The 57,671-nt window shown below is 41.5% G+C and carries 44 protein-coding genes (1 of these 44 only partly in view); 35 read left to right on the top strand and 9 right to left on the bottom strand.

Annotated features, from left to right (window positions below):
* Window positions 1–84 precede the first annotated feature (84 nt).
* Together F8N35_RS10785 and F8N35_RS10780 are read right to left on the bottom strand one after the other, a co-directional pair.
* Complete coding sequence (locus F8N35_RS10785; RefSeq protein WP_293052613.1) at window positions 85–960, bottom strand: hypothetical protein; 876 nt, start codon at window positions 958–960, stop codon at window positions 85–87.
* A gap of 78 nt (window positions 961–1,038) precedes the next feature.
* Window positions 1,039–1,539 carry a hypothetical protein gene (locus F8N35_RS10780; RefSeq protein ID WP_293052610.1) on the bottom strand — a complete coding sequence of 167 codons (501 nt, stop codon included), beginning with the start codon at window positions 1,537–1,539 and terminating at the stop codon, window positions 1,039–1,041.
* A 697-nt stretch (window positions 1,540–2,236) separates the two neighbouring features.
* Here F8N35_RS10780 and F8N35_RS10775 point away from each other — a divergent pair.
* From F8N35_RS10775 to araJ, 20 genes are all read left to right on the top strand, one after another.
* On the top strand, window positions 2,237–3,052 hold the full coding sequence (locus F8N35_RS10775; protein ID WP_293052607.1) for an SDR family oxidoreductase: 816 nt from the start codon (window positions 2,237–2,239) through the stop codon (window positions 3,050–3,052).
* A 96-nt stretch (window positions 3,053–3,148) separates the two neighbouring features.
* The gene (gene uxuA, locus F8N35_RS10770) at window positions 3,149–4,330 is read left to right on the top strand and encodes a mannonate dehydratase (protein ID WP_293053652.1); all 1,182 of its coding nucleotides are present in this window, start codon (window positions 3,149–3,151) and stop codon (window positions 4,328–4,330) included.
* Window positions 4,331–4,411: 81 nt separating this feature from the next.
* A complete protein-coding gene (locus F8N35_RS10765; protein ID WP_293052604.1) occupies window positions 4,412–7,336 on the top strand; it encodes a glycosyl hydrolase 115 family protein in 2,925 nt (974 codons plus the stop codon).
* A 29-nt stretch (window positions 7,337–7,365) separates the two neighbouring features.
* Entirely contained in the window at window positions 7,366–8,592 is a 1,227-nt protein-coding gene (locus tag F8N35_RS10760; RefSeq protein WP_293052601.1) for a hypothetical protein, read from the top strand.
* A 46-nt stretch (window positions 8,593–8,638) separates the two neighbouring features.
* The gene (galB, locus tag F8N35_RS10755; protein WP_293052598.1) at window positions 8,639–11,374 is read left to right on the top strand and encodes a beta-galactosidase GalB; all 2,736 of its coding nucleotides are present in this window, start codon (window positions 8,639–8,641) and stop codon (window positions 11,372–11,374) included.
* A 446-nt stretch (window positions 11,375–11,820) separates the two neighbouring features.
* Complete coding sequence (locus F8N35_RS10750; protein WP_293052595.1) at window positions 11,821–14,886, top strand: TonB-dependent receptor; 3,066 nt, start codon at window positions 11,821–11,823, stop codon at window positions 14,884–14,886.
* Window positions 14,887–14,896: 10 nt separating this feature from the next.
* Window positions 14,897–16,894: a RagB/SusD family nutrient uptake outer membrane protein gene (locus tag F8N35_RS10745; RefSeq protein ID WP_293052592.1), complete on the top strand. Its 1,998-nt coding sequence runs from the start codon at window positions 14,897–14,899 to the stop codon at window positions 16,892–16,894.
* A 703-nt stretch (window positions 16,895–17,597) separates the two neighbouring features.
* A complete protein-coding gene (locus F8N35_RS10740; RefSeq protein WP_293052589.1) occupies window positions 17,598–18,554 on the top strand; it encodes a glycoside hydrolase family 43 protein in 957 nt (318 codons plus the stop codon).
* Window positions 18,555–18,637: 83 nt separating this feature from the next.
* Window positions 18,638–20,752 carry an alpha-glucuronidase family glycosyl hydrolase gene (locus F8N35_RS10735; RefSeq protein WP_293052586.1) on the top strand — a complete coding sequence of 705 codons (2,115 nt, stop codon included), beginning with the start codon at window positions 18,638–18,640 and terminating at the stop codon, window positions 20,750–20,752.
* Between the two features lie 112 nt (window positions 20,753–20,864).
* Window positions 20,865–24,983 (top strand): two-component regulator propeller domain-containing protein, encoded by a 4,119-nt coding sequence (locus tag F8N35_RS10730; protein WP_293052583.1) that lies wholly within the window; start codon window positions 20,865–20,867, stop codon window positions 24,981–24,983.
* A 193-nt stretch (window positions 24,984–25,176) separates the two neighbouring features.
* Window positions 25,177–25,662 carry an Imm26 family immunity protein gene (locus F8N35_RS10725; protein WP_293052580.1) on the top strand — a complete coding sequence of 162 codons (486 nt, stop codon included), beginning with the start codon at window positions 25,177–25,179 and terminating at the stop codon, window positions 25,660–25,662.
* Between the two features lie 235 nt (window positions 25,663–25,897).
* Entirely contained in the window at window positions 25,898–26,482 is a 585-nt protein-coding gene (locus tag F8N35_RS10720) for a transposase (protein ID WP_293052578.1), read from the top strand.
* 236 nt (window positions 26,483–26,718) lie between these two features.
* Window positions 26,719–27,315 (top strand): SEL1-like repeat protein, encoded by a 597-nt coding sequence (locus F8N35_RS10715; protein WP_293052575.1) that lies wholly within the window; start codon window positions 26,719–26,721, stop codon window positions 27,313–27,315.
* A 19-nt stretch (window positions 27,316–27,334) separates the two neighbouring features.
* The gene (locus F8N35_RS10710; RefSeq protein ID WP_293052572.1) at window positions 27,335–27,769 is read left to right on the top strand and encodes a hypothetical protein; all 435 of its coding nucleotides are present in this window, start codon (window positions 27,335–27,337) and stop codon (window positions 27,767–27,769) included.
* Window positions 27,770–28,015: 246 nt separating this feature from the next.
* On the top strand, window positions 28,016–28,462 hold the full coding sequence (locus F8N35_RS10705) for a hypothetical protein (protein WP_293052569.1): 447 nt from the start codon (window positions 28,016–28,018) through the stop codon (window positions 28,460–28,462).
* A gap of 20 nt (window positions 28,463–28,482) precedes the next feature.
* The gene (locus tag F8N35_RS10700) at window positions 28,483–28,653 is read left to right on the top strand and encodes a hypothetical protein (RefSeq protein ID WP_293052567.1); all 171 of its coding nucleotides are present in this window, start codon (window positions 28,483–28,485) and stop codon (window positions 28,651–28,653) included.
* Between the two features lie 55 nt (window positions 28,654–28,708).
* The gene (locus F8N35_RS10695; RefSeq protein ID WP_293052563.1) at window positions 28,709–29,113 is read left to right on the top strand and encodes a hypothetical protein; all 405 of its coding nucleotides are present in this window, start codon (window positions 28,709–28,711) and stop codon (window positions 29,111–29,113) included.
* A gap of 179 nt (window positions 29,114–29,292) precedes the next feature.
* Window positions 29,293–30,282 (top strand): adenosine kinase, encoded by a 990-nt coding sequence (locus tag F8N35_RS10690; RefSeq protein ID WP_293052559.1) that lies wholly within the window; start codon window positions 29,293–29,295, stop codon window positions 30,280–30,282.
* Window positions 30,272–31,189 carry a DMT family transporter gene (locus F8N35_RS10685; protein ID WP_293052556.1) on the top strand — a complete coding sequence of 306 codons (918 nt, stop codon included), beginning with the start codon at window positions 30,272–30,274 and terminating at the stop codon, window positions 31,187–31,189. The genes F8N35_RS10690 and F8N35_RS10685 overlap by 11 nt, the downstream gene beginning before the upstream one ends.
* A 17-nt stretch (window positions 31,190–31,206) precedes the next feature.
* Window positions 31,207–32,364: an MFS transporter AraJ gene (gene araJ / locus F8N35_RS10680; RefSeq protein WP_293052553.1), complete on the top strand. Its 1,158-nt coding sequence runs from the start codon at window positions 31,207–31,209 to the stop codon at window positions 32,362–32,364.
* Window positions 32,365–32,476: 112 nt separating this feature from the next.
* Here araJ and F8N35_RS10675 read toward each other — a convergent pair whose 3' ends face one another.
* Window positions 32,477–33,373 (bottom strand): helix-turn-helix domain-containing protein, encoded by an 897-nt coding sequence (locus F8N35_RS10675; protein WP_293052551.1) that lies wholly within the window; start codon window positions 33,371–33,373, stop codon window positions 32,477–32,479.
* A gap of 189 nt (window positions 33,374–33,562) precedes the next feature.
* Here F8N35_RS10675 and F8N35_RS10670 point away from each other — a divergent pair, with 189 nt between their 5' ends.
* The 12 genes from F8N35_RS10670 to F8N35_RS10615 all read left to right on the top strand — a co-directional run bounded on the left by F8N35_RS10670 (window position 33,563) and on the right by F8N35_RS10615 (window position 48,735).
* Window positions 33,563–34,711, top strand: coding sequence for an iron-containing alcohol dehydrogenase (locus F8N35_RS10670; RefSeq protein WP_293052549.1), 1,149 nt, complete (start codon window positions 33,563–33,565; stop codon window positions 34,709–34,711).
* A gap of 9 nt (window positions 34,712–34,720) precedes the next feature.
* Window positions 34,721–35,125, top strand: coding sequence for a cupin domain-containing protein (locus F8N35_RS10665; protein WP_293052547.1), 405 nt, complete (start codon window positions 34,721–34,723; stop codon window positions 35,123–35,125).
* Between the two features lies 1 nt (window position 35,126).
* The gene (locus F8N35_RS10660) at window positions 35,127–35,660 is read left to right on the top strand and encodes a flavodoxin family protein (RefSeq protein ID WP_293052544.1); all 534 of its coding nucleotides are present in this window, start codon (window positions 35,127–35,129) and stop codon (window positions 35,658–35,660) included.
* An 81-nt stretch (window positions 35,661–35,741) separates the two neighbouring features.
* Window positions 35,742–36,725: an aldo/keto reductase gene (locus F8N35_RS10655; RefSeq protein WP_293052541.1), complete on the top strand. Its 984-nt coding sequence runs from the start codon at window positions 35,742–35,744 to the stop codon at window positions 36,723–36,725.
* Between the two features lie 247 nt (window positions 36,726–36,972).
* Window positions 36,973–38,844 (top strand): TonB-dependent receptor, encoded by a 1,872-nt coding sequence (locus F8N35_RS10650; protein WP_293052539.1) that lies wholly within the window; start codon window positions 36,973–36,975, stop codon window positions 38,842–38,844.
* A gap of 284 nt (window positions 38,845–39,128) precedes the next feature.
* Complete coding sequence (locus tag F8N35_RS10645) at window positions 39,129–40,814, top strand: tetratricopeptide repeat protein (protein ID WP_293052536.1); 1,686 nt, start codon at window positions 39,129–39,131, stop codon at window positions 40,812–40,814.
* 360 nt (window positions 40,815–41,174) lie between these two features.
* On the top strand, window positions 41,175–42,521 hold the full coding sequence (gene lpdA / locus F8N35_RS10640; protein ID WP_293052533.1) for a dihydrolipoyl dehydrogenase: 1,347 nt from the start codon (window positions 41,175–41,177) through the stop codon (window positions 42,519–42,521).
* Between the two features lie 14 nt (window positions 42,522–42,535).
* Window positions 42,536–43,219 (top strand): lipoate--protein ligase family protein, encoded by a 684-nt coding sequence (locus F8N35_RS10635; RefSeq protein WP_293052530.1) that lies wholly within the window; start codon window positions 42,536–42,538, stop codon window positions 43,217–43,219.
* Window positions 43,200–44,450, top strand: coding sequence for a dihydrolipoamide acetyltransferase family protein (locus tag F8N35_RS10630; protein WP_293052527.1), 1,251 nt, complete (start codon window positions 43,200–43,202; stop codon window positions 44,448–44,450). The genes F8N35_RS10635 and F8N35_RS10630 overlap by 20 nt, the downstream gene beginning before the upstream one ends.
* Before the next feature lie 207 nt (window positions 44,451–44,657).
* On the top strand, window positions 44,658–46,691 hold the full coding sequence (locus tag F8N35_RS10625) for an alpha-ketoacid dehydrogenase subunit alpha/beta (protein ID WP_293052524.1): 2,034 nt from the start codon (window positions 44,658–44,660) through the stop codon (window positions 46,689–46,691).
* A gap of 116 nt (window positions 46,692–46,807) precedes the next feature.
* A complete protein-coding gene (locus tag F8N35_RS10620) occupies window positions 46,808–47,311 on the top strand; it encodes a flavodoxin (RefSeq protein ID WP_293052521.1) in 504 nt (167 codons plus the stop codon).
* A gap of 233 nt (window positions 47,312–47,544) precedes the next feature.
* Window positions 47,545–48,735, top strand: coding sequence for an ATP-binding protein (locus tag F8N35_RS10615; RefSeq protein WP_293052518.1), 1,191 nt, complete (start codon window positions 47,545–47,547; stop codon window positions 48,733–48,735).
* A 266-nt stretch (window positions 48,736–49,001) separates the two neighbouring features.
* Here F8N35_RS10615 and F8N35_RS10610 read toward each other — a convergent pair whose 3' ends face one another.
* Window positions 49,002–49,289, bottom strand: coding sequence for a GIY-YIG nuclease family protein (locus F8N35_RS10610; RefSeq protein WP_293052515.1), 288 nt, complete (start codon window positions 49,287–49,289; stop codon window positions 49,002–49,004).
* A 414-nt stretch (window positions 49,290–49,703) separates the two neighbouring features.
* Here F8N35_RS10610 and F8N35_RS10605 point away from each other — a divergent pair, with 414 nt between their 5' ends.
* The 3 genes from F8N35_RS10605 to F8N35_RS10595 all read left to right on the top strand — a co-directional run bounded on the left by F8N35_RS10605 (window position 49,704) and on the right by F8N35_RS10595 (window position 51,575).
* A complete protein-coding gene (locus F8N35_RS10605; protein ID WP_293052513.1) occupies window positions 49,704–50,927 on the top strand; it encodes a site-specific integrase in 1,224 nt (407 codons plus the stop codon).
* An 88-nt stretch (window positions 50,928–51,015) separates the two neighbouring features.
* Window positions 51,016–51,144, top strand: coding sequence for a hypothetical protein (locus F8N35_RS10600; protein WP_293052511.1), 129 nt, complete (start codon window positions 51,016–51,018; stop codon window positions 51,142–51,144).
* 281 nt (window positions 51,145–51,425) lie between these two features.
* Window positions 51,426–51,575, top strand: a complete 150-nt coding sequence (locus tag F8N35_RS10595) for a hypothetical protein (RefSeq protein ID WP_293052509.1) — start codon at window positions 51,426–51,428, stop codon at window positions 51,573–51,575.
* A 218-nt stretch (window positions 51,576–51,793) separates the two neighbouring features.
* Here the strand turns inward: F8N35_RS10595 and F8N35_RS10590 are convergent, their stop codons facing one another.
* The 5 genes from F8N35_RS10590 to F8N35_RS10570 form a co-directional block, all read right to left on the bottom strand.
* On the bottom strand, window positions 51,794–52,225 hold the full coding sequence (locus F8N35_RS10590) for a hypothetical protein (protein WP_293052506.1): 432 nt from the start codon (window positions 52,223–52,225) through the stop codon (window positions 51,794–51,796).
* A gap of 5 nt (window positions 52,226–52,230) precedes the next feature.
* Complete coding sequence (locus tag F8N35_RS10585) at window positions 52,231–52,797, bottom strand: hypothetical protein (RefSeq protein ID WP_293052503.1); 567 nt, start codon at window positions 52,795–52,797, stop codon at window positions 52,231–52,233.
* A gap of 16 nt (window positions 52,798–52,813) precedes the next feature.
* Window positions 52,814–56,272 carry a DUF6443 domain-containing protein gene (locus tag F8N35_RS10580; RefSeq protein ID WP_293052500.1) on the bottom strand — a complete coding sequence of 1,153 codons (3,459 nt, stop codon included), beginning with the start codon at window positions 56,270–56,272 and terminating at the stop codon, window positions 52,814–52,816.
* Between the two features lie 96 nt (window positions 56,273–56,368).
* A complete protein-coding gene (locus F8N35_RS10575) occupies window positions 56,369–56,797 on the bottom strand; it encodes a hypothetical protein (protein WP_293052497.1) in 429 nt (142 codons plus the stop codon).
* A 23-nt stretch (window positions 56,798–56,820) separates the two neighbouring features.
* Window positions 56,821–57,671, bottom strand: the final stretch of a protein-coding gene (locus F8N35_RS10570; RefSeq protein WP_293052494.1) for a hypothetical protein. The gene runs 2,950 nt beyond the window's last position; only the last 851 of its 3,801 coding nucleotides appear in the window; its start codon lies beyond the right edge, outside the window — the gene reads right to left on this strand; it ends in the stop codon at window positions 56,821–56,823.

The following is a 57,671-nucleotide window of genomic DNA, read 5'->3' as shown; positions in this document are numbered from 1 at the left end:
AACACAAGTTCCGGTCTTATCTTTTATTATACACAAAAAAAATACCGGAACAATGTCCCGGTATTTTTGTAAATAATAAAACTATTATATTTGAACAACCAGATATTTAGATGCACTCCAGAATTTAGAAGGATTGGTAATCTCAATAGTGATTTTCTTATCGGCTCCTGTTACTAATTTATAGCTGTCGGCAGGATGCAGTGATAAAATTTTCACACTTTTGCTATTTGTCGGGATTGAAGAAAGACTTCTTAAATCAGCTTGTGTAAAGTTCTTTTGATCGAAATCACTTGCTGAAAGTTTTTTCGATTTGAAAAGACCACCGCCGGTTACAATCTTGTTATCTTTCAATTGTTTTGAAGTAGCTACAACATACCAAACTGTATGAAGATCAACATCCTGAGTCTTGATAGTTGTTTTTTGCTGTTCGATTGTGCTGCTTTGTTCTGCAATATTTTTCCCTTGTTCTGTTACTGTAGTTGTCAACTCAGTAATTTTGATATTTTTCTGTTCCAGTTCAGCTTGTAATGATTGAAGCTGAGCAGTTTTGGTATCCACTTCTGTTTGAAGACGTTTGATCGTTTCCTGCAATTGTGCGGTAGCTTTGCTGTTTTTGCCTACCAAACGTTGAAGTTCTGCAATTTTTGCTTTGTTCTTCTCCATCGTTTCCTTAATTGCTTTCATCTGAGCTGCGATCTGAGCTCTTTTGTTTGTTGAACCCTCAACACCTTTGAGGTTAAGCTTCATATTACTTTCGGTCTGATTGATTTCAGAAAAACCGGTTTCAATATCATTCAAAAGCGTAAGTGTCTGATTGTAACTGGAATCCATAATTTGTTTCTGGAGAGCCAGTGAATCACGTTGTGCAATTGCAGCTTTGTATTTCGAAGAATTTTCGACACAAGATACTGCTACAAAAGCAAGCACTGTAATAATTACATAAAATCTGATTGTTCTCATTGTTGTAAATTTAATGGTTTATAATATATTAAAAACGTTACAAATATACTGACAAACATTTCAAAATGTTCTTGTTATTCAATATTCCCAACCTCTCTTCTGTCCGTGCCCACGGCCATTATCGTGTCTGAAATTCTGTCTGTCATCGTTATCTCTCCAGTTATGTTCCTCCCGCATTTGTCTGGCATTGAATTCCTCATGCCGATTTTCATGTCTCTCGGGTCGTTGTGCCATCCAGTTATCTCTGTATTCTCCTCTACCTCTGTAATAAGAATAAGGAGAATCTCCGTAATAATTTCTCATCACAATTTTCCGCCCATCATAAAGATTATAGTTTCGGTATATTTCCGGAAGATGACGTTGGCGAACCCAGCATCCATTATACGAGAATACAAACATAGCGGTTCTAAGATCGTAGTAAGCATCGACGTCAGGGAGATAGTAATACCGCACATCCTCCTGTATGCGTGGTCCCCATGAAGGAACGCTTCCCAGATTTATATTGATTGAAACCTGTGCCTGCATTGCGCCTGCAAACAATAACATCACTCCAATGATTATTAATTTTAGTGATTTCATGATTTCTACTTTTTATATGGTTATGTACCTGGTTGTTTATATCACATAACATCCAACAATCATGCCAAAATCATTACAGACTAATAAACAAACACTTACAAATATACCGCATTGTAGAAAAGTGTGGAATTGCGGGGAATAGGGTGAGGAAAATCAAGTATTTCACCAACTTATGCATGCAATATGCAACTAAATCCTGAAACAGGAATCTCTTCTGTAATCGCCTGTATCAAAAATGTGTAAAGAAGTCGTCTTATACACATTGAAAGACGGTAACATCTTGCTATCTTTGAAGTCGCTAATATTTTCCCATCTGCCGAAGATTTCTTCTGGTAACAGACGTGTTTTTATTTTCCTTTTAATCGTTCACCATATCCACACAACAGCTTATTGAAATCCGTGATCGGACACGAATGAATCAAAGATTGCATTGTTTCATACCGATAAAATAAATATGAGACTACCCTGAGCCTGTTGCTTCCTGTCTAATACTTGTATGCTTCAACAATGTGACAGCATTCGGTTTAGATGTGAAAATGTTTCGATAGTTATACTCCCTGTATCAAAAGTAGCAGCAGAGAAACTATTTTGAAACCATATGTATCAAAATTCCGGAACTACAAATAACTAAATATATAATTTTGCAATTGTCGGTTGCATGCAGATAATGCAAAGCCGACCCTTTTTAATCTTCAATATGAAAAATGAATTCAACATTGCCGGTAAAGTGATCGTAATCACCGGCGGGACTGGCGTACTTGGCAGTTCTATCAGTAAACATCTGGCAGCCCAGGGGGCAAAAGTTGCTATTTTGGGACGTGATGCTGTAAAAGGCAAAGCCCTTGAGAACGAAATCAAAGCAGAAGGCCACGAGGCCTTATTTTTAGTGTCTGATGTTCTCAACATTGATATTCTGCAACAAAATCATGACGAAATCAAGTCAAAATTCGGACCTGTAGACGTTCTTATCAATGCTGCCGGTGGAAACCGTGCCGGAGCCAACATTCTTCCTGAACAATCATTTTTCGACCTTGACTTAGAGCACTTACGTCAGGTAATCGATCTGAATCTTTATGGAACCATCTACCCTACCCGCGTTTTCACAAAAGAAATGGTAGACCGCAAAGAAGGCAATATTATCAACTTCACATCGGCAACCGTTGCTCGCCCTATGACACGTGTTATAGGTTATTCTGCTGCTAAAAGTGCTATTCAGAACTTTACAAAATGGCTGGCCGTGGAATATTCTCAGAAATATGGTGATAAAATCAGAGTCAACTCTATTTGCCCGGGTTTCTTCCTGACAGAACAAAACCGAACCTTACTGACCAACGAAGACGGTTCTTTGACTCCCCGCGGACATAAAATCATCAATTCCACTCCTTTCGGTCGCATGGGCGTTGCCGATGAACTGAATGGAACCATTCAATGGTTGTGTAGCGATGCTTCACGTTTCGTTAACGGACAAAACATCATCGTTGACGGGGGCTTCGATGCCTATTCGGGAGTGTAATAGATAGCGAGACAATGAGTTTGTGAGTTAGTGTGTAAAAAACGACAAAGTCATTGTCTGTTTGTTATTTTCAAATTTTTCAAATTGAACAAAATGATTTACGGTTTTGAACAGTCCATGCGTTGGTATGGGCCCAAAGATACAGTAACCCTGCAGGATATCCGCCAAAGCGGCTGCACAGCGGTTGTTTCTTCTCTACACCACATTCCCACAGGTGAAGTGTGGAGCGTAGAAGAAATTCAGAAATACAAAAAAGTAATTGAAGATGCCGGATTGGCTTGGCACGTAGTGGAAAGTGTGAATGTACACGAAGACATTAAACGTCGCACAGGTAACTATCTTCAATACATTGAGAACTATAAAACTACGTTACGCAACCTCGCACAATGCGGTGTTGACGTAGTAACATACAACTTTATGCCGGTGCTCGACTGGGTACGTACTGACCTGTCGTACACTCTTCCTGACGGTTCAAAAGCTATGTATTTTGATCGTTACGCATTCCTGGCTTTCGATGTGTTTGTATTGCAACGGCAGGGAGCACGCGAAGAACTGTCGGATGAAGAATTCGAACAGGTCAAGAAACGCTACGAATCGATGACCGAAGAGGATATGAACCGCATTCTCAGCGTGATTCTCTCTGGCATTCCCGGCGAAGGCAAAGCTTTCACGGTAGAATACGTATTGGAACAATTAGCAAAATATAAAGATTTTGATGCCGATAAAATGCGTGAACACCTGATTCTGTTCCTCAAAGAAGTGATTCCGGTAGCAGAAGAAGTTGGTGTCAAAATGGCCATTCACCCTGACGATCCTCCCTTCCCCATTCTCGGTCTGCCGCGTATTGCCAGCCGCGAAGAGGATTATGCAGCACTTGCCGAAGCAGTTCCTTCTACTGCAAACGGTATCTGTTTCTGCACCGGATCGCTGAGTGTACGCCGTGAGAATGATCTTGTAAAAATGAGCCAGCGTTTTGCCGACAGAATCCACTTCGTGCACCTGCGTAGTACCGAATGGATTGACGACAACCGCTTTTTCGAAGCCAACCATCTTGAAGGAAGCGTGAATATGTTTGGTGTGATGAGTTCGTTTATCGAAACCATGCAAAAACGCCAGATTTCCCTTCCCCTTCGTCCCGACCACGGGCACCAGATGCTTGACGACCTGGCTAAACCACAAGTTTTCTACGGATACTCTCTCCTTGGCCGTATGAAAGGTTTAGCAGAATTAAGAGGATTAGAGATGGGCATTGCCAAGTCTCTCTATCCCTCAAAATAAAACAATTACATCGTTCACAAACTCAAGGTTACCTTCTCCGTTTTGGAGAAGGTATGCCTTTGGCATGCCAAATTTTATACCATGAAGAAATTAGTACTTATACCCTTAATTGCAGTATTTCAAGTTTTTACTTTTTCGGCAACAGCTTCCGAAAGCTATGTAAAACACTCTGTCGAAAATAATTTCTGTATCGCCAAACCTGGCACTACAGCTACATTGATCGTCGACCTGCAAGACTTCAAGGGTGTAACACGTGCGATTTCCGATCTTCAATCAGACATTCAGAAAGTAACCGGAACTCAACCGGAGCTTGTCAACTCCCTGCCCAAAAATCGTTCTTATGCAATCATAGTAGGAACAATCGGAAAAAGTAAGTTTATCTCACAGCTTATCCGGTCAAAAAAAATTAATGTAAACGCCATTAAGAATCAATGGGAAGCATTTTCCATGCAAATCGTCAGCAAACCGTTTCCGGGTGTCGATCAGGCTCTGGTCATTGCCGGAAGCGATAAGCGGGGCTCAATTTATGGCGTTTACGATCTCTCACAACAAATAGGCGTATCTCCCTGGTACTGGTTTGCCGATGTAACTCCCCAAAAACAGAGTACCCTTGCTATTTCCCGTAATTTCCACAAAGAAGACCACCCTGCGGTAAAATATCGCGGCATCTTTATCAACGATGAAGCCCCGGCGCTAAGCACCTGGATAAAAAAGACCTACGGCACTGTCAAACCAAGCAAATATCCTTTTATTCCGAATGGTATTCCGAACTGCAATCATCAATTTTACACGAAGGTATTTGAGCTGCTTTTGCGTCTGAAAGCCAACTATCTGTGGCCGGCAATGTGGTCAAACGACTTTAATGAAGACGATCCTGAAAATCCTCGTCTTGCCGACGAATACGGCATCGTGATGGGAACATCGCATCAGGAACCCATGCTTCGTTCACAACAGGAATGGGACAGACGCTATTTTAAAACACTGGGACATTGGGATTATACTAAATATCCGGATACACTTGTAAACTTCTGGAGGGAAGGCATCCGTCGCAACAAAAACTACGAAAGCGTTATCACAATGGGACTCCGGGGTGCAAACGATACCGACATGGGTGGCGATTTGAAGAGCAATATTGCTATGGTAGAAGGCATTGTTGCAAAGCAACAGAAAATTCTGCGCGAAGAAATGAACCCTGATATCACGAAAACACCTCAAATGTGGTGTCTTTACAAAGAGATACAGGAGTATTATGAAAACGGATTAAAAGTACCCGACAATATCACGTTGCTCTGGAGCGACGACAACTGGGGCAACATCCGCCGTTTGCCATCGGCCGATGAAAGAAAACGTAGCGGAGGTGCCGGAATTTATTATCATGCTGATTATGTGGGAGGCCCCCGCAGCTACAAATGGATCAATACCATCCCGGTAACTAAAATATGGGATCAGATGAGTAAAGCTTACGCGTATGGTGCCGACCGCATCTGGATAATGAATGTTGGAGACATTAAACCGCTTGAAGTTCCGATAGATTTCTTCATGTCACTGGCATGGAATCCGCAAGCCTGGAACAAAGACAATATTGCAGCTTATACTCAAGAATGGTCAGGTCTCCAATTTGGAGATCAAAATGCACCAGCGATTGCCGATCTGATAGACAAATACACGAAATACAATGGTTGGATAAAACCCGAACTGCTTTCGGCAAACACTTTTAGTTTGAGCAATTACAGGGAAGCCGAAACGGTTGTTTCCAAATGGAAAGCAATTTCCGACAAGGCCGATTCGATCTATTCTGTGCTCGAGCCGTCTAAAAAAGATGCATTTTTCGAACTCGTGCTATACCCTGTAAAAGCCTCATACACCCTGAACGATATGTATTTCAATCTTTCTAAAAACCATACGTATGCAGCGCAGGGGCGACTATCGGCCAATGATTATGCTCTTAAAACAAAAGAGTTGTTCGTTCAGGATTCGTTGCTGACCGTTGCCTATCACACTCAGGTAGCTGGAGGCAAATGGGATGGAATGATGAATCAACCCCATATTGGCTATCGGGGTTGGTCGGATCCGAAGCAAAATATAATGCCTCGGCTGAATTACACCAAACCATCGGAAACTGAAGCTATCGGTATTGCTGTAGAAGGCTCTCTTTCGGCTTCCGAAGTACAAAAGCCGGACACCTTGCCTCAGTTCAGCAACTATTCGAGAGAAAAACACTATCTCGAGATTTTCTCAAAACAAGCAGGTCTCCATTCGTTTACGATACAACCTGAGCAATCGTGGATTATTCCGTCGGTAACAAGCGGTAAAGTCGATGGAGAACAACGCATTGAAATAGACATTGACTGGAACAATGCCCCGAAAGGAGAATCTCAGTTTGGAAAAATTTCTATCAATGCAGAAAATCAGACCTATAATGTTGTTGTTCCTCTTTTTAATCCTGCCTCTCCAAATAGAAAGTCGTTGAAAGGATTTGTGGAATCGAACGGTTATGTGGCAATAGAGGCCGAACATTATACCAACAATCGTGCGGTAAACGGCATACAATGGCAGTTGATTCCCGGTTACGGACGTACCCTCTCATCCATGATGCCAATGCCTGTTACATCTCCAAGTTTTACTAATCTGAAAAATGCACCTACTCTCGAATATGACTGCTATATCTTTACGACCAGTAAGATTGAAATCAATACATTAATTGCGCCAACACTTAACTGTCTTCCCGATGCGGATATGCGATTTGCTATAGCTGTTGACGATGAACAACCGCAGGTAGTTCAGATTCCGAAAATCAATATTGTCGGATCAAAAGACGATCCGGAGTGGTCGAATTCTGTGATTAACAGTATTCGCGTTTGTAAAACATCGCATTCTATTTCACAAGCAGGTTATCATAAAATCAAGATCATCATGATGGATCCCATTGTAACGCTGCAACGAATCATCATAAATACCGGAGGCTTGAAACCAAGTTTCTTTTTTCCTTCGGAAAGTTACAGATAAACAATCAATTAACATAGAACAATACCGCCATGCAAAACAATCCACTGAAAAACACATTTTTAATTATCGCTTTCTTTATTATCCCGGTTATCTTTTCCGGTTGTTCAAAAGAAATCAGCACTAGTCCAACGGAGCCGATACTGGAAGGTGAAATGCCGGTAACAATTAATACGAGTACACAATTTCAAACTATAAGAGGTTTTGGAGGTGCTGCCATTCATAACTGGATTGCAGATCTCACCAGCACACAAATGACCAAAGCCTTTTCTACAACTGACGGCATTGGTTTAAGTGTTATGCGTGTGCGCATTCCCAGCAGTAGCGATCAATTTAGCGGAGAAGTCCCCCAAATCAATGCCGCCAAACAGTTCGGTGTTTCTGTGATAGCCACGGCATGGTCAGCACCCGCATCTATGAAAACCAGTAATAATGTAGTTGGTGGTAAATTAAAACCCGATTCATATTCCGCTTATGCTGCCTATTTACGAAGTTACAATACTGCTGTAGGAGGTGTCACCTCTATAAGTCCATGGAATGAACCCAATTATGTTGTATCTTACGAAGGAATGAACAACAATGCGGCCGAAATCGGCAACTTTCTTTCAATGTACGCCGATTCTTGTGGTACAAAAGTGGTTGCTCCCGAGACGTTCAATATGAGTAAGTCGATAAACGACTCTGTACTAGCAATTGCAGGAGCAAAACTGACTACTATTTGCGGCCATATTTATGGAACAACTCCATACAAATATTCTGTTGGGAAAGAAATCTGGATGACAGAGCATTATACCAACTCTACCGATTCAGGAAATGTCTGGAGTGGAGCAATTAATGTAGCTAAAGAGATTCACAACTGTATGACATCCGGTTACAGCATGTATGTATGGTGGTATATCCGAAGGTTTTACGGACTCATAGATGAAAACAGCAACATTACCAAACGAGGTTATGCTATGGCACACTTTGCAAAGTGGATACGTCCCGGTTATTATCGGGTCTCCTGTACCGAAACTCCCCAGGATGGCATATACTGCACTGCATTTTCAAACGGATCCAAACTAATAATTGTTGCTATTAATCAGAATGATTACGCAATAAATTACACCTTCAATTATTCCGGATTAAGCGCAACAGGATTCACCGGTTATAGCACAACGAAAGCAGCCAACCTGGTTTCTAAAAATACGACAACATCAGGCAATGCGGTGGTATTTCCTCTCCCGGCATCAAGCATAACGACATTGGTTTCCAATTAAGTTTGCACAAACAAGCTTCAGGTTAAACTTCAAAACGGATTTCTGTATGAAACAATTTAAGATTATCCCATTGTTATATATTCTTGTCATATCAAACAGTTCCCTAATTTTATCTGCAAGCGAAACAACGAAGACAGCCTTCCGCCAACGAATTTCAATCAACAACGGATGGCATTTCTTTAAATACGGGTCTGGGGCGAAAGTTGATAACCTGATATACGACATCCGGCCGGAAGTAACCGACAATAATGACAGTAAAGCTGCCGATTCAAAGCCGACAGAGGCCATTAAGCTGGAGTCAGCCAACAATGTTCTGAAATTGTGGATTTTACCCACAGGAAATTCATTCATAAAAGATCCCCGAAAGCGTTACTCCCGCCCTGCCGGCAATCCCGGAGGAGATTTTCCTTTTGTGCAAAGCAACTTTGATGACAATGCCTGGGAAACCGTGAACCTCCCTCACGACTGGGCAATTAAAGGCCCGTTTCAAACAGTATCAAATCCTGAAGTTGGTGGTGGAATGGGACGGCTGCCGGTAAACGGAGTAGCTTGGTACCGGAAAAAGATAGATATTCCTGCTGATGATGCTGGTAAATCTATCTTTTTGGATATAGACGGAGCTATGTCGTATGTCATCGTTTGGTGTAATGGTAAACTAGTAGGCGGATGGCCTTATGGTTACAATTCCTGGCGAGTTGACCTGACTCCTTATACTTTGCCGGGGAAAACAAACCAGTTAGCCATCCGGGTTGATAATCCGAATTACTCGGCACGCTGGTATCCCGGAGCTGGTCTATATCGTAACGTTTGGCTTGTAAAAACCAACCCTGTACATGTAAATCAATACGGCACTTATATCACCACAAAGAACGTAACTCCGACCTCCGCTACTATCAATCTTGAAACATCAGTAGAAAACAAATTGAAAAAATCAGCTAATATTGAAGCTGTTACAAAAATATATTCAATAGATAGCAATGGGTACAAATCAGCTGATGTTGTTGCAAATTTTGCTCCTAAACAAGTAACCATAGCGGCAGGAGAATCAAGTAAATTTGAAAGTTCTGTTACCATCAATAACCCGAAATTATGGGGACCTCCTCCTACACAAAAGCCCAATTTATATGTTGCAGTCACCACTTTATTATCGAATAAAAAAGTCATTGATACCTATGAAACACGCTTTGGAATACGAAACATTGAGTATAACCCCGACAAAGGACTTCTGGTAAATGGCGAACATATATCCATCAAAGGTGTTAATCAGCATCACGATTTAGGAGCATTGGGTTCGGCATTCAACACACGTGCTGCCGAAAGGCAACTCGAGATACTGAGAGAGATGGGTTGCAATGCTATTCGCTTTTCACACAATCCTCCGGCACCTGAACTACTTGAATTAACTGACAAAATGGGATTTCTTGTTATAGACGAAATCTTCGATTCGTGGGAACGAAAGAAAACGCCACACGATTTTCACCTGATCTTTCCTGATTGGGCAGAACAGGATGCCCGGGCATTCGTTCGCCGAGACAGAAATTGTCCTTCAATTATTATGTGGAGCTTTGGCAATGAAGTCGGAGAACAATACACCGGAGAAGATGGAGCAAAAATTGCTGCACGTTTGGGCGGTTATATAAAAGAAGAAGACCCTACGCGTCCCACTACCGGAGCTATGAATTATGCAAAACCCGACATGCCGCTACCTGCTGTGTTGGATGTCATAGGATTGAATTATCAGGGAGAAGGAATCCGGCAGGATCCTGTATTTGAAGGCACCGACCGCATCCGGACAGCTCCGCAATATGATTCTTATCACCAAAAGTTCCCAAATAAAATGATTTTTAGTACAGAAACCGCTTCGGCCGCTAGTAGCCGCGGGGTGTACCTCTTTCCTGTAAGTCCTAAAACAAGTGCTCCGATACGGGATTGTGAAGGCGGCGATTCAAAGCTTTGTCAGGTAAGCTCCTACGAACTGCATGCGGTGGATTTTGGTTCTTCTGCTGATAAAGTCTTCAGTGCTCTCGATCATCACCCTTTCGTTGCCGGTGAATTTGTCTGGAACGGGTTCGACTATATCGGTGAACCAACCCCTTATTACGAAGCGCGCAGCTCTTATACCGGCATAATTGACTTAGCCGGATTCAAAAAAGATCGTTTTTATCTTTATCAGGCACATTGGCGCCCCGAATTACCTATGGTTCATATTCTTCCACACTGGAACTGGCCTGACAGGATAAGACAAATTACTCCTGTACACATATTTACTTCCGGAGATGAAGCTGAACTATTTCTCAACGGCAAATCTCTCGGCAGAAAAACAAAAGGGCAATATGGATATCGCCTGCGTTGGGATAGTGTGAGATACGAACCCGGCGAACTGAAAGTGATTGCCTACAAGAATGGAAACAAATGGGCAGAAGAAATCGTACGCACTACTGATACACCATCACAGCTTGCCATTGAAACTGACAGAAATGAAATTCAGGCAGATGGGAAAGGCCTTGCCTTTATAACCGTAAAAATCAAAGACCAGCATGGGCTTACGGTGCCGGTTGCGAACAACCAGATTGAATTTAGCATTGATGGTCCGGGAGAAATTATTGCAACTGACAATGGCGATCCTACCAATATGACTCCGTTTCCATCCCGAACAAGAGATGCATTCAATGGTCTTTGTCTGGTAATAGTCCGATCTAAATCCGGAGTAAAAGGAAAGATTACCATCACAGCAAAATCTACAGGGCTAACCGAGGCTCATCTTACTATCACTTGTAAGTAAAAAAGCGGATTTTGTTGGTTATACAATCACTCAGCACAATCAATTCTATCACACAAAACGTCCGGAGGCGTCACATCTAAGATATATTTCGTACGCAATCCGGACGCTTTTCATTTGTAAACATTTGCAAACAAATGTATTCTAGCCCACCATTTCCAAATGTTAAAATACAAAATTGAGCTAAGTCAATGATAAATTGATTGTTACGAATATGTGATGTTTCTTAATTGATATGATATATTCTATTAAAACGTATCAAAAACAACAGTAAATGAATCATATTTAAAACTGATGTAACAAAATTGCCAGAAGATGTTGCTATAATTTCAACGTTTTTTTAATTCAAGACTAGTTTTGCATAGTCAAAATTGTGTGTTCTTAGCTTTAGTTTAGATAAACGAGGTTTACATACAAACAATCCAATCAATTCTTTAATTCTTTTAATCATGAAACAAACTTCTAGTTGTCTCAGAGCACCCGGGATTTTATTCCTGCTGCTTTTGTTTTCAATCTCAGTGTTTGGGCAGACGATAACGGTCAAAGGGACTGTTAAGGATGCATCAAGTGCTACTCTTCCGGGGGTCAATGTCAGAATTCACGGTTCATCCACAGGAACCATTACTGATGTTGACGGCAAGTTCTCTATCCAGGTTCCTTCTAATGCTAAATTGGAATTTTCTTTCGTTGGATACACATCTCAGTTAATTAGTGTAAGCGGAAAAACGGTCATAAACGTTACATTGGCCGAAGATACGAAAGCTTTGAGTGAAGTCGTTGTAGTCGGTTACGGTACTCAACGCAAAGAAGCCGTTACAGGATCTGTAGCTTCCGTAAATGGGAATGCACTCAAAGAAATTCCGGCAGCTAACGTGACGAATGCATTGCAAGGTCGTGTTGCCGGTGTAGATTTGGAGCAAACAGATACGCATCCGGGAGCTACATTACAGATTCGTATTCGTGGTACACGTTCATTGACTGCTACCAATGACCCACTTATCGTACTCGACGGAATTCCTTTCTCTGGTACTCTTAGCGACATCAGTCCTAATGATATCAAAAGCATTGATATTTTGAAAGATGCATCGGCTACAGCTATCTATGGATCACGTGGTGCTAACGGTGTTATTTTGATAACAACTAATAAAGGTGTTAAAGGTAGCAATGCACAAATTAGCTATAATGGTTACGTTGGTGTAGGAAAAGCTATTTATTATCCTATGATGAATGGATCGGAATTTGTTGCCCTACGTAAAGCTTCCGGCAGATATACAACAAACGGAACAGACGAATCTAATGATGTAAATACCAATTGGCAATCATTATTTTACACTACCGCTATGACACAAAGCCACGATGTGAATGTCACTGGTGGTAACGAAAAAGGAAGCTACAAATTTGGTGCTAATTACTTTACAAGCCAAGCTGCTATACCGGGTCAAAACTACACCCGTTATGCAATTCGCGGTTCATTAGATCAGGGTATTGGAAAATACATACATGTAGGCTTTACCACAAACACTAATTTCAACATCACTAATGGCGCAAGCTTAGGAATGTATGGGGTATTAAGCATGTCGCCAATTGCCAATCCATATAATACTGATGGCTCTCTGAAAAGAATTGTCAATATGGTAATGGACAATCAGTATGTATATACAAAAAGTGGTATAAACAATTTGGGAGATACATGGAAAGATCAAAAAAAGGGATTTGGCTCTTACAACTCTTTCTATGGCGAAATAAATATTCCTGGTGTAGAAGGTCTGAAATATCGCACCAATATTGGAGCTAACTTCAATTTTACTAATGCAGGTACATATACAGGTGTTGGTGTTATGAGCTCAACGTCGAACACAGTATCATCTGCAAGTCTCAGTAACTCTTATGACACAGATTGGGCGATTGAAAACATGTTTACTTATGATCGTGCATGGAAGAAACATAGAGTAAATGCAGTAGCAATGTTCTCTGCCGAACAGAATTTTTACAATAGCACCTATGTTTCCGCTCAAAATATACCTGCAGACAACTTGCAGTTTTATAACTTGGGACAAAGCGCCGCTTCGGACATAACAATGAACCCTAGTTATCAAGGATATACTGTATGGGGGTTAGAATCATGGATGGGTCGTGTAATGTATTCTTACGACGATCGTTATATGATAAGTGTTACAGGTCGTTCCGACGGTTCTTCAAGATTAGCTTCCGGACATCAGTGGCATACATATCCTGCTGTGTCTATGGGATGGAATATCCATAAAGAATCGTTTATGAAAAATATTACCTGGCTTGATGAACTGAAAGTTCGTGCTGGTTATGGTGAAACGTCAAATCAAGCTGTAAATGCATATTCTACACTGGGATCGTTAGCTACCTCACCTTACAATTTTGGAACTTCTTATCTAACAGGTTACTATGTAAATACACTACCAAATCCAAAATTAGGATGGGAATTTTCTAAAACAGAGAATTTTGGTGCAGACTTTGCTGTCTTAAAGAATCGCTTAACCGGTACTTTTGAATATTATATCACAGATACCAAAAATCTGTTATTGGGAGTTAACTTACCCTCCACTACGGGAGTTGGTAGTTATACTGCAAATGTAGGTTCCACTCAAAACAAGGGTTTTGAACTTTCACTCAATGGTGTCATTTTAGAAAATTACCATGGTTGGACATGGGAATTAGGCGTGAATATGTATCACAATGTTAATAAGATTACATCTCTTGCTTCTGGTCAAACAGAAGATAAAGGCAATGGATGGTTTGTAGGACATTCTATTAATAGTATTTACGATTACAAAAAGGTAGGCCTCTGGAACACCTCAGATAAAGATTATAAATATTTACAAACATTGGAACCTGGTGGAGTTGCTGGTATGATCAAGGTTCAATACACCGGCACTTACAATGCGGATGGCTCACCAACAAGAGCAATTGGAGCTGCAGACATGCAAGTTCAAAATCTTGATCCAAATCTTCAAGGTGGTTTCCACACTCGCGTAGCTTACAAAGGTTTTGACTTGAGCCTAGTTGGTAGTTTCCAATGCGGAGGAACCCTTATCAGTACACTTTATGGATCGGCCGGTTATCTTAATATGCTGACAGGACGTAGAGGAAATATTAAGGTAGATTACTGGACTCCAACAAATACAAATGCATCATTCCCAAATCCTGCCGGACCGTTAAGTGGCGATAATCCCAAATACGGACAATTGCTGGGCTACTTTAGTGCATCTTATGCTAAAGTACGTACAATCACACTTGGATATGATTTTACACAAAAATGGCTGAAGTATGCCGGAATTGAAAAACTACGTGTTTATGGAACTGTACAAAACCCATTCGTTCTCTTCTCTCCTTACCACAAAGAATCAGGTATGGATCCGGAAACCAACTCGTATGGCGATTCAAATTCAGCGGTATCATCTTACAACCATCGTATATTGACTGTAGGTTTCAACACCCCTACAACTCACACATACTTATTGGGTATCAATGTAACCTTTTAAATAATAAACAATGAAAAGTAAATATATAAAAACTTTAATAGGAACCGCCCTATTTTCGATGTTTCTGGTGGGATGTTCCTCCGATCTTTTAACAGAAGATCCACGCAGCATTTTTACACCTTCATATTTCCAAACACAAGCAGGTGTTACGGGAGGTATAACATCACTATACGCTAACCTTCGCAATTTGTACGGACAAGCTTATTATTATAATGCTTGTGAGACCGGAACTGATGAAGCAACCTGGGGCGCTAGTGCAGATGGAAACTTCACTGCTATGGACTATTCTGGTGCAGCAACATTTAATGCTCAAACTTATCCAATCGCTATATTGTGGGGAACTGTATTTTCTAATATCAATACTGCTAATGGCATTATTGAAAATGCAGCATTAGTTAATGCCAGCAAACATGGATCGTCAGACACGATCCCAAGTTCACTGGTATCTGAGGCCAATTTTTTCCGTGCATTCGACTATTTTCTGCTAGTACAAAGATATGGCGGAGTACCTTTGGATTTGGGTGCTGGAGCTCTTAAGTTCAATATCAATCCTGTTAGATATTCAGTACGCAACACAGTGCCAGAGGTTTATACTAAATGTATATTTCCTGATTTGATAAAAGCTGTAAACCAATTACCGGCAAAACAACGTCTGACGGGAACTGTAACCAAACAAGTTGCTCAATTGTTATTGGCCAAAGCTTATCTGACTTACGGCTGGTGGCTTCAAAATCCTAAAAACATTCCCACATACCCAGTATGTGACAGAACTGACCCCAATGGGCAAACAGCTGCATGGTATTTCCAGCAAGCTTACAATATTGCTTCTGCTGCCATTGCTAATCCAGGATCTTATGGCTTACAGGCAACATACTACGATGTAAATGCAGGGGCAAATGATAGAAACAACGAAATGATGCTCTATGCAGACCACACACAAGCAAGTGCACAATATAACGTAAGTAGCCTTACTTATGGTAGTGGTGGCGCTCCTGACAACTTTGCAAGCTGGATGTTGACTTGGAATTATCCAAATATCAGAAGTTCGGCTGATGGCAAATCATATAGTATAAGTTCAGTTCAACGTGCATCTACTCAAGACTTAGGACGTCCATGGGTACGTATGGCTCCTCCTATTGGTGTGTTTACGAATACCTTTGCTGACAAGACGAACGACTCTCGTTACGATGGAACATTTACAACTGTTTACCATGGCAATTGGCCTTTAGGTGGTGTTACTAATTCATCTTTAATTAATGCAAATGGCATGACTGTTTTACCGGGAGCCCCAATACTTTCATTCCTGAACACGGATGATCCAAGTATTGTTTATCCTGCTTCAAAAACTGCCGGTATAAGTAATGTCGGTGCTGGTGTAATGCCTGGTAGAGCAGATTATGTAATAGGACCGAGCGCAATAAGTAGAATTGTTTATCCTGGCATTTGGAAGTTAGGCCCATATCGTACTGACAATGGTACTACACTAGGAAATCCAAATGCAGGAAGCACTCGTCCTTTCCCGATCATGAAATTCTCCGAACTGTTTTTCATAGCTGCAGAAGCTGCGGTGAAAGGTGCAACAACATCAGCCATTACAGGGCCTTATGCAAATGATGGAACCGCAAGAGGACTGATCAATGTAATTCGTGCTCGTGCCGGAAAATGGAAATTTAGCAATGCTCAAAATGCTACATTAGTTGCAGATAACAGTGCTGCTATGGTAGCCGCAACGCCAGCAACAATAGATATCAATTACATTTTGGCAGAACGTTCTCGTGAGTATTATGGAGAAGGTTATCGTATCTTCGATTTAAGACGTACGCAAACTTGGGTTGACATTGCTGGTAGTTATCAAATATGTGGAACCGCAATCGGTGATCATACGATTCAATCAGTAACACGTACAATTTTGCCCGCAAATTATTTGGATCCAATTCCTCAAGGACAAATAGATGGTATGGATATGACAGCTACTGAAAAAGCAGCTTATCAGAATCCAAGTTATTAATTGAACGATTGTTTTTTATAGACACGAAGACTCTTTCCTTTATGGAGAGAGTCTTCTTTTCTAACCATCACAAACCTAACCTCTCTACGTGAAATTCAAACGCTCTTTTTACCTGATCTTAATCTCATGTTAGTAAGCATAACCATCAAACGCCCTGATAAAATTCCAAACTAATAAAAGACGGCTTGGTGCTTAAAAAATTCCCGTGTGAACGTACGGGCTGGATACACCTCCAAACAATGACTCTTGTGCCATTGGTAAACACGCAAACAAAACCATTACCAATTCAAACTGCAAATGGTCAGCCTTTTCTGACCCGTTAAAAGCCGGAGATCCCTACTCTATATCTGTAACGGGGAAACTCCATCACAATTAAAAATATTATGTTCGGCGACGCCCGATTTTATTACGGACAATCGAACAAGGAACTCCCCGTTCATTGGGTGAGGCCTATCTACAAATCTGAAATTGAAAGTTCAATCAACAACTATATATGCTGTTTTACAGCCCTTCTAAAATATAATTTAAAACAAAAGCGCTGTGATTCTTGAAGACGGAAGATGGCAAACAGCAAACCCTAAATCCATATAAAATGTCTCTGCGGTTACTTACATTTTTACCAGAGACTTAAAGCTAAGATATCATGTATCGATAGACATTTGGGCAAATCAAAATATTTTTCTCACTCAAAAACATCAAACCTATGCGTTACTTAGTCGATCATCTATATACTGCCGATCCTTCGGCTCACGTGTTTAACGGCAAAATTTATATCTATCCCTCCCACGACATTGAATCGGGTATCCCGGAAAATGACAATGGCGATCATTTCGACATGCGTGATTATCACGTATTCTCAATGGACTCTATCGATGGAGAAGTGACCGACCATGGAGTTGTTTTGGATGTAAAAGACATCCCCTGGTCGGGGCGTCAGCTTTGGGCTCCGGATGCCGCCTGCAAAAACGGAAAGTACTATCTCTATTTTCCTTTGAAAGACAAAAACGACATTTTTCGTATTGGCGTAGCAGTAAGCGATAAACCCGAAGGCCCTTTCGTTCCGCAAAGCGATCCTATCAAAGGAAGTTTCTCTATAGATCCGGCTGTATTGCAAGATAATGACAATGATTATTACATCTATTTTGGCGGATTATGGGGAGGGCAACTACAACGCTACCACAACAACAAAGCCATTGAAAATCCTGCTTTACCGGCTGATGATGAACCTGCTTTATTTGCCCGTGTTGCCAAACTGAGCGACAACATGCTTGAATTCGCTGAAGAGCCCCGTGATGTCGTAATTCTTGATGAAAACGGAGAGCCCCTGAAAGCCGGAGATAACAGTCGCCGCTATTTTGAAGGGCCCTGGATGCACAAGTACAACGGCAAATATTATTTCTCCTACTCTACCGGCGATACTCATTTGTTGTGTTACGCCATAGGAGATAATCCTTACGGACCGTTTACTTACAAAGGGGTTATACTCACTCCTGTTGTGGGATGGACAACTCACCACTCTATCGTTGAATTTCAGGGGAAATGGTACCTGTTCCACCACGATAGCGTACCGTCCGGAGGCAAGACATGGTTACGAAGCATCAAGGTGACAGAACTGGAATACAATGCCGACGGAACTATAAAAACAATCGACGGGAAATAATTATAATCCTCAAAAACGCCAATAGTATTTGCATTTACAGATTCTAACTGGAAACATGAAATTTTGAAACAGAAACTCTCTACATGACCCGATATATATCAATAATATTTCTTTTTACCGTTTCCATCTTACTTTCACAAGCTGAAGACGGTAGCAAACTTTGGCTTCGTTTTGGACAGACCAAAGCGTCACCAATACACTTTACCGGCATTAATGCAGACAAAAATCTCTTTGCTGTCAAAGAACTTCAGAAAGCATGGAAAGAAATGTACAGAAAACAGCTTTCCTTTAACAACTCAGGAAACCAAACACTGGTGATCGGAGCCACCGGAAGCAAAGAACTGCAATCTTTCGGATTGAACAAAAATCTGGAACAGCTGGGCGAAGAAGGATATTTAATAAAATCTTTCGATACCCACGGTAAGCATCAGACCGTTATCGCCGCTAAAGGAAAGGCCGGTTTACTATACGGAGTGTATCATTTGCTGCGACTTATCCAAACCAATGATTTACCTGAAAACCTGAATATAGTTGAAAAACCATCTTATGCAGTGCGTATTCTAAACCACTGGGATAATCTGGATGGGAGTATAGAACGGGGATATGCCGGTCATTCTATCTGGAAATGGGAAGAAATGCCAACAAAAATCTCGCCGAGATATACTGAATATGCCCGTGCAAATGCTTCAATTGGTATAAATGGCAGCGTACTGAACAATGTGAATGCCTCTCCGAATATCCTTCGCAAAAATTATCTTGAAAAAGTAAAGATTCTTGCCGGTATCTTCCGACCTTTCCATATCAAAGTATATCTATCCATTAATTTTTCAGCCCCTTCTGTTATTGGTGGTTTGCCCACAGCCGATCCACTTAATCCTGCTGTTATCAAATGGTGGGGTGACAAGGTAAATGAGATTTACCAGCTGATTCCTGATTTCGGGGGATTTCTGGTAAAAGCCAATTCTGAAGGACTTCCCGGCCCTCAGGATTTTGGGCGCACACATGCAGACGGTGCCAATATGCTGGCAGACGCATTGAAACCTCACGGAGGAATTATAATGTGGAGAGCTTTTGTCTACAGTCCTGATAATGATGACCGTGCCAAACAAGCTTATAATGAATTTGTGCCTCTCGATGGAAAGTTCCGAGATAACGTGATTGTGCAGGTTAAAAACGGGCCTATCGACTTTCAGCCCCGCGAGCCATTCAGCCCACTTTTCGGAGGTTTGAAACTGACAAAAATAATGCCTGAATTCCAGATTACACAAGAGTATCTGGGACAGTCGAACCACATGGTATATCTGGCTCCTCTCTGGAAAGAATGTCTTGATAGCGACACCTATTGTCAGGGAAAAGGATCAACTGTTGCACGCATTACGGATGGCACGCTCTATAAAAGAGAGCTATCGGCAATTGCCGGCGTTGCCAATATTGGAGAAGATACCAACTGGTGTGGTCACCACTTTGCTCAGGCAAACTGGTATGCTTTCGGACGGCTGGCATGGAATCACAACCTCACATCGGAACAGATTGCCGGAGAGTGGTTAAAAATGACCTTCAACAAAGATACTGGTTTCGTCAGATCTGCAAGCAATATGATGATTGCATCGCGCGAAGCTGTGGTAAATTACATGATGCCATTGGGGCTGCACCACCTTTTTGCATGGGAACATCACTACGGGCCCGAACCCTGGTGCGACTTTCCGAATGCCCGTCCCGATTGGTTGCCGAAATATTATCATCAGGCAAACGAAGACGGAATAGGGTTCGACCGTTCGTCTCACGGAACCAATAACGTAGAACAGTACTGCTCTCCCCTTCGTGAAATGTTCGACAAAACAGAAACCTGCCCCGAAAAATATCTTCTTTGGTTCCATCATGTACCCTGGAACTACAAAATGAAAGACGGGAAAACACTCTGGGATGAGCTGTGTTATCTGTATGACGCAGGAGTGAAGGATGTAAGAAGATCAGAAGCCACCTGGAACAATTTGCAAGCTTACGTTGACAAAGAACGTTTTGAGGCTGTCAAAGCCAAACTGGCCATTCAGGAGCAAGATGCCATTTGGTGGAAAGATGCCTGCTTGTTATACTTTCAGGGATTCTCACAACAACCAATACCTCCATACATCGAAGCTCCGGTTCACAAGCTCGATGACCTGAAAAAGATCAAGCTAAATATGGCCAGCCATAATTAAAAAACAAAATATTCACCTCACAAAATTGTGTCAGGTGAATATTTTGTTTTTAATCAGCATATATACACCAAAATCTGTGTAATTTTACACAGATTTTGTCAACCATCTACTTATGAAAAGCAGCACCCTCATTTTTCCACTGATCATGATCAGTGCATTGTTCTTTTTGCCATTTTCTCAAACACAAGCGCAAATATCCCGTTTATATACTTCTTCAAATTCGGGTCTGCCTAACAGCCAGATAAACCAAATCTATCAGGACAAAAAGGGATTTGTGTGGATTGCAACAGAAGACGGCTTGAGTTACTTCGATGGGATGAAGTTCTCCACTTTTCTTCACAATTCCGATGACCCCAAGTCCATCAAAAGTAATTACGTTCAAACTCTTTTTGAAGACGATTGCAACAATTTTTGGATAGGGACTGTAAGCGGATTGCAATTATACGACAGAAATTTCAATAGCTTCCAAAACTTCCCGCTCTACGAGGCAAAAACAAATGTTTTGCTAAAGCCCCATATTACGGCTATTCTAAACAGCGATAAAGACAACGTTGTTGTTTGTACGGCAGGACACAGCTTTTATCGTATCAATAAGCATACCCTCAAAGTAACTCAAATAGAGAACACTATAAAAAACCAACCAAGTTCATTTATTCGATCTGCCTTTCAGGATTCTCATAACAACATGTGGATCGGAACAGAAACCGAAGGCTGCATTTTGTACCGTACTCAAAAAGGCAGATGCGTTCCCGTCAAACAATGGTTGAAAGGGAAATATATTACCTCCATTACAGAAGATAAATCTACTGGTAAAATACTCCTTGGCTGCTACAACAGAGGCATGTTTGTATACGATGAGGTCACCGGAAATGTCAGAGAAGCCACTACTCCGGATGCCCGTAATTGTGCGGTAAGATCAATGCTATACGATTCTAAAGGACGCATTTGGGTGGGAACCAACGATCGGGGGTTAATGCTTTTTGATGCTAAAAACGAGCGTTTTGAAGCTGTTCCCCGCGAAAACAACGACCGCTCCAACAGCACCTGGCATGTGAGTGCCATAATGGAAGACAACCAAGGAAATATATGGGCCGGTTTATACCAGAAAGGAATCTATTTTATTCCCAACTTTGTCAATAAATTTGAATATTACGGGTTCAGTTCGCAAACACAATCGGAAAACAGCAACTGTGTTCATTCCATATTGATAGATAAAGATGGAGGCATGTGGGTCGGAACCGATGGAAGCGGTTTGTTTTATAAAGCAAAAGGACAAAGCAATACTATTAATTTCACAAAATCCAACTCGTCACTTCCTGACAATTCAATTACATCATTATATCAGGATAAAAAAGGAACCATTTGGATTGGCACCAGTCTCAACGGATTATGCATATGCACCGGAGGCCGGAGTATCCAACGTTATCCGAAGCAAAATCAGATTGGAAGTAATAAAATCATGTGTCTTTATGGAGATGCTTCAGGGAATATGTGGGTAGGCACATACGACGGAGGATTAAACCGAATAGATGGCACAACCGGAGCTATTTCTCTCTATAAAAACACAATAGGAAACAGTACTCAAACGGAACTGAGCAACAACTGGATCAACACCATGACATCGGACCGGAATGGCAATCTCATTGTTGGAACGCTAAAAGGTTTGAACGTGATTGATAAATCCGGAAAGCTACACTATTATAACAATATAAAGGGCCTTCCTGAAAACATTAAAATATACTCGCTTTGCGAAGATTCCAACGGTTTATTATGGATTGGATCCAATAGCAACCTGCTTTCTTTTGACCGAAAATCGGGCCGTGTACAGACCTATACCATGGCCAACGGACTTCCTAATAACTTCATCAATGCCATTGTTGAAGATAGCAATAAAAATCTCTGGATAACCACCAATCACGGTCTTGCAAAGTTTTCGCTGCAAAATAAAACATTCATTAATTTCTTCTCTTACGACGGTTTACAGAGTGACGAATTCAGACGGAGAGCTTTCTTCAAAGCTGCCGACGGAAAACTTTATTTCGGTGGTATCAACGGAGTCACCGCCTTTTACCCCAAAAACATTTGCCACTCCCGCAAAGTTCCGAATGTATACATCACCAATTTTTATGTATTCAACAAATCGGTAAACGTAGGCCAGGAGTCGAGCAAAATGGTGAAGTTAGATAAAGCGGTGTCGTACGCAAAAGAGATTAAATTACGACAAAGCGACAACGTTTTTTCAATCGAATTTGTAGCCTTGGAATTTACCCATCCTCAAAGTATTACTTATAGATACAAAATGGAAGGGTTCGACAAGGAATGGAAAGAAACAGGTGCCGACAATCGTCTGGTTACATATACTAACCTACCCCACGGAACGTATACATTTAAAGTTCAGGCTTGTAGTTCCGATTTACAGGGCTCTTACAATGAAACCGAGCTAACGATTGTCATCCTACCTCCCTGGTGGCAGTCCGTGTGGGCATACATGCTGTATTTTATCATCTTGGGTGCCGTAATTTATCGAATGTACGAAAGGTTACAACGAAAAATGCGTGACAAGCAAATGCAGGTGGAACGCGAACATTCTGAACATATCAAAGAAGCCAAACTTCAGTTTTTCACCAATATTTCGCACGAAATCAGGACTCCCATCACCCTCATTATGAGTCCACTTGATAAATTGAGAATGGAAGAAAAAGATAATCAGAAGAAAGATCTCTATAATCTGATGTATCGTAACAGCGCTCGTATTTTACGGCTAATCAACCAGTTGATGGATATGCGTAAAATTGACAACAACCAGATGCAGATGCATTTCCAGGAGACAGACATTGTCTTCTTCCTGAAAGATCTTATGATGTCGTTTGACTATCTGGCAAAAAACAAACAGATAGATTTCAGTCTAGAAAGCGAATACGAACACCTGACAGCTTGGGTAGACCAGAGTAATTTTGACAAGATTATTTTCAATGTTTTATCGAATGCCTTCAAGTTCACACCCGAAGGAGGAAAGATCACCGTTCAGCTTATTACTGGTGAAGACAGGAACGCCACCAACGAATTACAGTATTATTTCGAAATCAAGATTCACGATTCCGGCCCCGGCATTAAACAGGAAGCTATTAACAAGATATACGACCGCTTTTATCAGGCAAACAGTCAGGCTGAGTACCTTGGTTCCGGCATCGGCCTTCATCTTACCAAACAGCTGGTAGATTTGCATCACGGTACAATTTCGGCTCAAAACGAAGAAGTTGGATGCTCGTTTATCATCCGGATACCTCTCACTTACGATCATCTCTCGGAGAAAGAACTCCAGACCAGCAGGCAGGGTGATTTATATTCGCAACCGGCTAAGATGTCGCGAAACGAAGAGAACTTTACCATCTTGGAAAAATCCGAAGACGCTGAAACACAGAAGAAGATTAAAAGCAAGCCAACAGTTGTCATTGTTGATGACGACAAGGACATTCTCTCCTATCTTCGCATTGAACTGTCGGATCAATACAACGTAGAAAGTTTTGACAGCAGTAAAGCGGCATGGAACGCTATTACCAGCATTTTGCCGGACGTGGTAATCAGCGACATTGTGATGCCTGAAATGGATGGTAACGAGCTGTGTCGCAAGATAAAAAGCAATACTAACACCAACCATATTCCCATTATCATGCTGTCGTCCAGAACCAAAGACGAGAACATTATAGAAGGATTGGACAGTGGTGCCGATACTTATCTTACCAAACCGTTTAATATCGATATTCTGAAACGGAACATAGTCCAATTGATAGGAGCTCGGCAAACTATTAAGAAGAAGTACAGCCAGCCCATTGACTATGACTATGAACACCTGAAAATAAATTCTGCAGACAAACGCCTGCTCGAAAAAACCATCGAGGTGATACGGAAGAATATCGAAGATTCTGATTTCAGTGTGGAAAAACTGAGCGAAGAGGTTGGTCTGAGCCGCGTACACCTGAACCGGAAATTAAAGGAACTGATAAACACTTCGCCCAGCGAAATGATACGTTCCATACGTTTGAAACAGGCCGCCTTCCTGTTGCTAAACAACGAGGTGAATATTTCGGAAGTGGCCTACAAAGTAGGATTCTCAAGTCACTCCTACTTCACCAACAGTTTCCATGACTTCTTCGGCATGAAACCTTCGGAGTTCATCGAACGTTATAAAAACGATCCCGATAATCCAATTCTGAAGGACATCATCGGATAACTATCCTGTTTACCGTAACAGAAAAACAGATTAGAGGCTCGGCCTACGTCGAACAGAAAAGTAAGCATACGAACTTGTAATAAGACAGAAAAGCGATGGCATAATAAGCTGTCGCTTTTTTGTTTGAAAGAAATATTGCTACATTTGACAGGATATGGGAAACAGGGGGTACACAGCATTATATTATTAGGATATGAAAAGAAAAATAAAGTGGCAAAATGGAGATGTTTTTGTGGTAAAATTGATTGATGGGACATTTTCTGTTGGTCAAATATTAGATCTCCAAATGTTTAATATCGTAAGATGTTCCTTTTTTAGAAACAGGTTCAATACTGTTGACGATGTTCATAACAGTAATTTTTATGAAGTTGAAAATTTAATCTCCATGGTTGCTTGTACTAGAGAACAGATTGATTATGGCATTTGGAAAATTATAGACAAAAAGCCCATTATAATAGATTCTAAATTATTTCCTAATGAAGAATTTAGAGAAAATAATTGGATCGGATCTAAATCCTACGATGCTTCAATTATTGAGGAGTTCTTAAATGCATATCATTCCTTAACTCCTTGGGATGATTGGTATGATCCGAATTATTTAGATCAATTGTTATTAGACTCTACGAAAAAACCAAAAAACCTAGTATTAAAAAATGCCCCCGTTCAGCGTAGCGTGTAAAGCAGATTAAAGTTCAGCGTATAGTTCCTGCCTGCGGCGTACATAAAAGCAAGGCTCTTACCCCGGTTCATCGTAGCGTGTAAAGCAGATTGGGGTTCGGCGTATGGCTCTGCCTACGTCGAACCTGAAAGCAAGGCTCCGGCCTTGCAAAAGAATAGAAAAGCGATAGCAATAAGCTGTCGCTTTTTTGATTATTGAAAATGACTATATTTGCCAAAGATAAAATGTAAAATTGATGAGTACCGGCTATAAAATAAAGGAACAGGATGCGCTGCATTATTTGACTTTTCAAATAGTAAATTGGGTTGATCTTTTTACCCGGCTGGTTTATCGGGACATTGTTATTGATAGCTTGCGTTACTGTCAAGAGAAAAAAGGATTCGAAATCTACGTCTTCGTAATCATGAGCAACCATGTACATTTACTGGCTCGTAGTAATATCGGAAAATTGAGCGATACCATACGAGAGTTTAAGAGTTTCACGGCAAAACAAATGCTTGCCGCTATTGAATCCGAGCCGGAGAGTCGGCGTGAATGGATGCTCAATATCTTTGAGTTTGCCGCCAAGCAACACAAACGAAATGAAAAATATCAGATATGGACACATGAGAATCATGCCGAATTGATTTATAGCAACGCCTTCATCGATCAAAAAGTCAACTATATCCATAACAATCCGGTGAGAGCAGCTATTGTTGAGCGTCCTGAAGATTATTTGTATTCAAGTGCACGTGCATTTGCCGGTTGCTCTTGTGTGATTGATGTTGCCCCGCTATACATGACCATAGAAAGATTGCCATTGATGAGAGGACTGAAATAGGTTTGAACTTGGAAAGCAGGAGCTTTCCTTTTAGCAACGACGTAGGCGGAGCCTACGCCGAACGGGGGAATTTTGGAAAGTATTGGATTCCAAATCCTCACACTCGATTCCGTCATCGGATTGCAATTAAATATCAGCGATAGCTAAATCCGGCGGAACGGGAGAATTATGATTTACTTAAAAAAACCTTGGAAATAACCTTCCTAATAGTAATTAATCTGATAAATCACAATAACATGAAACGAATAACAGTCTTACTCCTGTTATGTATCAGCCTATCTGGATGCAAACTCCACAAAGGAAAAGAGTTGAATCAAGTTTTCATAGAAGGCGATACCTTGTGCGTGAATACAGAGTACTTCAATAAGTTGTCCGATCATCAATTAAAGCGGCTGTTTATTCAAACCGGCAATCCTTACGTGTACGCACTCATATTTTCTCATTGTTCTAAAGAACAAAGATTTATCTATTCATTGATTATGGGGAACAAATTTGGAAGAAAATCGTATTTAATTGATGCTTTTCAAACATATGAACCAAACTATCCTACATTAAAAGGACATGAATCAGAAGCTTTGATGGACTTCAATGCTTTAGATGAAATCAGCAGGCAACAAGCATTAGGTTTTTTGAAAGAATCGGCAGAAAGCAAAATGTTCATAGCGGAAGAGCGATTGGGAAGCTACTATTTGTATGGGAATGGAGTAAAAAAGGATACCCAATTAGGCAATGAATTATTAATTAAAGCCGTAAGTGGATCAGATAGCACAACAGATCGTGGTGTGGAATCTATATCCAGTAAAGGTGATTTCTTGAAATTTAAGCTCTATTGAGCTGTAAATCTATCTTATTATGACGACAAGAATTCTTTACTTACTACTTTTTCTTTGCTTTATCGGCTGTCAGCCAAAGAAAAAACAAATTGTAGAAACAACAACCTGTTGTGTTCACTCAATAGAATCGGATGCGCTACATAAGCAAATAACTCAGGGAAATATTAAAGCCTATGAATTGGTAAAAGAACTTTACAAACAGAAAGGAGAATTATACGAAGTTATATTCTACTCCATGATGATGGCCAATAAATATCATTATACTCAGGCCTATATGGATGTTTACCTTTGCTTTTGGCATGCATTTAATGACGACGATAAAAATGCAGCAATCTATGATTTAAGCCGTTTTGATCCTAAATCAGGCCAAATGGCGATGTTTTATTTGAAAGAAGCTGCTAAACGAGGCAACCAACAGGCAAAAGATATTTTAAAGAAACAATATATTCGATAAAAGTCATCGTCCTATCGGCTTTGCCCCTGCTGCCGCACAATTAGCGCAGCGTATTGTGTGACCAAACCATACGGTAAAACAAAAACGAAACAGTAACAGCCGAGCGGCAAAACAAAGCATGCACGGCACGGCCTCACGAGAGGACCCGTGCGGCAGCAGGGGAAGAAAAAGTTTACTCAAAACAGAGACAATTGAAACAAAAACATTTTAGTTATCTGTCAATCCTAATATACAAATAATAGTAAAATGAAGCTAATATATTCAATAGTTACAGTTGTAGCATTAGGCTTTACTTGCTATGGGTGCCATAAAAAAAATTCCTCTCCAATAATTGAGGTCAATTATCAGAATTACTCCATTGAATCTATTACTGGCCCTTCATGGGAATCTGTAATCAGTGGAGAGCATCCTGAATACTTGATAAAGGTAACTATTTCAGAAAAAGATGTTTGCGACTCTATTATTAGCCAGTTAAAAACACTTTCTCCAATGAAAAAAGAGGCTATACCTGAGAATTGCAAGACAAATATGCAATGTATTGTTCATTATCCAACCTCGCATAAGGCTGATACATTACTTATTGGGTATTGGTGCATTTCATTAAATGGTGTTGTAATGAAAGATAATGGGGTCTTAGTCCAAATGATAAAAAAACACTCTGGATTTTATAATCCCCATTTTAAGAGTCTGTAATGTAAACTGTCTGCCCTTATATGAAACTGACAGTCGTAGCAGGTTGCTACATTTTTGTAAAAGAAGATGTAGCCAGTCTACATTTTTGTGAGAATCAGCCTCTCCTTCCTACACTTTCTTTCTACCATAATCCTGAATATATGACTATTACAACCATGGCACAGTTTATGTATCTGTACAAATATTGCTAATAGGTAGATAATTTCAGCCTAAAAATCAGATTTGTAAATTGTAATAAGCCTCACTATGTTTAAACTCAAAGACAATACGCTTGACCTCTTTCAGGAAGGAGAAAAATACCTCGCGACGCTATCGAAAACATTGGAACGCAAAAGCCGGTTCGACAACGATTTGCTCTACAGTATCGCCGTGATGTGTTGCGAAAAGCTCTTTGTTGCACTACTGTCGCATTACGACGAAATAGCAGAACACCACATGCCAGTAGCCCTCTACAAGCAGGCAAAAGAGGTAGAGCCTGAACTGACGCCTGAAATGCAGGAAACCTGCCGGTTGATTAATCGTTTCGAATCTATCTGTTCTATTGACGGATTCGGATACAAAACGCCTAAAGGTGACGAACTGAGACGCATCATACTCGGCTTGCAGAACATCCATGCATTGGTAAAATCACGAGTAATGGTTAATGGGTAATGATTAGTTGTTAATGGTTAATGATAAATGATATAAACTGATTTTTGCCGATGTCATCGTGCATTCGTCACGTCACACCCTGAACTTGATTTTATTCTTTGCTGGCAATCAACAAAATGCCACTAATTTTTGTTACCTTTGTGCCGTTTTTGTCAGATAGATCAACTAAAGATAACACAATGAGTAACAAAATATTGGGTATGGGGAATGCCCTCGTAGACATACTAACCATCCTCGAATCGGACGAGTTGCTTCATCAGTTGGAGTTGCCAAAAGGCAGTATGCAACTGATCGACCGCGACACAATGAACCGAATCAGCGGACACACAGAAGAATACAACAAAAACATGGTAGCCGGAGGTTCTGCCTCAAATACCCTTAACGCAGTGGCTCGCTTAGGATTGCCTGCCGGATTTGTAGGCAAAATAGGCCCCGACTCAGTAGGAGAATTTTATCAGGCCGATGCCCGTGCCAACGGTATCAACCCCATGCTTTTCGCTTCTGAAAACGAATCGGGACGCTGTCTTGTAATGATCTCTAATGATGGAGAACGTACTCTCTGCACTTATCTCGGAGCAAGCGCCGAACTGGAAGCCAAAGATATCGTTCCTTCGCTGTTTGAAGGGTATCGCATTTTCCACATAGAAGGTTATCTGGTTCAAAACTATGATTTAATCCGAACAGCCATCCATACCGCAAAAGCAGCAGGTCTTACGGTTTCTCTCGACCTTGCCAGTTTCAACGTGGTGGAAGCCAATCTCGACTTTCTGAAAGAGATTATTCCCGGCAACGTTGACATCGTGTTTGCCAACGAAGAAGAAGCCAAAGCGCTTACCGGCAAAGAACCGGAAGAGGCTCTGCAGGAACTGGGATCTATTTGCCCGGTAGCTGTAGTGAAAATCGGAAAAGCGGGTTCGCTCATCAAGCACGGCGACGATGTAATTCGCGTACAGGGATTCGAAGCTAACTGTGTGGATACCACCGGTGCAGGCGACATTTACGCGGCCGGATTTTTATATGGCTTTGCCAAAGATCTTCCTCTCGAAATGAGCGGTCGCATCGGTTCATATCTGGCTGCCCGTGTGGTGGAAGAGATCGGCCCGAAAATACAGCACGAACGCTGGAGTGACATTCATAAATGGATTGAACAGCTTTTAAATGTCGAATAAACCGGCTACTCCCCGTGAGTGGAGCAAACCAACGATTTACACGGCCATTATACTATCCATGGTATTCTGGTCGTTTTCGTACGTATGGACCAACATTGCCCTGCGATCGTTCACCGTCATCACGCTGCTTGAATCCCGTTTACTGGTAGCCACCGCCGTGATGCTCCTGTTCGGCGTATTCACCCGACAGCTTCAGCTACCCCGGCGCGAAGATATTAAATGGTTTCTGCTGCTGGCCGTTTTCGAGCCGTTCCTTTATTTTATCGGCGAAACCTACGGATTGAAACGAATTAGTCCGACCATTGCTTCAGTGATGATTGCCACCATTCCGCTCTTTGCTCCATTTTCGGCATATTTCATCCTGAAAGAAAAGATCAGCAAAGCAAATATTGCAGGCATTATCGTATCATTTGCCGGTATCATTTCCATCGTCACGGTGGGTAGCGATCAAGCCACGGCTACCGATACTGCTGGCGTTTTACTGATAGCTCTGGCTGTAACATCGGCCATATTCTACGCCACGGTGCTGAAAAAACTCTCGGCTCACTACAACGGTGTCACTTTGGTCACCTACCAAAACATTATAGGATTCTTCTATTTCCTGCCACTGTTTCTTGGAATAGAAGCGCCTCATTTACATGAAATAGTGTGGCGTACCGACTCCATTGTTTGCATGTTGCTTTTGGCTCTCTTTGCCTCATTTATCGCTTTCGTGTTATTTGCCGAAGCTGTACGTCGCATAGGTGTTGCGCGTAGCAATGTGTTTTGCAACCTACTTCCGGTACTCACAGCTATTTTCTCGGCAATTATCCTGCATGAAGTATTGCCTGCTCAACAAATTATCGGAATGGTTGTGGTTATTGCCGGACTATTCGTCAGCCAGCTAAACAAGAAGGTGAGAAGGTGAATAAGTGAGACGATGATATGAAGAAAAGTATTGTAGCGCTGGCATTTGGCACTTTATGCCTGGGCATGTCGGAATTTGCCATGATGGGGATATTACCCGATGTGGCTCACGACCTTCTCATCAGTATCGACACGGCCGGCCACCTGATTTCCGCCTATGCACTTGGGGTTTGCGCGGGAGCTCCCATGCTGATTCTTGCCCGCAAATTTCAACTAAAACACATACTATTAGCGCTTGTTGTTCTTATCCTGATCGGGAATCTGGGCGCTGCTGTTGCACCAAACTACTCCTTACTTTTGTTAGCCCGCTTTGTTTCCGGCATTCCACACGGGGCATATTTCGGAGTGGGCACCATCGTTTCCGACAAGCTGGCCGACAAAGGAAAAGGTTCACAAGCCATTGCACTGATGGTATCAGGTATGACTATCGCTAATCTCTTCGGAGTTCCGCTGTGTACCTGGTTAAGCGTAACACTGTCATGGCGCATCACCTTTTTACTCATCGGAGGCTGGAGTATTATCACACTGCTATTTATCTCGAAATGGGTTCCCCGTGTCCCCAGCCTGCCCGATACAGGATTCAAGGGGCAGTTTCGCTTTCTGAAATCACCTGCTCCCTGGCTGCTGATAGGAGCCGTTCTGTTAGGCAACGGAGGCGTTTTTGCATGGTACAGCTACATTAATCCCCTGTTGAGAGACGTATCTGGTTTCGATCCACACATCATTACATTTCTGATGGTGCTTGCAGGATTAGGAATGGTAGTAGGCAATCTTACGGGAGGCGTTTTGTCCGACCGCTACAACCCTGCCAAAGTTGGTTCACTTACTCAGGCTTCTATAGGTGCGACCTTGCTGCTTATCTTTTTCCTGTCGCCCATATCGTGGTTATCAGTATTACTGATGATGATATGCACCACCGGACTATTCGCTCTTTCAAGTCCGCAACAAATACTCATTATCCGCTATTCGAAAGGAGGCGAAATGCTGGGAGCTGCCTGTGTACAAATTGCTTTTAACCTGGGAAATGCCATCGGAGCCTATTGCGGAGGTCTCACATTACATGCAGGCCTCGATTGCCGTTATCCTTCCCTGGTGGGCGTACCCTTTGCCTTCACCGGATGCCTTTTGCTTTATATCTTCTACAAACGATATAGTTTCGTCCACTACGGACGATAACCTCACCTACTTTTCATATAGTACAGACGCATTGCATGCATCTCGTTTTTCATCTGATCTCAAACATCTTCTAAATTACTAAAGAAAATAATTCATTAAATCACAGACCTCTCTAATTGCGGTTTCTGAATTCGTTGGGCGATACGCCGGTACTCTTCTTAAACATGCGGGTGAAATGCTGCGGGTACTTAAAACCAAGCTCGTAGGCAATTTCACTAACCGATAGGCTTGTATCGAAAACTTTCTCTTTGGCGAGATCAATCACCTTTAGCTGAATATGCTCCTGAGGCGATTTGCCGGTCTCTTTTTTAATCAGATCGCCCAGATAATTAGCTGAAAGATTGAGCTTTTCTGCGCAATAGCTTACGGTTGGCAATCCAAGTAATTGAGGCGTTTCCGATTGAAAATAGGTATCCAGCAATTTCTCGAAGCGAATCAACACATCCTTGTTGACATTGCTACGGGTGATAAACTGCCGGTCATAAAAGCGAATACAATAATTGAGCAACAATTCAATATTGTTCACAATTAAGGTTTTGCTGTGCTTGTCGATAGCATGGCGAAGTTCGAAGTCAATCTTATGCAGACAGTCCAGTACCATTTGCCGCTCCTGTTCCGAAAGATGAAGCGCCTCGTACACCTCATAGGAAAAGAAGGTATAATCCTTGATATGCTGTCCAAGCGAAGTACCATGAATCAAATCGGGATGAAACACCAGCGCCCACCCTTTCGGTTGAATGATCTCACCACTATTTTCCACCTCCATCACCTGCCCCGGCGCGACAAACACCAGTGTGCCTTCCTGATAGTCGTAATAGTTACGGCCATACTTGATATCCCCACATTTTACATCTTTCAAAAACATGGTATACAGTCCCATATAGCGGCGCATCTGACATATCTGCTTCGATTTAGAAAAATCAATCACGGCTACTAAAGGATGGAATGTTTCCAATCCCAGCATGGCATTATATTTCGAAATATCTTCTATTCTTGTTAACTCGTCCATAGCAATTTGCATTAAATTTGATGCAAAGATAACTCCCTGAATCCAATAAAGAATCTCCCCGGATCACTATAAGTAAAAATGGTATAAACATCAGTAATTCGTATAAATGACGGGCCGTTTTCTACCCGTAATTTTGCAGCGTCGAAAAGATTAAATGAATTGCAAAATCAAACAAATAACAAAAAACTTATGAACGACTTTAATTATTACAACCCGACCCGCATTGAATTCGGAAAAGGGAAAGAGGCAAATATCGGTAAATACATTGCAGAATATGGTGTGTCGAAAGTATTGATCGTGTATGGTTCGGACCGCATTAAAAAGAGCGGACTTTTTTCTACCGTAACCAAATCGTTAGCCGAAAATGGTATCAACTTTGAAGAACTTGGGGGCGTACAGAGCAATCCTCTGCTGAGTAAAGTATGTGAGGGAATTGAAATTGCCAAAAACAAAGGTCTGGAAGCTGTACTGGCTGTTGGCGGAGGCTCGGTGCTCGATTCGTCCAAAACGATTGCAGCCGGTGCTAAATACGACGGCGACGTATGGGATTTCTTCCTTCATAAGGCAGAACCGCAAAAAGCTTTGAAGATTTTCGACATTATGACTCTGGCCGCTACCGGTAGCGAAATGAACAACTATGCGGTAGTTACCAACGACCAAACCAAACAAAAGCTCAGTCTGGCCGGGCCGGAAACCTTTCCGACGGTTTCGGTTATCAATCCGGAATTACAGGCTACCGTTTCCAACGACTATTTGGCTTATTCTGCATCCGACATTTTCGCTCACAGTCTGGATATGTACCTTTCGGCAACGTATCTACCTGAATACATGGCTGGATACGTTGAAAACCTTTTGAAAACAGTGATGCGTACCACCGAAATTTTATTGACAGATGCAGGCAATTACGAAGCACGTGCCGAATTTGCATGGGCGGCTACACAAGCATTAAACTTCACGACATTCTGTGGGGTAGCCGGCAATCGTTTTGACACCCATTTTCTGGAACATACGCTCTCTGCCGAATACAACATTGCACATGGCGCAGGTTTGTCAATTGTTATGCCTGCCTGGATGCAATGGCAAAAGAATAACCTGCCCGACCGTTTTGAACAATTTGCCCGCAATATGTTCAATGTAGAAGGTGCCGATGCCGGTATCGAAGCCCTGAAAAACTGGTATTCGAAAATCGGTGCTCCGGTTACTTTGAAAGAGGGTAATATTTCCGAAAGCGACATCCCGATGCTGGTGGAAAAACTATCGGCAGTAGCAGCTATGTGGGGAGCTACCGCGCTTTATACACCGGATATGATTCGTACGGTATTGGAAAATGCAAAGTAATTTACAGTAATGAACAAAAACGAAATCTTTCCAAAAGGACAAAAAGCTCCTGCTTATTTCACCGGAGATGCCTGGGTGGAGATGCTGATTACAGACGTTGCTACTTATGATCTGCTGAGTTATAATGTTACCTTCGCACCCGGATGCCGCAACTATTGGCACGAACATTCCGAAGGACAATTGCTATTATGCACTTCGGGAGAAGGTTATTATCAGGAGAAAGGAAAGCCGGCACAATTACTGAAAGCCGGTGATGTGGTGGAAATTAAACCCAATATATTGCACTGGCATGGAGCAACTGCCGCAAGCGAGTTTGTGCATGTAGGGATTACTCCAAAAGCAAGCAGAAATCAGGTTACCTGGCACGAACCGGTTAGCGATGATGAGTATCGTAATGCATTAAAACAGGGATAAAATGAAGAAAGTATTGATACTGTCGGGAAGTCCGCGTAAGGGTGGCAATTCTGACTTGTTGTGCGACCGTTTGATGGAGGGCGCACAATCGGCAGGACATCAGACCGAGAAAATCTACGTAAAGGATAAAAATATCCATTATTGTACCGGTTGCGGTGTGTGTTACGATAAGCGGGTTTGTTCGCAGAAGGACGACATGACCGAAGTCCTGGCGAAGATGATTGCTACCGATGTGATTGTAATGGCGACTCCGGTCTATTTTTATTCATTGAACGGACAGATAAAGACCCTGATTGACCGTTGTTGCGCACGTTATACAGAAATTAGCAACAAAGAGTTTTGCTTTATCATGACTGCTGCCGATGGCAACAAAAACTCGTTGGAGAGAACGCTGGAATCGTTTCGGGGCTTTACCGATTGCCTGAATGGGGCTACCGAAAAGGGAGTGATTTATGGTACTGGCGTATGGCAAAAAGGAGAGGTTAAGGGTAAGTCTGTAATGGATGAAGCTTATCGCATGGGAGCATCTTTATAAACCGAACTGCTTATCAGAAAAATAATTCCGATTAAAATCAGAATAGTCAATTATATTTGAACCTACAAAACAACACAAATTATGCAAACCAGAATATTAGGAAAAAACGGCCCCGAAATCTCTGCATTGGGATTAGGGTGCATGGGTATGAGTTTCGGTTACGGTGTAGTACCCGATAAAAAAGAGATGATCAACCTGATACACAAGGCCGTGGAAAGTGGCATTACTTTCTTCGATACTGCCGAAGTGTATGGTCCTTTTACCAACGAAGAATTGGTTGGTGAAGCCTTGGAACCATTCAAAAACGAAGTAGTCATTGCCACTAAATTCGGCTTCAACCTGGGGGCTATTACCGGAGGACTCAATAGCCGACCGGAACATATCCGCGAAGTATGTGAGGCATCATTAAAACGCCTGCGGGTGGACGCTATCGATCTGTTTTATCAACACAGGGTAGATCCTGAAGTGCCTATAGAAGATGTGGCCGGTACGGTCGGCGATTTGATTACAGAGGGCAAGGTCAAATATTTTGGATTGTCGGAAGCCGGAGTAAAAACGATTCGCCGGGCTCATGCCGTTCAACCTGTAACTGCTTTGCAAAGCGAATACTCTCTGTTTTGGCGTGAACCGGAAGATGAAATAATGCCTGTACTGGAAGAGTTGGGCATTGGCTTCGTTCCTTTCAGTCCATTAGGCAGGGGTTTTCTGACTGGCAAAATTAAGACAGACACCACTTTTGAAGCAAACGATTTCCGCAACACTGCCCCTCGCTTTTCTACCGAAAATCGTGCAGCTAATATGGCATTGGTTGATTTGGTGATCAGTATCGCAGCTGAAAAAGAAGCTACTCCGGCGCAAATAGCTTTGGCCTGGATTTTGGCTCAGAAGCCGTGGATTGTTCCCATTCCCGGAACGACTAAATTGCATCGTTTCAACGAAAATATCGGAGCTGTTGATGTGGAGTTAACAGTGGGCGATTTACAACGGATTGAAGAAGCTGTCTCTAAAATTGATATAAAGGGTGACAGATACACTCCTGCCAATGCAAAAATGATTGACAGATAGCTTCTTGACAGAACAATAGTCCAAAAGAACAAAGGGATGCCGGTAATGTATTTTATTTCAAATGCGCTACCGGCATCTGCACATCTCCATTTATTGTTTGAATACGACAGCTTTGTTGTTGGCAATATAGATCGTTCGTTAATTTTGATGCGTAATTTATATCAGATTAATGGATGGAAATGCGGAGTAAATCTTATCTTTGGCCGAAATTTGCGCAAAAAACAGAATGGAGTAAAGCCACTTAAGAATGAGAAATTTATTAACCGGTATTTTAATATGCAGTTCGTTTGTGTCCGTTTCAGCACTTGAAAAAGATACAACCAGTGTTTCAAAGCATTACACAATTGATGAAGTAGTCGTAACTGGTACCAAAAATGAAACCGACAAGCGTTATTTACCCATGAGCGTTTCGGTGGTGAACCGGGAGCAAATTAGTCAGAGGTACGAGCAATCATTGCTACCTATACTGACCGAACAGGTTCCGGGATTGTTTACCACCAGCCGTGGCATCATGGGTTACGGTGTTTCGACCGGAGCTGCCGGAGGAATGAGTCTGCGCGGTATTGGGGGAAGCCCCACCACCGAACTGTTGGTGCTTATCGACGGTCACCCGCAATACATGGGCTTAATGGGGCATCCGCTGGCAGATGCTTACCAGTCATTACTTGCCGACAAGGTGGAAGTGTTACGCGGGCCGGCGTCGGTGTTGTACGGATCCAATGCCATGGGAGGTGTCATCAATATAGTTACCCGAAAGTCGCAGGAAGATGGTGTAAAAAACAACATTCAGATGGGTTACGGGTCGTTCAACACGCTGATGACAGAAGCATCCAACATTGTCAAAAAAGGACGTTTCAACAGTGTTGCTTCCGTTTCGTACAATCGCAGTGACGGGCACCGTGCTAACATGGAATTTGAGCAATTGAGCGGTTTCGCTAAAATGGGATATGATTTCAGTAACCAATGGAAACTGTATGCCGATGTGAACGTCACTCATTTCAACGCCTCTAATCCGGGCACGGTTACCAAACCTATTCTGAACAATGATTCTCACATAACCCGCGGCATGTCGTCGCTTTCCCTTGAAAATAATTACAGCAACACTTCCGGGGCATTCATGTTTTATTACAACTGGGGTAATCACAAAATCAATGACGGTTATTATGCCGGTAACACTCCCCCAGCCTACCTGTTTCATTCCAACGATCGCTTGTACGGAATCAACTGGTATCAGAGTGCAAGCTTCTTTACGGGCAACCGGATAACGGTAGGTATTGACTATCAGAATGTCGGAGGGAAGGCCTGGAATCAGTTTACAAGCAGCAGCACTAATATTGCCGATAAAGTTGAAGAAGAAGTGGCCGGATATGCCGACGTTCGCCAAACGCTTGGTTCGCAGATTACACTGGATGCAGGTTTGCGGGTCGATCATTTTTCGGTCACCGGCACAGAGTTGGTACCTCAGGCAGGGGTGTCATTGCATCTGCCACAGACTGCCGAACTGAAAGCATTGGTAAGTAAAGGGTTCCGCAACCCGACCATTCGCGAATTGTATATGTTCCCTCCTCAAAACCCGAATTTATTGCCCGAAAAAATGATGAACTATGAGGTTTCGTGGTCACAGCGACTGCTCAGTAATGCATTGTCCTATGGCATTAACCTGTTTTATATCAACGGTGACAATATGATTCAGACGGTGTTTCAGAACGGCCGTCCGATTAATATCAACACCGGTAAAATTGAAAATTGGGGTGCAGAAACAAGTTGCAGTTATCGGATTAATGAGACATGGATGCTTTCGGCTAACTACAGCTGGCTACACATGAAATATCCGGTAGTGGCTGCTCCCGAACACAAGCTTTTTGCCGGGGTGGATTTTACCCGTGGTAAGTGGATGGTATCGACCGGCGTGCAGTATATTAACGGACTTTATACCTCTGTCAGTCCTGTGAACCGGGAGAATTTCGTCCTGTGGAATCTTCGTGGAAGTTATCAACTGAGCCGTCAGTTCAGCCTGTTTGTTCGCGGAGAAAACCTGTTGGCACAACATTACGAAATCAACGCCGGTTTCACCATGCCCAAAGCAACTGCCATGGGAGGCTTTAATCTGAAATTTTAGATGTTGATTCTCCGTTTACCAAATTTCTTAATCTGGTAGTCGTCAAAATTATTTACTGAAGTCATCTTGATTTTTTGTCAGGAACCCCGGTTCGGCGTAGGCAGAGCCATACGCCGAACTCCAATCTGCTTTACACGCTACGATGAACAGCGCGTTTGATTGCTTAGAAAACCAAAGATAGCATTACAAAACCCGACGTTTTTATTTTTTTGTTAAAAATAAAAACTAAGTTTGCAATGCAAATTGAATCTAATGCAAATGCCCGATACTATAAATCCAATGCTATGGCAACACCCGAAGAACTATTAAAACAGGCAAATGAACTGTATTATAAGAATCAATACCAAGCGGTAATCGATTTATTGACCAATGAGGTATTAGAACAGCATAAGGATGCGAGATTGTATAATAGTCGAGGTATGGCTTTTGATGATTGGAACGACTATGATCAAGCAATAGCCGATTACAACAAGGCCATAGAAATAGACCCTGAGTTTAGTTCTGCATATTATAATCGGGGAAATTTATGGTACAATAAAGGCGACTATGATAAAGCTATTGCCGATTACAGCAAAGCCATCGAAATAAAGCCTAATCATGTAAATGCTTATAATAATCGAGGAAACTCGTGGAACAATAAAGGTATATATGATAAAGCTATTATTGATCACAGTCAGGTGATAAAACTGAACCCATCTTATGTAAGTGCTTATTATAATAGAGCAAATGAATGGCGAGAAAAAGGGGAATACGATAAAGCCATAGCAGATTATACTAGAGCCATAGAATTGAGACCTGAATTTTGTGATGCTTATAATAATCGAGGCATAGCGTGGAAAAATAAAGGACACCCCGATGAAGCCATAGCAGATTATGGGAAGGCTATAGAATTAAATCCTAACATACCCGATCCTTATTATAATAGAGGTCTAGAAAGAAGAGCTAGTGGAAAAAATTTAGATGCATGCATCAAAGACTTTGAAAAATATTTAGATCTTACAAATGAAAAAGATGATCTCTGGGCAAAGAGAGCTAAAGATTTTATTGAAGAAATTCGTGAAAAAATAAAAGATAAAGAGATTGCGGCTATTGGAGATTTAACTTCAAAAATTAAAAAACTCTTATTGATTACTGAAGGTTGTATTACCCATTATACAGGATTGTCGGTTCTCCGGAAGTTGATTTTGGAGGGAAATAGCCTATTCCGGATTTCGGAAGGTAGCTTTCTGAACGATACTTCGGAAGGAACCGAGCTTTTTAATTATTTGCAATACCAATCTTTTAATTGTAAACCGGATGGTTTGATTGCCGCACCATTTGCACCAAAGCCGTTTATTGGTAGTTTCGTTGCAGAGACTAAACACGATGATTTGAATCTGTGGCGCTTTTATGGCAAGGAAAACGGAGTTGAGGCTCGAGGTTGTGCCATTACTTTAAAGATGAAAGATTTTATCGAGGAGATTAATTTGTTGTTAACAAAGGGGCAAAAAGAAAACAATAGAAAGATTGAAGACGATATTAATTTCTACCGGGTAGCCTATTGGGATCACGATATCACTAAACCGAATTTCCATATTCCTGGCGCAGAGAAGGCGATAGAAGACGGGTTGAATACATTGATGCAAGAGCTAAAAGAGAAAGTCACCGAATATAAGGGAGAAGATCGTTCGGTTCTGGAGAAATACCTGAATAGTATTGCCTTTTTGTTCAAAAGCGATGCTTACAAAAACGAGAATGAGATACGGCTGGTCATAAAAGGAGTCGAGTTCGAGAAAAAATGCGACCGTGAGACCAATCCGCCTAAGGTGTACATAGAACTGGTGAATATCCGCAAATTAGTAAAACAAATCACCTTAGGCCCCAAGGTATCCAAGCCTGATGAATGGGCCTCTGCCATTTACTACAGTTACGACACAGAACCCGAAAACCGTCCCGAAAAGATATTGATTTCCCGTTTGCCTTATAAGTAAATTAAGCTTGACTTAATCTAATTTTTAGCCATCAAAATGACGCTCAACTTTTGGAAAGATCCATTCTCCGTAGCTTTATATCAATAAAAAACAAAGGACTTGCGACACACATTGCAAGTCCTTTGTTTTTAACGAGCTGCCTCAACAAATCCCGAACCTCTGCTCCTCTTTTTTACACATTTCAGTCTTCCGTACGACTCCCATCTATTTCTCCCCGTTCATTCGTTTACTACAGTAAGATAAATATTTTTTTGAAGGGCAACCTTAAGTTCTAATAGTCCGTAAAAGAACATCCCGTTTTTATCAATCGCTGTAATCCTGTTTATATTTGTGATTCTACTCAAGAAAATCAATGTAATTATGGAATACGATATAGCAATCATCGGCGGAGGACCTGCCGGTTACAATGCAGCCGAAAGAGCGGCCACAAACGGTCTGAAAACAGTTCTATTCGAGAAAAAAGACATTGGAGGAGTATGTCTTAACGAGGGATGTATTCCTTCCAAAACTTTACTCTATTCCGCCAAATTATCAGACAATGCCAAAGGATCATCCAAATATGGAATCAATATTGAATGTACTCCTTCGTTTGCTCTGGATAAAATCATTGGCCGTAAAAACAAAGTTGTGAAGAAACTAACGGCCGGAGTCAAAATGAAACTGATTGCCGCCGGCGTTTCAATCATCGAAGGCGAAGCCTCTATAGAAAACGCAAAAGAGATGATCTGCATCGTGTGTAATAATGAACAATACAATGTGCGTTATCTTTTGCTTTGTAATGGTTCCGATGTTGTGATACCTCCTATCAAAGGGCTTTCAACGGTCGATTATTGGACTTCGAAAGAAGCTCTGGACAATACGACAACTCCTCAATCACTTGCCATTATAGGCGGCGGCGTAATCGGAATGGAATTCGCCTCTTTTTTTAATTGCATGGGAGTAAAAGTGCATGTTATTGAGATGATGCCTGAAATATTGGGCGCAATGGACAAAGAAACATCAGCCATGCTCCGGACTGAATACACAAAAAAAGGTATCTCGTTTTATCTCAATGCTAAAGTGACGGAAGTAAGTAAAACCGGCATCACAATAGAACAACAGGGAAAGACAAACACACTCGAAGCGGACAAAATATTGGTTTGTGTTGGACGGAAAGCCGTACTGAACATGCCTGGTCTGGAAAAATTGAATATCGAATTGAGGTCCAATGGCGCGAACGTGAATGAATATATGCAGACATCGAATCCCAATGTATATGCCTGTGGAGACATTACCGGATTTTCCATGTTGGCCCACACGGCCATGCGGGAATCCGATGTCGCTATTAACCATATTTTAGGCCTCTCAGACCGAATGTCGTACGATGCCATCCCGGCAGTGGTTTATACCAATCCGGAAATAGCCGGAATAGGCAAGACGGAGGAAGAACTGATAGCGGGAAATATAAGATACAGCATATTAAAACTGCCAATGGCCTATTCCGGCCGGTTTGTTGCCGAAAACGAAGCCGGAAACGGACTTTGTAAGTTGATAATCAATGAACAGGAACAAATCATTGGCTGCCATCTTATGGGTAATCCGGTATCAGAACTCATCGTAGTGGCGGGCATTGCCATAGAACGAAAATTTACCGTAGACGAGTTTAAACAAATTGTTTTCCCCCACCCTACGGTTGGCGAAATCATACACGAAAGTCTGTTTTTATAGTCAAACAACCCGTTATGATATGTATAAACAACCCTTATACAGACCCTTATTTTAATATAGCTGCTGAAAAGTATTTGCTGCAGCACAGTTCAGAAGGTGTTTTTATGATGTGGCAAAACGAACCATCTGTCATCATAGGAAAACATCAGAATGTGCGGACAGAAGTGAATGTGGATTTTGCAGATCAGCACCGGATAAAAATAGGACGAAGAATTTCGGGAGGAGGAGCCGTATATCATGATTTGGGGAATGTGAATCTGACATTTATTGAAAGCAACAAGAAACCCGATTTCAATAAATATCCCCAACTGATTATCGACTTTCTGGCAACAATAGGGATACAGGCACAACCCGACAAACGTTTGGGTTTGACTATAAATGGATTGAAAATTTCGGGGAGTGCCCAGTATATTTACAAAGACAGGACAATGTTTCATGCCTCGTTATTATTCTCGACTGATTTATTCGTGCTTGAAAAAGTATTGGATAGTCCGGATACTGATCCGAGAACATATCTGAGATCGGTAAAATGCCCGGTAACCAATATTAGTGAGCATCTATCGGGGTCTATGCAGATAGAGCAATTCAAGCACCTGATTATGAAACATTTTTCGGGAGAAAACTATTTATTGAACAATCAAGATATTGCAGAAATTGAACGATTAAAAATGAACAACAATGACAACATTCGATATTAAAATGCCCAAACTGGGCGAAAGTATTACAGAAGGAACGATCGTGGCATGGTCTGTCAAAGTGGGTGATACCGTTAAGGAAGACGATATTCTATTTGAGGTTACTACCGCTAAAGTGAATGCCGAAATTCCCTCACCGGTGGAAGGAATGGTATTGAAAATCCTTTTCAGCGAAGGCGATACGGTTTCTGTCGGTACGGTTGTTATGGTAATGCAGATAGAAGGAGAAAATACCGGGGAGCAAGATACATCACCCGATACTTCATCGGCTACTATTGAAATCGCTCCCGTCGAGACAAAAGAAGAAAAATGGTATTCGCCCGTTGTCCTTCGATTGGCAAACGAGGCAAACATACCTATGGACGAGTTGGACAAGATTCAGGGTAGCGGGTATTTAGGCCGTTTGAGTAAAAAAGATATTCAGAGATATATAACACAAACGAAAGATGGAGTCAAGGCTCCCTCTGTTACAGTAGCGAAAAAACCTGAACCTGTTGTGGAACAAAGGGTACAAACACCGGTTGTAAGTAGCGACGAAGACCAAATAGTGGAAATGGATCCTGTACGGCGCATCATTGCCGACCATATGGTGCTGTCTAAAAAGACCTCGCCACATGTTACGACCTTCGTTGAGGTGGATGTTACCAAACTGGTGGAATGGCGTAAACGCAACAAGGACTCATTCCTGAAACACGAAGGCATTAGCCTGACCTATATGCCGGCAATAGTAGAAGCTACGACGAAAGCGTTGATAGCTTATCCGCAAGTCAACGCCTCGGTTGAAGGGTATCGTATGATTCTGAAAAAACATATCAATATCGGCATTGCAGTGGCACTCGATGATGGCAATCTGGTGGTTCCCGTTGTGCACGATGCAGATAAATTGAGTATCAGCGGCCTGGCTCATACAATGGACTCTCTGGCCGGAAATGCCCGTGCAAACAAACTGAAAGTCGATGACATCCAGGGAGGAACGTTTACCATTACCAATTTCGGTACTTTCAAGAATATTGCAGGAACGCCGATTATTAACCAGCCGCAGGTAGCTATTCTTGGTGTCGGTTATATTGTCAAACAACCGGCGGTACTCGAAACTGTCGATGGCGACGTGATAGCCATACGGCACAAAATGATTTTATCGCTCTCATATGATCACCGGATTGTGAACGGCGCTTTGGGAGGCAAATTTTTACTCCATATTGCCGAATATCTTGAAAATTGGGATTCAAAGTAAAGTATCACGAAACTATCATGTTGACTTACAACCAGAAAGAGATTCCGATAGCTATCGGAAAATAATTCAGCAACACGAAGTTTCATGATTCGTTAAATGAAAAAATCATTATAGTATGAAACGAACATGTTTTGGATCGCACCAAAGCGAATGATAATACAGTAACATGGAGTTCCATACGACCTTTGAAAAATAAATTATTATCGTATGAAAACATTGGATATATATAACACAGATAAAGACATACTTCAAAAATGGTATCACCTGCTGACACTGGGACGGGCTATCGACGAAAAAGCTCCGATGCATCAGCGTCAATCGCTCGGGTGGTCATTTCATGCTCCTTATGCAGGGCATGATGGAATTCAGTTAGCCATCGGACAAACATTCGTCCGTGGTCAGGATTTTTTATTCCCGTATTATCGCGATATGCTGACCGCCTTGTCAGCCGGAATGACTGCGGAAGAGATCATTTTGAACGGCATTTCCAAAGCGACGGATCTCACAAGTGGCGGCAGGCATATGTCCAACCATTTTTCTAAAATAGAATGGCATATCGAGAATATTTCTTCTGCCGTAGGCACGCAAGCCATGCATGCCGTAGGTGTAGCCCGCGCTATGGCCTATTATAATCATACGGGAGTGGCAATCACGTCTATTGGCGAAGCTACCGTTTCGGAAGGATATGTTTATGAAGCAATTAATGGGGCGAGCACCGAGAAACTCCCGGTAATTTTTGTGATACAGGATAATGGCTACGGAATATCGGTACCAAAGAAAGATCAAACGGCGAACCGAAAAGTGGCCGAAAATTTTTCAGGATTCAAAAATCTGAAAATCATTTATTGCAACGGCAAGGACGTGTTCGACTCGATGAATGCCATGGCCGAGGCCCGTGCACATGCCATCGAGACGGGTTCTCCTGTGATTGTGCATGCCAATTGCGTACGTATCGGCTCTCATTCCAATTCAGATAACCAGTCACTATACCGGGATGAATATGAGTTGTCGTATGTAAAAGCTGCCGATCCGCTACTTAAATTTCGCCGCATGTTGCTGCGTTACAATCGTTTCACAGAAGAAGAATTGTTGGCGATAGAAGCCGAAGTTAAGAAAGAACTCAGTATTGCCAATCGCAACGCCATTATGGCTCCCGATCCCGATCCGTCTACCGTACTGGATTTCGTATTGCCCGAACCCTATCTCCCGGCAAAATATCGTGACGGCACGCATAACGAAGCCGGAGAAAAGACGAATCTGGTGACGGCTATCAACGAAACATTAAAAAGCGAATTCCGTCATAATCCCGACACCTTTCTTTGGGGACAGGACGTGGCTAACAGGGATAAGGGAGGCGTCTTTAACGTGACAAAGGGTTTGCAGAAGGAGTTTGGTAGCAAACGCGTATTCAATGCGCCTATTGCGGAAGACTTTATTGTTGGATCCGCGAATGGGATGTGCCGCTTCGACCCCAAAATTCATATTGTAATAGAGGGAGCCGAATTTGCAGACTATTTCTGGCCGGCAGTGGAACAGTATGTTGAATGTACCCATGAATATTGGCGAAGCAACGGGCAATTTACGCCTAATATCACTTTGCGCCTTGCCTCCGGAGGATATATAGGCGGAGGATTGTATCATTCCCAGAATGTTGAAGGGGCGTTGTCGACATTGCCCGGAGCCCGCATTGTCTATCCTTCTTTTGCCGACGATGCAGCGGGTTTGTTGCGCACTGCAATGCGATCCAAAGGATTTACCCTATTCCTGGAACCCAAGGCATTGTACAATGCGGTGGAAGCAGCTACGGTCGTTCCCGATGACTTTGAAGTTCCCTTTGGTAAAGCACGTATTCGCAGGACAGGCGATGATGCGACCCTGATTACATACGGGAATACAACTCATCTTTGCCTGAAAGTAGCAGAACGTCTTGCTAAAGAAAACATAGGAAATATTGAAGTGATTGATATCCGCTCTCTCATTCCCCTCGACAAACAGACTTTGTTTGAATCGGTAAAAAAAACAGGCAAGGTGATTGTTGTGCATGAAGACAAGGTGTTTTCCGGCTTCGGGGCTGAACTTGCTGCCACGATCGGAACCGAGATGTTCCGATATCTTGACGCGCCCATCCAACGGGTCGGTTCTACATTTACGCCGGTTGGCTTTCATCCGGTTTTTGAACAGGCCATTCTACCAAACGAGGAACGCATTTATAAGGCGGCAAAAGAATTGCTGGAATATTAAACCGTAAAAAATAAACACACGAAACGAACATGTTGCTTCACAACGTCCAAGAGGACTGTAATAATCTTCAGCAACATGAAGTTACATACTTCCTTAGATTAAAAAATTATTATAGTATGAAAAAAATAGGCTTGTTTTATGGAGCAGGTATAGCGACTGCTGCTATTGTTGCAAAAATACAGGAGGCATTTGGCGATACGCAAGTTGACCGGATTCCCGTCGAAACCGCACGGGGAGTCGATTTTGAAGCGTATGACAACCTGATTATGGGCGTTTCTACCTGGTTTGACGGTGAATTGCCCGCTCATTGGGATGAAATTGTCCCGGAATTGAAGACATTGAATCTGCACAAGAAAAAAGTGGCAATTTTTGGCCTGGGCGATCAACAAAATTATCCCGACAATTTTGTTGATGCCATCGGCATATTGGCAAGAGTGGTTGAAGTCCAAGGAGCCGAATTGGCAGGACAGACCTCGTCTGAGAGTTACCACTTTCAGCAATCACAGGCAATCAGAGATAACAACTTCTTAGGATTGGCTCTTGATGTGGATAATCAGTCAGACAAAACCGATGAACGAATACGAAATTGGGTAGAACAGTTGAAAAGAGAGTTCCTGTAGAGCAAATATTGCATCAAAACACGCAGATACATTTCATTGAACCTCAAGCAATGTAAAAACGTCATCCTACGTGGCTCCGACATAGAATCTGCTCAGATTTTTGCTGAAAATAATGTAGCATCTACACAGAGATTTGTAAAAGATACTTTTCTCTGGTTTCTATTATGTACTATGCATTTCAGAAACAAAATATCGTTCTGTTTTTGGTAGTTCTAAATGCAATTATTATATTTGTGCAAAATAGAAATCACATTTATGATATGCATGAATTAATAAACAGAAATATAGAAGTGTTTGTAAATGAGAATCTAAGAGTATTTCCAGCTGTTGCTATTTTAGGCTCAAGGCAATGCGGAAAGTCTACTTTGGTGAAAATGCTCTATCAGAATTCGGATGCCTATTTGTATTTAGACCTCCAGAACTTGGATGACCTAAATAAGCTGAGAGAACCTATGTTATTCTTCCAAGCTAATCAGAATGTGACAATTTGTTTGGACGAAATTCAGTTTGTACCGGAACTTTTTTCTGTGTTGCGAAGTGAGATAGACCGTAATCGTCGTCCGGGACGATTCATTTTGCTTGGTTCTGCTTCACAAGACCTTATACAGAAAACATCAGAATCGTTAGCTGGAAGGGTTGGGTTTATTGAACTCACACCATTTACAATTGAAGAAGTTGAGCAAAGAGCAAATTTTGAATTAAATAAATTCTGGCTTAGAGGAGGGTATCCTGACAGTTATCTTGCATTATCAGATCAAGGGAGCATACTCTGGAGAGAAAATTTCCTTAGAACATATGTAGAACGGGATATTCCACAGCTCGGATTTCAGATTCCTGCATTGCAACTTCGTCGACTGCTGACTATGTGTGCGCACAATCAAGGACAACTTTTTAATTCATCCAAATTGGGGGAATCGCTAGGTGTAACCTATCAAACTATCCGCCGCTATATCGACTTGATGGAACAAACCTTTATTATCCATTCGTTACCTCCATTTGAAAAGAATATCAAAAAACGTTTAGTTAAATCTCCCAAAATATATATAAGAGATAGCGGGCTATTACATCGGTTGCTACAAATTGATGATTTTAATTCTCTAATGGGCAACCCTGTTTTCGGATCATCTTGGGAAGGTTTTGTAATTGAAAACATCATTTCTTCATTGAAAGATTGTCAATTTTCTTTTTACCGCAGTGCGACAGGAGATGAATTAGATTTGCTCATTGAAAGAGGTACCCGAACGATTGCCGTAGAATGCAAAGCCTCATCAGCACCACAAGTAACTAAAGGCTTTTGGAGCGCTATAGAAACGACAAAACCGGATAAAACATATATTGTTTCTCCAGTATCGACATCTTATCCAATTAAGAATGATGTGGAAGTTTGCGGATTAAGCGATTTTTTGAAAAAGGTCGAACTATAAACTGTTTCAATGAGGAATCTTGGGCAACAGAATTCATCTAAAAATAAATAAACAATTTGGTTCACAATCAGATACAATTTGATTAAGAACTTACACTGATAGTGTAACTTTATATTCCCCTTTGGTATATTTTTCCTTTTTGCTGGCACTTTGTTGGCACCACATAAAAAAACATCTACACAGAGAAGTGCAAGTGTTTCATTTCGAGGGGTGGGCCCAACAGGGCTTGAACCTGTGACCCCCTGTCCCGATAGCTATCGGGAGAGTCAGGTGCGACTAACCAACCTTTGAAGCATTTCAGGATACTTGCATAGATTACGGATGTATACGGAAGATTTCATGGCTTTGATTTTTCTTTCAATGCGAATAGCATGTGGGTAATCATTGGCGGGGATAAACAGAAAGAGTTCCCAGTCTTTAGCCGTTGCAGTAAACTTATTCTTACCATATTCAGCATTGTTATGATGTTCTATTCTTGTAGAAACATCATCCTGCGTGGCTCCGACATAGAATCTGTTCAGATTTTTGCTAAAAATAACATAGCATCCACACATAAAATATGAAATAAAAAAGGACTTACGATTTATCTCGTAAGTCCTTCGTTTTAAGGGGTGGGCCCAACAGGGCTTGAACCTGTGACCCCCTGATTATGAGTCGTTTTTAAGCCATTTTCATGGCTTTTCAAGCCGCTTCATTTCGTTGCATATCTTGCTAAAAACCAGCACATAATATTCATTTTGTGCACTTTCATTTTTCATCCGATTTCATCTATTTTCCCCTACTTTCACCCAGCTAAGTGCAATTTTGGTGTTCCAAATTTTGCCCCCTGACTATCCGAAAAACCTTCAAATCAAGTTTGAAAAACGCTGTAAATCACGTCTGTTTACCCATTCAATTTATAATTCCTTTTATATTGGGATAAAGTATAAGTGTGTGCAACAAAGCCTCACACTTAACTTGAAATTTGGATGAATACATTCGTAAAAGACGGAATTAGTGTGGCATCAATGATCGATACCCGTAAACCTAATTCGAGAGGTGAATACCCGGTAAAGATAAGAGTAAACTTTCAAAGCAAACGGGCTTATTATTCCACGGGCATCAGCATGACCAAGTCAGATTGGGAGAATCTTTCTGGCAATAGGACAGTAACCGGGAAAAATATTCGTGGCAACATAGAAAACAGTTTTTCCCTGGTGCGCAATAATGTAGAAGCACTTGCAGAAAAGGGAGAATTCAATTTTGACCTTTTAAATTCTCGTTTAGGAAGAGCAACGGGTGATACGGTTAACAATGCGCTACGGGCGAAAATAGACATACTTAAAAGTGAGGAGAGAATCGGATCCATGTTTATTCACATTAATACGCTCAAAGTGCTTGAAGAGTTTGGAGGTAAAGACATCCCATTCTCGGCTATTAATATCGCTTGGTTGAAGAGATGCGAACAGTACTGGTCTCAAACAAAAAATCAGACCACAATTGGAATGTATTTTCGTAATATCAGAGCCATAATGAATGAAGCAAAAAAAGCGGGTGTTATCAAAGAGTCTCAATACCCATTCGGTAAAGACCGGTTTGAAATTAAAACTGGCGAAGGCCATAAAAAAGCTTTGTCTATGGAACAGATAAAACAGATATTTCATTACTCCGACGGGAGGGAGACTACTGATAAATATCGGGATTTATGGTTGTTTGTTTACATGTGTAATGGTATTAATGTAGCCGATATTGTGAAATTGAAATACTCAAATATTCTTGACGGAGAAATTTGTTTTGTACGGCAAAAGACGGAACGGACAGCAAAGAGCCGAAAGGAGATACGATGTGTAATAACACCACAATTGAAAGCAATTATTGATCGATGGGGAAGCGAAACCAATCCTGATAATTATATATTCCCCTATTTAAACGGCAACGAAACCCCTTTGGAACGAAAGACCATTACAAAAGAACTAACAAAACGGATCAATAAAAGGATGAAAGAGATTGGTAATACTCTTGGATTTGGTCATATAACTACCTATACAGCCCGACACTCTTTTGCTACCATATTGAAGCGAGGAGGAGCCAATATAGCCTACATAAGCGAGTCTCTGGGGCATTCTGATTTGAAGACTACAGAAGCTTACTTAGCCAGCTTTGAGCGTGAAGAGCGCGAAAAGAATGCTCTATTACTTACCTGCTTTGATTAAGCGGGTAAGTGTTTTCTTTCCTGATTGCCTTATAATTTTTATTTCTCAAGGATATAGTCTGTATCAAAACACGTTAAATTATATCGTTATGAAAGGAATGGTTGAACACCTGCTTGCCTCTATTGATGAGGTGGAGAAAGAGATTGAAAATGATATTTTCAGGGCTTTTTCTCCTGTAGATAATTCAGAAATGATTATTGAAAGTCCTCTTTTTTAAGAAAATTTATTTCCAGAATAGGGAATAATAGTAATGAAGAAAGTGAATGAAATGAGCTATAAATCAATCTTTTATTTTATATTTCTATGTAAGCTTCTATATGAAAAATATTTTATAAAAAACTATTCATTTCATTCATTCTGTTCATTATTTTAGAAAGAAGATTTGCAAAAACATTCTTTTTATCAATTGAAAAATGTATTTATCTGGATATATTTTAAGCATCCGATTTTTCTATATACCTATAGCTTAATCTGGAAGATACAATCCCAGTGAAAGTGGTGATTGAAGATAAATCCGTTTCGGAGAAAGTAAGGATGATCGACCAGTTGGATGATGACGATAAGCATGTATTTTACCGCATGATCGATGCCATGCTTACCAAAAAGAAGTTCCTGGACTTCTACCAGAAAAATATCGCAGCTATATAAAACGCCAAAAGCCCCACCCGGGGCTTTTATTTTGTCCGGCTAATAGTTCACTAAATCCATCTAATAAATGAACTTTGCAAAAAAACGTGTTTTTGCTACCTCAAACCCTCTAAAATGGCACATCAAAAAAAGTTCATTTAATCGATTGTTTTTTTGCACTTCTTATTCAATGCAAAAAGGACAGACCCGTAAGTCTGCCCTAAGCCATTCCCCCTTGTTTAACGAATGTATTGTTTGATCAGGATGTCTTTTGCCTGTTGATTGCCTCTTTTAGCTGCTTCACCCAGATAATAAATTGCCATTTGGCGTGAATCTGGATCAAAACGAGTTAAATCATAAATAGCTACATTTTTATCATCGTCATTAAAAGCATGCCAAAGACAGAGATAAGCATCCCAATAAGCATGTCGGTAATGGTATTTATCGGCCATTTTCAAACATATCGGAAGTAATATCGGAAAATAGCTTTCTTTCGAATATTCTTCTTTAAACTTTTCATAAGCTAGTGTATCTCCACAATCTGTTTTGCGATATAAATCTTCATGATATTGAATAAAATTAGGCAACGCAACTATTTCTACATTCTTGGGAGTATTCTTGTGACATCCCCAACAAATTATTAATACTGTGACGAATAGTATTTTTTTCATGATAATCAATATTTCTGCGTGTATATTAAGTGCCATTTCTCCCGCCAAAACCAACATCGTTGCTGCGCTAAACCTTGTTTTTTTTCTTCGGATTGTTTTATCCAATATTCCCCTTTTTTTATGTCTTTAGGAAATGCATTACCATTTAGATACAGCTGTCCAAGTATTTCCTGTGCGTTGTTACTACCTGTTTCTGCAGCTCGTTGTAAATAGTATAATGCCCTGTGTTGGGATACCGTATCCAATGCATTCCATTCGGATTTGTTAAAATCTGGAGACATATAATGGTAATAAATGTGTACATATGCATCTGTATAATGGTATTTATTGGCCATTATTAAATCACTAAGGAAATACAAGCCATAGTAGTTGTCGTTAATATAAGCATATCGAATCGGGTTGCCAGTATTAATTACTTCCCGAAAGTTTTCATATTTCGATTTGTTATTTAAAGCTTGAAAGCTTAGGGTATCGCCCGATTGGAAATAATGAACAGTTTCAACTTTGTTGATTTGTCCTTTACATCCTACAAACAACAAGGCTAAAGTGAAAAAAAAATATAAATGTTTCATAATGAAAATATTATTGTTACTGGATTTTTTTCTTATCAGGCTTGCCAAATTGTCTTAAATAATCATCTGTTGCCCAATATGACCCCTCGTATCCATTCTCCCCAACATGCAATCTATCTTGCTGACGAGGTGAAGTTTGCTCAAGAAGATCTTGATTATATTTTTCATAATCAACCTCTTGGGTACTTGCATTACATTCAACTGCGCATCCTTCAAATTTAATATATTTTCCACCTTTGCTTTGGGTACCTGTATAAGGTAATCGCTTGCCATTTCTATAGTATATCCATTTCCCTGGATTTGAAGCTTTTCCTGTCTTTTCATCGTAAGAATAAAAAGGACCAAGATCTACTCCATTACTTTGAATTACATCGTATCCATCAGGAGCAATGACTAATATATTCCTATTCGCTTTTGATATCATCTGAGCAATACCACCATCTACCCCTGAAAAGCAAACATGAAGGACTAAAGTGCCACCATTCTCTATAATATTATTCCAGGCTTCTGGTGCTGAATATTTCATCATTTCTCCAAAATATTTCCCATTCTTTATATCAGATGGATAAATAGGTGTAGGACTAGCTATATTACCATGGAAGTATGGTGCTACTATAACATTTCCTTTTGTACTTGTTGAATGTTGATAAAGATCAATCCTACTCATGTCGTCATTGTTTGGCATCTTCTCTACGTATCCATAACTTGCATCACTACATGCATGCCAGTTTACTATTATATTGCCATCTATATCAATAGAATTTATTAAATTTCCCGCACAATATGCATACGGGCTAATGGAGTAGTATTTTTCGGCCAATGGGTCTACAGTTGTCCATACAGGAAGATCAACCTGTCGCATACGGGCACCGTTATCGTACCAGTTTAGCCCGTGCATACTTTGCATCTCTTTTCCAATATGGCGGTAAGGCTGCACGTTGTCTCCACTTGCTACGCTTTCGCCGAAACGCATGCCACTTGGATAGAAATTGCTGCTTTCCACAACCGAACCGTCACTTTTCATCACTACCCGGTTACTGCCCAAATGGTCTTTCAGGTAATAATAGTACACACCTGCCTGCCAGTAGCCTTCGGGCAAGAGTATCATTTGTAAAGAGCCATTCTGGTAAATCATATTACCCACGTAATCGGTGGTGGTAGTCGATGCCACCGATGGATTGGCAAGAACCATGTCCAAACTTGATACCGGCAAGTTTACCCCTGCGGGTGCCGTCTTGTCCACCACCTTCAGTTTCGTACCTGCCGCCGAATAGGTATAAAGCGTCTGATGCCCCAACTGGAACTGTATGGCATTGGGCAAATTTAATACATTGTAACCGATTGCCCAAATACCGCAATTGGAAGCGTCATGCATCATATTGCCATTGGCATCATACGCCCGTTGATTGCTGTTATTATTGACAAACTCTTCATCGCCATAGAAATAACCGCTACTGCCGTTGTCATAAACAGACATCAGTTGATTGCCATTGTAATTAAAATTAATGAGGTTGTCAATCGTGCTGAACGTTTTCCCAGGACTGGTCGATTGTAATCCTCCACGATACAGGTTGGTGATATTTCCCATTTTGTCGAATTGATAACTCTCAGAATATTTTCCATCCTGTGATGTGGCTGTCGTTAACCTGTTCAAACCATCGTATGCGAAGGTGTATGCCCTATTGCCAAGGCTTTCGCTTGGAATATTTGACTGAATACCGGCTATGTTACCGTTGTAACATGCCGTAAAGGTAGTAAGACTTGCCGTATTTTGGTTGTAGCAAAGATTTTCTGTAAAACGATTACCCGAGATGGCCGATACCCACGATCGTACATTGTAGCTATAGGAGGTGGCATCCACGCCTCCGAGGGTTTTGGTCTGCAGGCGGCCTAAGTTATCATACGCATTACTTACAAGGGTCACCAATGATCCTCCATCTCCAATCTTGTGGGTGGTAGTGAGTAAACGTTGGGCTTTATCATAGGTATAAGTGTAGTATTCCTTATAGGTGTCAGAGGCCCCGCTGATGCCGTGGGTTTTCAAAGTAGCCGTGGGTTTTCCCGTAAAATCGAGCGCATTGTAGGTAATATCATACCCTCCCAGGTGGTTGCTGGCACGGGTCTGTACCACCCGCCCGTATTTGTCATAATAGAGGGCGCTTACTTCAAACAGAGCCGGGTTGTCTAAATGATATACTTTTGTGCCGGTAAGCATGGCTGTGGCATAACCCGGAGTCGATGGTGTCGCATCAGGAGCGGTGTAGCCGCTCAGGGTCGTACAAGTGAGCTGGGTTGTATTAATGCCCGGAAGACTTAAAAAAGAGTAATTGTCATAATAGTTCACGGACAACATTACCGTAGGGGTGACAATGGTGGAGCTATAACCAGTTCCGGGAATATTCTCATTTGCGCTCCCCACGAAACTTTCTACTGCAATGGCACTCGAAAACTGTGCAGTCCAATAACTTCTGTCATTAGAGTTTGTAATGAGCCCGCTATACAATAATCGTCCAAATATATCATATTTATTCACTGTCCACTGGGTTTTGGTACGTTGGTTGCCATCTTGCGACATTACTAACCGATCTGCCTTATCGTAAACCATGTATATCCAATCGCAGCTAGGCAATCTTTTGGATGTGCAACGCTTTCTTCCATCATAAATATAGAGGTAGGCATACTGCTTGAGCACAGGATCGTCGTTGCTCCATGAGGTGTTTCCTCCTAAGGGATCGGAAGCCAGCGGGGGCAATACATAGCGCAGATTATCAAGGTCGTCGTACACAAAATAGGTATCATAATTTCCGGCCGTACGACTTAACACCTTACGTCCCTGTTTGTCGGTAAATTCTTCGACAGTCTTTCCGTCTTCATCAGTTGTTTTTTGCCCGTAAAGAGTTGTCGCACTATAGGTTCCGTTGCAAGTGAGTTGATCATTTACTACGGTAAACAATTTTATATCAGATCCATTAGTGGTGTATTCAATCATTTTCTTCTTGCCTGCATTGTACCAATCTACACCCGGATCGGTCTGTCCTGCCACCCGGTTCAAAGGAGATGGTTCGTTGTCAATGGTTGAGTAGGGCTTTTCACCGGCTCCATACTGGCTATTACAAAAAGATGTAAAATCTGTTGGAGAGGTGAATTCTCCTGTATTTGAATTTGTTGGGACTGGTAGCCACTTCTGCCATTCACGGCCATAAGGATCGTAATTGATGTTACTCACCAAATCCTTTACTCCTGAAGAGGTAATTGAAAATGCTTTTAGGACAGTTTGTGAAAGGCGGCCTAACCCATCAAAATATTGAATAGTCGAATTGGCATTGGCAGATGAAGATCCGTCATCAACCACAGAAGACGGATTGCTTACCATCTGATTGGGGATAGTGGTGACAATATAGTTTTGAGTGGAAGTCTGGGCTGCAAGGTGTATGACCATTCCTCCGAATATAATGAAAAATAGCATTTGTTTCATAATATCGATTATTTAATCATTAAACTGAGAACTCGAGAAATGGGTTGAGAGATTCTACTATTTTCAATTCCACATCTCCAAATTCTAAAATCTTTTCTACATGTTTCTCGCATATACTGCCCTAACGGGAATGGCCAACGGGTCATCATCGGGTAGCTTGCCCGATATCTGTTGCAGGTAGCAACGTCCGTCGGGTTCGATGTAAATGCGGAACTGACTGATCACTAGACTAAAGTCGACTGCCTGTCCGTTTACAGGTAGCAACTCGCGACGGGTGATATGCCCCACCAATTGTTTTTGTTTCCAGTCGATGGTACGGTCATGCTGCAAGATCATCTCTATCCTCACGCTGTCTGTGCTGATAGGGGTAAGGTAAGGACTGACAAACAACCATCCTCCCCGCTTGTTAACAGCAATATGAGTGGTGTCGGCGCTGCCGTTTTCGAATACTTTGGCACGGGTTTGTGCAACAGATAAACAGTTAAAAAGTATCCATATTGATATGCAAAAAAATGTTCTTGTCATGACTGCAAAGATTTAGATAATGATTATAAATTGAAACTGCCACTAAAGCTTGCCACTCCACCTATGGATAAGGATGAACCTGAGACAATTTGGCAATATACCATTCCGTCGGGGCTGAATGTTATAGTCCAGGTTCTTCCTCCGGAATCTAGCGGTAAATACCTGATTACTGAGGGTCTAAATCCTACGGGTAGCCACGCAACAAGGTAATTAATCCCAGAATTCATAGTTGAACTGTTCACCCCAAACACCAAGTTAAAGGATATGGTATTGCCATTGCTCGAAAGCGAATTGTAATAATTAGTATAACCCGATTCTAAGGTAAAATTGCCGTAAGCGGGTGTTCCAGTGCTACAAGTTATGTTCTGGGTAACCGTTGCTGTTTGGCCTGTTGAATTATCGGTGATCACACATTGAAGAGTGAGGGTTCCGCTTTGCGAACAGCTAAAACTGAAACTGCTGCCATTGCCTCCGGTTGATAACACAGAAGCTCCATTGAGTAATGACCAACTGTAAGAATAATTCCCTGACCCTCCACTTGCTGATATAGATGCGCTTACGCTATTACCTAACGTATATGACGAACCCACTCCTGACAACGTGCCAGTGAGCGTTGCATATCCTCCTTGTCCGTTGTCGGGGTTATTTTGATAACCATATCTATATTTGGCAAGAATATTTTTGTCATCGTTCTTTTTCAAATAAAGTCGATTAAAAGTGTCATAATAATAATTAGAGGTAACACCCTGACTATTAGTATACGTTGCTTCTCCAACCAATGGTTTGTAGGTATATGTCGATATCATAGCAGTCTTCCCGCTGCTTTTAATCATATCTCGGATTAGTTCGATATAATTGGATGGATTTGAATCGG

The sequence above is a fragment of the Paludibacter sp. genome, from assembly GCF_009712605.1.
Classification (GTDB): domain Bacteria; phylum Bacteroidota; class Bacteroidia; order Bacteroidales; family Paludibacteraceae; genus Microbacter.
The sequence above is the reverse complement of the archived record's forward strand: the minus strand, read 5'-3'. Positions and strand labels throughout refer to the sequence as shown.

Bases quoted from the DNA above. Each gene is read 5' to 3' on its own strand.
- F8N35_RS10785 (WP_293052613.1), bottom strand. From the start codon at position 960: ATGAGAACAATCAGATTTTATGTAATTATTACAGTGCTTGCTTTTGTA.
- F8N35_RS10780 (WP_293052610.1), bottom strand. From the start codon at position 1,539: ATGAAATCACTAAAATTAATAATCATTGGAGTGATGTTATTGTTTGCA.
- F8N35_RS10775 (WP_293052607.1), top strand. From the start codon at position 2,237: ATGAAAAATGAATTCAACATTGCCGGTAAAGTGATCGTAATCACCGGC.
- F8N35_RS10765 (WP_293052604.1), top strand. From the start codon at position 4,412: ATGAAGAAATTAGTACTTATACCCTTAATTGCAGTATTTCAAGTTTTT.
- F8N35_RS10760 (WP_293052601.1), top strand. From the start codon at position 7,366: ATGCAAAACAATCCACTGAAAAACACATTTTTAATTATCGCTTTCTTT.
- galB (WP_293052598.1), top strand. From the start codon at position 8,639: ATGAAACAATTTAAGATTATCCCATTGTTATATATTCTTGTCATATCA.
- F8N35_RS10750 (WP_293052595.1), top strand. From the start codon at position 11,821: ATGAAACAAACTTCTAGTTGTCTCAGAGCACCCGGGATTTTATTCCTG.
- F8N35_RS10745 (WP_293052592.1), top strand. From the start codon at position 14,897: ATGAAAAGTAAATATATAAAAACTTTAATAGGAACCGCCCTATTTTCG.
- F8N35_RS10740 (WP_293052589.1), top strand. From the start codon at position 17,598: ATGCGTTACTTAGTCGATCATCTATATACTGCCGATCCTTCGGCTCAC.
- F8N35_RS10735 (WP_293052586.1), top strand. From the start codon at position 18,638: ATGACCCGATATATATCAATAATATTTCTTTTTACCGTTTCCATCTTA.
- F8N35_RS10730 (WP_293052583.1), top strand. From the start codon at position 20,865: ATGAAAAGCAGCACCCTCATTTTTCCACTGATCATGATCAGTGCATTG.
- F8N35_RS10725 (WP_293052580.1), top strand. From the start codon at position 25,177: ATGAAAAGAAAAATAAAGTGGCAAAATGGAGATGTTTTTGTGGTAAAA.
- F8N35_RS10720 (WP_293052578.1), top strand. From the start codon at position 25,898: ATGAGTACCGGCTATAAAATAAAGGAACAGGATGCGCTGCATTATTTG.
- F8N35_RS10715 (WP_293052575.1), top strand. From the start codon at position 26,719: ATGAAACGAATAACAGTCTTACTCCTGTTATGTATCAGCCTATCTGGA.
- F8N35_RS10710 (WP_293052572.1), top strand. From the start codon at position 27,335: ATGACGACAAGAATTCTTTACTTACTACTTTTTCTTTGCTTTATCGGC.
- F8N35_RS10705 (WP_293052569.1), top strand. From the start codon at position 28,016: ATGAAGCTAATATATTCAATAGTTACAGTTGTAGCATTAGGCTTTACT.
- F8N35_RS10700 (WP_293052567.1), top strand. From the start codon at position 28,483: ATGAAACTGACAGTCGTAGCAGGTTGCTACATTTTTGTAAAAGAAGAT.
- F8N35_RS10695 (WP_293052563.1), top strand. From the start codon at position 28,709: ATGTTTAAACTCAAAGACAATACGCTTGACCTCTTTCAGGAAGGAGAA.
- F8N35_RS10690 (WP_293052559.1), top strand. From the start codon at position 29,293: ATGAGTAACAAAATATTGGGTATGGGGAATGCCCTCGTAGACATACTA.
- F8N35_RS10685 (WP_293052556.1), top strand. From the start codon at position 30,272: ATGTCGAATAAACCGGCTACTCCCCGTGAGTGGAGCAAACCAACGATT.
- araJ (WP_293052553.1), top strand. From the start codon at position 31,207: ATGAAGAAAAGTATTGTAGCGCTGGCATTTGGCACTTTATGCCTGGGC.
- F8N35_RS10675 (WP_293052551.1), bottom strand. From the start codon at position 33,373: ATGGACGAGTTAACAAGAATAGAAGATATTTCGAAATATAATGCCATG.
- F8N35_RS10670 (WP_293052549.1), top strand. From the start codon at position 33,563: ATGAACGACTTTAATTATTACAACCCGACCCGCATTGAATTCGGAAAA.
- F8N35_RS10665 (WP_293052547.1), top strand. From the start codon at position 34,721: ATGAACAAAAACGAAATCTTTCCAAAAGGACAAAAAGCTCCTGCTTAT.
- F8N35_RS10660 (WP_293052544.1), top strand. From the start codon at position 35,127: ATGAAGAAAGTATTGATACTGTCGGGAAGTCCGCGTAAGGGTGGCAAT.
- F8N35_RS10655 (WP_293052541.1), top strand. From the start codon at position 35,742: ATGCAAACCAGAATATTAGGAAAAAACGGCCCCGAAATCTCTGCATTG.
- F8N35_RS10650 (WP_293052539.1), top strand. From the start codon at position 36,973: ATGAGAAATTTATTAACCGGTATTTTAATATGCAGTTCGTTTGTGTCC.
- F8N35_RS10645 (WP_293052536.1), top strand. From the start codon at position 39,129: ATGGCAACACCCGAAGAACTATTAAAACAGGCAAATGAACTGTATTAT.
- lpdA (WP_293052533.1), top strand. From the start codon at position 41,175: ATGGAATACGATATAGCAATCATCGGCGGAGGACCTGCCGGTTACAAT.
- F8N35_RS10635 (WP_293052530.1), top strand. From the start codon at position 42,536: ATGATATGTATAAACAACCCTTATACAGACCCTTATTTTAATATAGCT.
- F8N35_RS10630 (WP_293052527.1), top strand. From the start codon at position 43,200: ATGACAACATTCGATATTAAAATGCCCAAACTGGGCGAAAGTATTACA.
- F8N35_RS10625 (WP_293052524.1), top strand. From the start codon at position 44,658: ATGAAAACATTGGATATATATAACACAGATAAAGACATACTTCAAAAA.
- F8N35_RS10620 (WP_293052521.1), top strand. From the start codon at position 46,808: ATGAAAAAAATAGGCTTGTTTTATGGAGCAGGTATAGCGACTGCTGCT.
- F8N35_RS10610 (WP_293052515.1), bottom strand. From the start codon at position 49,289: ATGTGTGGATGCTATGTTATTTTTAGCAAAAATCTGAACAGATTCTAT.
- F8N35_RS10605 (WP_293052513.1), top strand. From the start codon at position 49,704: ATGAATACATTCGTAAAAGACGGAATTAGTGTGGCATCAATGATCGAT.
- F8N35_RS10600 (WP_293052511.1), top strand. From the start codon at position 51,016: ATGAAAGGAATGGTTGAACACCTGCTTGCCTCTATTGATGAGGTGGAG.
- F8N35_RS10590 (WP_293052506.1), bottom strand. From the start codon at position 52,225: ATGAAAAAAATACTATTCGTCACAGTATTAATAATTTGTTGGGGATGT.
- F8N35_RS10585 (WP_293052503.1), bottom strand. From the start codon at position 52,797: ATGAAACATTTATATTTTTTTTTCACTTTAGCCTTGTTGTTTGTAGGA.
- F8N35_RS10580 (WP_293052500.1), bottom strand. From the start codon at position 56,272: ATGAAACAAATGCTATTTTTCATTATATTCGGAGGAATGGTCATACAC.
- F8N35_RS10575 (WP_293052497.1), bottom strand. From the start codon at position 56,797: ATGACAAGAACATTTTTTTGCATATCAATATGGATACTTTTTAACTGT.